The sequence below is a fragment of the Aureimonas sp. Leaf454 genome (assembly GCF_001424685.1).
GTDB lineage: Bacteria > Pseudomonadota > Alphaproteobacteria > Rhizobiales > Rhizobiaceae > Plantimonas.
In genome coordinates, this window is record NZ_LMQT01000004.1 from 56,813 (window position 1) to 106,298 (window position 49,486).

Sequence of the window (49,486 nt, forward strand, 5' to 3'; positions counted from 1 at the left end):
CGTCCGCGCCGACGCCCTGCTCGGCCGGGCCGGCCTCGCCGAGATCGACCTCGCCGGCCTTGCCCGCCTCGCCGCCGATCCCGGACGGACGCTCCATGTCCTCGACGTCCGGAGCGCGGAGGAGTTTGCCGCCGGCACCATCGCCGGCGCCGTCCACGCGCCCGCCGTCCAGCTGGTGCAGGCGACGGACGGATGGATCGCCACGCGGCGCTCGCGCGTCGTCCTTCTCGACGACACCGGCCTTCGCGCCGCCGTCGCGGCGGTCTTCCTGACATGCCTCGGCTACGAGGTCGCGATCCTGCGCGAGGTCGACGCCGTCGCGGGCGAGCGCTTCGAGCGCGCCGATCCGCCGCTCGGGGCCGAGCCGATGCGTCTGCGCAAGATCTCGGCGGCGGAGGGCGTCCGGCTCGCGGCGTCGGGGCAGATCCTCCTCGACCTGCGCGCCTCGCGCGCCTATCGCGCCAGCCATCTGCCCGGCGCGCGCTGGTCGATCCGCCCGCGCCTGCCGGCGATCGCGCCGGGCGCGCGGCTCGTCCTCGTCGGCGACGCCGACGTCGCGGGTCTGGCCGCGCGCGATCTCTTCGCGCGGGGGGCGCGCGACATCCGCCATGTGGAGGGCGAGGAGACGGATTGGCGCAAGGCGGGGCTGATCCTGGCGGGCGACTGCGGAACGCCGGGCGATGCCGAGGCGATCGATCATCTCGCCTTCGTCCACGACCGGCACGACGGCAATCTGGAGGCCGCGCGGCTTTATCTGGAATGGGAGCAGGGTCTGACGCGCCAGCTCGACGCGGCGGAGCGGGCGCAATACCGCATCGGCCCAAGCCCGTTCGGGGCCTGAGCCGAGGATTTGGGCATCAGCCGCCTATCGTCACGCAGCGCGGGCGATGGCGGCGAGGATGCCGTCGGTCATGCCGCGCGTGCCGGTCGTGCCCCGGATGTCGCCCGTGCGCGTTTCGGGACGCGACAGGGCCTCGGTGATCCCGCGTTCCATGAGGGCGCTCGCGGCCAGCGCCTCGGGAATGCCCCGGTTGTGGCCGAGCCATTCCACCATCATGCGGGTGGACTCGATCATCGCGAAGGGATTGGCGATGCCCTGGCCGGCGATGTCCGGGGCCGAGCCGTGCGTCGCCTGCGCCATGGCGAGCGCGCCCTCGCCGATGCACAGGCCCGGCGCCATGCCGAGCCCGCCGACGAGACCCGCCGCCTCGTCCGTCAGGATGTCGCCGAACATGTTGGTGGTGACGACGACGTCGAAGCTCTGGGGATCGCGCACGAGGCGCATGGCCATCGTGTCGACGATGACCTCGTCGATCACAACATCCGGGAACTCCGCGCCGACGCGGTAGCATTCCTCCACGAACATGCCGCAGCCGAGCTTGAAGACGGTGTTCTTGTGGACGACCGTCAGGCGCTTCTTGCGCTGGCGCGCGATCTCGAAGGCCGCGCGCGCGACCTTGGAGGAGCCCGCCCGCGTGATGACGCGCACGGAGATGGTGACGTCCTCGGTCGGCCGGAACTCGCCCGAACCCGCCACGACGTTGCGGTCGGGCTGGAACCCCTCGTTGTTCTCGCGCACGATCACGAGGTCGATGTCGTCGCGCAGCGCCCCGAGGCCGGGATAGGCGCGGGTCGGGCGCACGTTGGCGAAGAGGCCGAAGCCCTTGCGCATGATCGGGTGCGGATTGATCGCGCCGGGAACCTTCGGATAGGCGCGGTGCCCGATCGGCCCGAGGATGAAGCCGTCCATCGTCGACAGCGCCTCCATGGTGCCGTCCGGAAAGGTCGAGCCGTGCGTGTCGAGCGCGGTGCGCCCGATCGGCATCGGCCGCCAGTCGATGCGCAGCCCGGTCTTCTCCGCCGCCGCGCGCGCGACCTCGACGCTGGCGGGCACGATCTCGTGCCCGATGTCGTCGCCGTTGAGAATGCCGATGACGAGATGGTCCTGCATGGGCGCGGCCTGCGTCATGCCGGGCCCGCCGAGGCCTTGGCGATCGTCGCGACGTCGGCCGTGGAGGCCAGAGCCCATGCCTTGGCGATGAGGTCGGTGGTGGCGCTCTCGCCGATGACCGGCGCGGACTGCCGGGCGAACTTGTCGGTGATCGCTTCGTCGGAGAGCGGCCGCTCCAGGCTGCCGAGCGCATGGGGCACGTGAAGCTCGATCCGCTCGCCGTCGTCGAGCGTCACCGCGATGTGGACGGCGTCCTCGTGGACCGAGCCGTCGGTCGTCGCCTTGACCTTGTCGCGCAGCGCGATGATCGCGGGATCGCGCACCATCTCGTCGGTGAAGGCGGTCGGCGAGCCGTCGCCCTTGAGAAGCGCCGTCGCGGCGGCGTGGAAGACGGAGAACTTGCCTTCGAGCCCGGTCTGCGGCGTCGTCTTCCCCGTGAGCTCCAGAACGAGCGGATGGGTGCGAAGCTCCACCGAGACGATCTTTGCGACCTTGGCTCCGAGCCGCTCCTTCAGCTGCTGGCAGCCGTCGATGGCGGGATGGATGACGATGCCGCAGGCGAAGGGCTTGTAGGTGTTCAGCCCGGCTTCCCAGCTTTCGCCGAGCCCGTCCACGATCTGGGAATAGTCCTGCTTGGTGGAGAGGACGTTCGCCCAGCCGCGCGGCGCCTCGATGGCGCGGAGCGAGGAATCGAAGTTGGACTTGGCGAGGAAGGCCGCCATCGCGCCGTTCTGCGCGGCTCTTCCGGGATGGAAGCTCTTGCACATCGTGCCGAACATCTCGCGAAAGCCCGAGGACTGCGTCGCCGCGATGCCGAAGGCCCAGGTCATCTGCCGCGCGTCGAGGCCGAGGAGCTTGCCCGTCGCCGCCGCCGCGCCGAAGACGCCGGCCGTGCCGGTGATGTGCCAGCCCCGGTCGTAATGCTCGGGATAGACGCAATTGCCGATCCGGCATTCCACCTCGACGCCGAGGATCAGCGCGGTCAGGAAGTCCTCGCCCGAGACCGCGCGCGTTTCCGCGACGGCGAGGATCGCCGAGGCGACGGGACCGGCGGGGTGGATGATGGTCTTCAGATGCGTGTCGTCATAGTCGAGGACATGGCTCGAAATGCCGTTGATCAGCGCGGCGTGCAGCTCGTCCAGCCGCTCGGTGCGGCCGATCACCTGCGCCCGCGCCGGCCCGGTGAAGAGGTTCACCGCCTCCAGCGCCCGGTCCACCGTCTCGTGCCGCGCCCCGCCGACCGCGCAGCCGAGCCAGTTGACGAAGGTGCGAACGCCCTCGCGGCGGACCTCTGCGGGAATGTCGCTGCCGCGAAGCCCGGTGGCCCAGGTCGCAAGTCTCTGCGTGATGTCGGTGTCCTGCATGGAAAGCATTCCTTGTGCGGCCGCGTGGCCGGCGTCATCGATGGCGCGGGGCGGGACGGCGGCGGGGCGTCAAGCCCGCCGCCGGTCGCCCCGCAGGTCCTGGAGGGCGGGGTTCAGGCCGCGTTGATGAGGAGGCGCGAGAGGTCGTCCATGCCGGACAGCGTCTCGACGCGCCGCACGAGCTCCACGATCTCGTCGGCATGGGCGCTGGACATGCCGGCGAACTCGGCGTTCTCGCGGAACTTGCCCGCGACCTCGTCGTAGCTCATCGGGAAGGCCGGGCTGCCCTTGCCGAAATCGGCCCGGCCCGAAATGCGCGTGCCGTCCTTGAGGTCGATGTCGATGATCGTCGTCATCAGGTGGTATCCGGCGGCCTCCGCCTCGTCGTCGATCACGAAATCGACCTTCTCGATCATCGCCTTGACGTCCTCGCGCTCGACGGCGGCGTCGGTGAACTCGGCGAGGCCCGCGCGCCCGTCGAGGAGGAGGATCGCCATGCAGAACTCCATGGAGAACTTCGCCTGCAGCTCGTCCTTCGGGCGGTGATGGATGAGGGCGTTCGGCATGTTGGAATTGGTGCCGACGCGCACATGGGCGACGTCCTCGGCCCGGATGGCGTGCGTCTGGATGAGGCGCAGCATCTCGGTCATGCCGGGATGGGTGAGCGAGCCCGACGGATGGGGCTTGATCGAGACGCCGGGGCTGGAGAAGGTCCAGGGCGCGCCGAGCTTGCCGTGGATGGCGGCTTGGTCGTAGCCCCCGCCCGCCGCCGAGAAGAAGCCGCGCGGCGCTTCCAGGATGCGCGCCGCCGCCGTCCAGCCGTAGGAGGCGAACTGCGCCGCCGCGACGCCGCTCTCCGCCGCCTTGCCGGCGTGGAAGGGCTTGGTCATCGTGCCGAAATTCTCGCGCAGGCCGGCGGACTGGCTGCCCGCGAGGGACAGCGCGCGCTGCGTCGTCGCGACGTCGAAGCCCATGAGGCGCGAGGCCGCCGCCGCCGCGGCGAAGGTGCCGCAGGTGGCCGTGGCGTGGAAACCGGTCTGGTAGTGGCGCGGCGCGATCGCCTCGGCGATCTTGCACTCGACCTCGACGCCGAGGTGATAGGCCATCATGAAGTCGCGGCCCGAAGCCTTGAGGAGCTCGGACATGGCGAAGGCGGCCGGCAGGGCCGGGGCGGTCGGATGGGTGAGCAGGCCGTAGACGCGATCCTTGGCGACGGCGAGCTGCGTGTCGTCGTAATCGTCGGCGTGGATGCCGACGCCGTTGGCGAAGGCTGCGAAGCGCGGCGCGACCTTGCGCCCGCCGCCGATCACCGTCGCCGCGCCTTCGCCGAGGTCGAGATCGCCGAGATGCCGCCGCACCAGCTCGCCGCTTTTGGCGACCGAGCCCGACAGCGCCAGACCGAAGCCGTCGAGGATCGATTTCTTGCCGAGCGCGATCACGTCCGCCGGGAGGTCCTCGACCTTCGTCGAAACGATGAATTCGGCGACGTACTTCGTCAGCTCGATGTCGACGGCATTGTTCTGGTTCATCTCGTGTCCTTGCCGGGCTCGTTCGTGATGTCCGGACATTGGCGATGAGACTGTAAATTGTCAACAGATTGCAGAAATCCCTGTTTGTCACGCGGGAAGAGGTGTTTCGAGGTGAGACAAGAATCCCTGGGGATCTTGACCAGAGTCGGGAGCAGCGCCCGGCTGCGTTTCAGCTGAGCCCGGCGTCGGCCAAAGACGTCCACCGCGAAGGGATAGACCCTTCCGCCTCCGCTTGTTCACGGGTATGTTGCACAAAACCGTCAATGCGTTGAACGGAGCGAGTCCGCCATGAGCAAGAGCCTGCAGACCGCCGTGGTGGAAGCCGTCCTGCGGGAAGCCGCCGACGAGGGACTGACGCAGGCCAAGGACGCGCGCATCGCGGGCCGGGTCAGCCGGGACCTGATCGCGCAGGCGAAGGCGCGGACGGGGCTCCGATCCGACACCGAGCTTCTCGAATTCGCCCTGGCGAACGTCGCTCTCGAGGACAGGTTCGCGGCGACGTTCCGAGCGGTGAGAGGCACCGTCGAGCCCGATCTCGATCTCGGCTTCTGACGTGGCCTTCGACCTCGACGCTGCCCTGCGCATCCGCCGCCACGATCCCGGCCGGACGCTGGCCCGACGGCCCGACGCCGAATTGCCGTATCTGGGCGACGCGGCGGTGGCGGGAAGCGGACTGCTTCTCGACACCTGCGTCTACATCGACCAGATGCGGGGCACGGCGCCCGACATGGTGGAGCAGTTGATCGACATCCGCATCGTCAACCATTCCATGGTCGCGGTGCAGGAGCTGATGTTTTCGATCGGCGCGCTGGCCGAGGACGACCGGCGCACGCCGGCGGCGATCGCCGCGATCGGGGCGCTCATCTCAGCGATTCCGGCGCACCGGCGGTTCGCGCCCGATGCCGATGTCCTGGCCAGAGCCGCGGTCTATGCGGGCCTCCTCGCGCGACGGCAGGGCTATGCGCGGGACGACCGGATGAAGGCGCTGCAGGACTGCGTGCTGCTTCTGCAGGCGGAAAAGCTCGGGCTGACCCTGCTCTCGGCCAATGCCGCCGAATTCGACATTCTCCTCCAGATCCGACCGACCGCGCGGGTCCTGCTCTATCGACCGGTCGCCGCGCCGCGAGCCGTCTGAGGACGGCATCGCCGGCTCGGGCCACCGGCCGCTTCCCCGCGCAGGATGCGGGGCCTCCGGGTCGGTCTCGATCCGGTCCCGCCTACTCCCCCTCCACCGCCTTCGGCTTTCGTCCCGGCTTGCGCTTGGGCACCGCGTCCTCCGGCTGGCCGGCCTTTTCGGTGCGCGCGATGCCGTTGCGGATGTGGCCGCGGGCGGCGACGAGGGCGCGCACGGGATCGCGCGCCTCCAGCGCGTCGACGATCGCCTTGTGCTCCTCGTTGGAGATGTGCAGCACGTCGTGGCTGGCGAGCGCGCGGTAGCGCTGGATGTGCAACTCGCGCACGAAATTGCCGTAGATCGTCTCTAGCCGGTCGTTGTCGGCGAGAACCGCGATGCGCTTGTGAAATTCCAGATTGACGGGATAGTAGACATGGACGTCGCCGAGCGCGACGATCTCGTCCATCCGGTCCGTCAGCTTGCGCAGGGACGCGATCTCCTCGTCCGTGACGCGTTCGGCGAGAATCATCGCCATGCAGCCGAAGACGCAGGCGCGCGCCTCCGAGAGATCCTTGGCCTCCTCGTTGGAGAGGGCGCGGATGAAGAAGCCGCGGTTCGGAATGATCTCGATGAGACCCATGGCGGCGAGCGCCGAGCAGGCCTCGCGGATCGGTCCCCGGCTGACGCCGAGGCGCTGCGAGAGACCGTTCTCGTTGACGCGCTCGTTCGGCTTCAGCTCGCCGTCGATGATCATCCGCTCGATCTCGGCCTGCACGACGTTCGCGAGCGAGCGCGTGCGCAGGAAGTCGATGGCCGAAAGATTCTGCGGCAGGTTCAGGATATCGGACATGTCGGGGCCATCGCGAGCGTCGCCAAGGTACGGGTCCGGCCTCTATAGCGGCTTTCCCCGGCGCCCGTGACCGAAATCTCAAGGGTTGAATCCGGTCTTGCCGAAGTGTCGCGGCGGAGCGGGACAGGCCTCCGCCGCGACATGGTCCTCAACCCCGCGCGTTCATCTGCGAGCCGCCGAGCACCGGCAGCCGGTTGGCGGCGAAGACCACGACGAAGGAGGCGGCGAGAAGGATGATGCCGAGGACGCAGATCGCTCCGAGATCGCCGCTTTCGTTGAGGTCGTAGATGATGACCGAGACGAGCTTGGTGTTGGCCGTGGTCAGGAGGATCGTCGCCGACAGCTCGCGGATCGTGCCGACGAAGACGAAGCACCAGGCCGCGACGACGCTCGTGCGCAGGAGCGGCGCGGTGATGTCCCAGAGCGTCTTCAGCCGCGAGGCGCCCATGATCCGGCCGGCCTCCTCCAGCTCGGGATGGACGCCCTGGAAGGAGGCGGACATCTGCTGGTAGCCCGCGGGAAGCTCGATCGTCATGAAGGCGATGAGGAGGATCCAGAGCGTGCCGTAGAGCTTGAAGGTCGGGTTGGCGTAGGAGAGGAACAGGCCGACGCCGAGGACGATGCCGGGAATGGCGACCGGCGCGGTGGCGAGGACGCCGAGGAAGCGCGCGCCCGGCACCGAACGCCGCGTCACGAGATAGGAGACGACGAGCGCGATGGCGGTGACGATGGTCGCCGTCACGATGCCGAGAAGGAACGTGTTCTTCAGCGCCAGCTGGGTGGCGGAGAACTCGAAGAGCACGAAGTTCCAGTGGCGCAGCGTCATCGTCGTGAAGTCGAAGATGTCGCCGACGCTGTTGGAGAAGGCCGTCTTCACGAGCGCCGCATAGGGCAGGACGATCGTCAGCGAGAGCACCGTGCCGACGAAGAGGACCGCGACCCATTTCCAGGGACCCAGTTGCGTGATGCGGGGCGTGCCGCTCTTGCCGCCGAGCACCGTGTAGCCCTTGCGCCCGAGGATCGCGCGCTGCGTGCGCAGGAGGAGGACGGTGAGGACGAGGAGCGGCAGGGCCGCGGCCGCGGCGAGGCCGGGCTTGGGGGGAAACTGGAAGAGGCTCCAGATCTTCGTCGTGATGACGTGGAAGCCGGCGGGCAGCGCGATGATGGCGGGCGAGCCGAACATGGTCAGCGCCTGCAGGATCGCGATCAGCGTTCCCGCCAGCATGGCCGGCAGGACGAGCGGAATGGTGACGCGGCGCAACGTCGTCATCGCGCGGCCGCCGAGGATGGAGGAGGCATCCTCGAGGTCCGAGGGCACCTTGTCGAAGGCGTTGGCGACGAGCGTGAAGACGAAGGGGAAGATGAAGCAGGCCATCACGAAGACGAGGCCGGGAAACGAGTAGATGTTGACGAGCACGGCGTCGCGCGGGAGGCCGAAGAGATAGCGGTAGAGGACGTTGACCGCGCCGGAATTGGGCGCGGCGAGGATCTCGTAGGCGATCGCGCCGAGGAAGGGCGGCGTCACGAAGGACGCCGTCACCAGCATGCGGATCATGCGCCGGCCCGGCAGGTCGGTGCGTGCCACCAGCCAGGCCATGGGCGTGGCGACGAGGCAGGCGAGGATGCCGACGCCGAGCGCCATGCCGAAGGCGAGGCCATAGGCGCGAAAGAGGGTCGGGTCGGTGAAGAGAGCGACGAAGTTGCCGAGGGTGAACCCGCCGCCCCGATCGTTCCGGACGCTGTAGAACAGCAGCCAGAAGAGCGGCAGGATGACCAGCACGCTCAAGAGGGCGGCAAGGAAGGCGAAGGTCGGCCAGGACAGGTCGATCCCGCGGCGCGGTGCCGTGTCGTCTTGGGAGATGCTGGTCATCGCGGCCTCAGGTTCCGAAATACTGTTCGTAGTTCGACTTGATCGTCTCGATCTCGGGTTCGAGCGCCACCGGGTCGGAATGGAGGAGCTTGATCTGGGAGATCGGCGTGCGGCCGGCCTTTTCCTTCACGTCGGGATGGAAGGAGCGAAGCCCGCCGAAGTCGCTGTTGAGCTGCTGCGCCTCCTTGGAGAACAGGAAGGCGTAGAAGAGCTTGGCGGCGTTCTTGTTCGGCGCTTCCTTCAGCACGGCGGCGTTGCCGACGGCGAGCGGCGTGCCCTCGGCGGGATAGACGATCTTGATCGGCTGGCCCTCGTCCTGCAGGCGGAAGATGTTGTACTCGTTGCCGTCCACCTCGAGGGTGCGCTCACCCTGCGCGAGCTTCTTCGGCGGCTCGGTGGAGGACTGGACCTGCATGACGTCCTGTTGCCCGAGCTTCTCGAAATACTCCCAGCCGAGAAGCTGGCTGAGGACGTAGGTCGCGGTCATGATCGTGCCGCTGTAGCCGGGATGGGCCTTGACCATCTTGCCCTTGAAGCGGGGATCGAGCAGGTCGGTCCAGGTCTTCGGCGCCTCGGCCTCCGGCAGGAGATCGGTGCGGTAGGCGAGCACCGAGAGATGCGCGCGATAGGCGGCGAAGTTGCCGTCCGGGTCCTTCTCGTCGGCCGGCCACTTCTCGGCGACCTCCTGCGGGACCATCGGCTCGAGCCAGCCCTCGCGCTTGAAATACTCGAAATGCACGGCGTCGGAGGTCTCGATGACGTCGGCGCTGTAGATGCCGGTCGAATATTCCTGCCCGATGCGCTGGAAGACGCGCTCGGAACCCGCGCGCTCGACCTGCACGGCGATGCCGGGATAGGTCTGCTTGAAGAGGTCTGCGAGCTTCTCGGCGACCGTGACGTCGGTCGCGGTGTAGAACACGACCTTGCCCTCGGCCTTGGCGGCCGCCTCGAGCTCGGGCGTGATCTGGTAGGGGGCGGGCGCCTGGGCCGAAGCCGGCGTCGCCAGGGCTCCGGCCGCCAGAAGCGCGGCGGCCATCGTTCTCGTCCACATGCTGGTCTTCCTCCCGTTGTCGTCTTTTCGTTGGTCTTACTGCGCCAGCGCCCGGCAGTGCTCGGGAGGGAAGCGAAGCCACACCTCCCCGCCCACCGGGATCGCGACATGAACCGGCGCGACGGTGCGCACCGTGGCTCCTCCCTTCAGCGCGACGAGATAGTCGCGGTGGGAGCCGAGATAGATCTGCCGGGTCACCGTGCCGGATGCGACGTTGGTGTCGACGTCGGGACGGGTCTGCGACAGTTTGATGTCGTGGTGGCGCACCGAGACGGCGGTGGTGGCGCCGGCGGCCCCGACCGTGCCGCTGGAGCAGGCGAGCACGAGCCCGCCCTCGGCCGAGACCGTGCGATCGTCGAGCCGCGCGCCGGACAGGATGTTCGTGCCGCCGATGAAGCGGGCGACGAATTCGGTCTCGGGACGCTCGTAGATGTCCTCCGGCGAGCCCGCCTGCTCGATCCGGCCGTCGTTCATGACGACGATCACGTCGGCGGTGGTCATCGCCTCGACCTGGTCGTGGGTGACGTAGACGGTGGTGTAGCGGAACTCGTCGTGGAGGCGCCGGATCTCGAAGCGCATCTCCTCGCGAAGATTGGCGTCGAGATTGGACAGCGGCTCGTCGAGAAGGAGGATTTCCGGCTTGATGACGAGGGCGCGGGCGAGCGAGACGCGCTGCTGCTGGCCGCCGGACAGCTCGCCCGGATAGCGCTCGGCGAGCTTGGTCAGCTGCGTCGCGGCGAGGATCGTGTCGACGCGGTTCTTGATCTCGGCGGCCGGGCGCTTGCGCAGGCGCAGGCCGTAGGCGACGTTCTCGAAGACGGTCATGTGCGGCCAGAGCGCGTAGCTCTGGAAGATCATCGACATGTTGCGCCCCTCGGGCGGCACGGTCGAGGCGGCGGAGGAGACGACCTTGCCGCCGACGCGGATCTCGCCGCCATTGGCGGGCACGAAGCCCGCGATGAGCCGCAGCGTCGTCGTCTTGCCGCAGCCGGACGGACCGAGGAGGCAGACGAGCTTGCCCTTCTCGACCGCCAGATTCACGCCTTTGACCACGGTCAGAGCGCCGTAGCTCTTCGTCAGGCCGTCCAATTCGAGGAACGCCATCCAACCTCCCTGAAGGTCCGGCGGGTCCGTCTATGCGGCCCGCTCTCAGTTCTTCAGGGAAGCGTATGAATCAAACTGCAGATTGTCAACAGATGACTATTATTGCTTTCGATCAGTCGGCGGACGGTCCGACGGCCCAGCGGATCAGCGGCGGCGCGAGAAGGTTCGTCGAGATCGTCCGCGTCAGCTGGAAGCCGGCGACGACCGCCGCGAGAAGCCCGAGCGTGCCGGCGGAGGCGATCATCTCGCCGAGACCGCCGGGCGCGACCGAGAGGATCGCCGAGATATGGTCGACGTCGCCGTAGCGCTCGGCCAGCGGCGCGAGCCCGGCGAAGGCCGCGCCGATCAGCGCGAGGCCGGAAAGGAGCCCGCCGATCGCGACGCGCGGCAGGCGGCGCAGCCGGTCGAGGCGGAAGCGCAGGCCGAGCGACAGGCCGATCGCGACCTGGGCGGCAAAGAGCAGGAGCGGCGGCACCGGCGGCAGGGCATGGCCCGCCGAGACGATCGCCACGCAAAGCAGCATCGGCGCGATGATATAGGCGTTGACGACGCGCAGCCGCGTCGCCACCGCCGCGACCAAGCCGGACACGGCGGCGAGGAGAAGGATCTCGCCAAGACCCGCCGAGCCGCCGAGCGGGGCCGGCGGCTGCCCGGTCTTGGCCACGAGGCCGAGCCAGAGCGGGATCAGCGACAGGACGAGCACGACGCGCAGCGTGTGGACGAGGGCGACGGCCTGCTCGTCGGCGCGAAGCTCCTGTGCGAGCGTCGCCATCTCGGCCATGCCGGCCGGCAGCGAGCAGAGGACGGCGGTCAGCCGGTCGATCCCCGCGATCCGGGCGAGCGGAAAGGCGAGGGCGAAACCGGCGAGGTTCGAGGCGAGCGCGACGCCGGCCATGAGGGGCAAAAGGCGCGTCAGCGCGCCGAGAATGTCGGGCGAGAGGACCGCGCCGACGGACGCGCCGACGAAGAGCTGGCCGCCGCGCCGGATCAGCCGCCCGCCCGGCAGGACGCCGAGCGTGTTGGCGACGAGCGTCGCGCCGACGAGCGAGCCGAGGATCGCGGCGAGCGGCAGGTGCAGCGCCCGGAACAGGAAGGCCCCGGCGAGCGCGGCCGCGAGCGTCGCCGCGCCGAGGAGAACGGGCTGCGGCGAGAAGGGCCCCTGCCGCATCAGACCATCAGCGCCCCGCCATTGACGTGGAGCGTCTGCCCCGTGACGTAGCGCATCGAGGGACCGGCGAGCATCCGGACCGCGCTCGCGACCTCTTCGGGCGAGCCGCGCCGGCCGAGGACGTTGGTGCGGCTCGCATGGTGCGCGGGCTCGGCGCCGCTGCGCTGGGTCTCGATCAGGCCGGGCGCCACCGTGTTGACCGTGATCCCGTCGGGGCCGAGATCGTGGGCGAGCGCCTTGGTGAGGCCGGCGAGGGCGGCCTTGGCGGAGATCACGTGGACGCGGCCGGACGCGCCGCTGTGGCCGGTGAGCCCGCCGATCGAGACGATCGCCGCCTGGTCGCTGGCCTTCAGCGCGGGCAGCGCGGCCTTCGCCAGCAGGAACACGCTGTCGAGGCAGAGCGCCATGACGGCGCGCCAGTCCTCGTAGGCGAGGCTCTCGATCGTGCCCTCCGGCCGGATCGCGGCATTGGCGACGAGGATGTCGAGCCCGCCGAAGGCCGAGATCGCCGCTTCGACGATCCGGGCCGGCACGGCGGGATCGGCGAGATCGCCGAGCGCCACCGCCGCCTCGCCGCCGGCCTCGCGCACGAGGCGCGCGGTCTCCTCGGCGGCGTCGCCGTCGCGATGGGCGTGGACGAGGACACGGGCGCCGCCCCGGCCGAGATCGACGGCGATGGCGCGGCCGATGTTGCGCGACGCGCCGGTGACGAGCGCCACCCGGCCTTCGAGTTCGCGGTTCTGCATGTCAGGCGTCTCCGGGGGTTGCGGCGGCGAAGGCGGCGAGATCGGCCGGACCGTCCTCGAGGAGCGCGGTGCAGGCGGACAGGATCGCCTCGGGGTCGGCGATGCCGCCATGGCGCGCATTGGCGATGAATTTGGCATCGACCTCGCCGCGCGACAGGGGCTCGTCGACGCCGCCGCGCATGTGGCCCTGCCGCGCCTCGAAGACGCGCCCGTCCCGCGTCTCGATCCGGACGTGACCGGTGAAGCGGGCGGGATAGGGGTCGGCGGGATCGACCTCGTAGGTCACGAGCCCCGCCAGATCGAGAAGGGCGGGATCGCCGATCGCCGCGTCGGAGAAGTCGGCGAGACCGGCATGGCCGCGGGCGAGGCCGAGGGCGACGCCGAAGGGGATCGAGAATTTCGCCGCATAGGCCGTGGGCGGCCGGCGCTTCATCGCGAGCGGCTCCCAGAGGCGGTGCACGTAGCCGTCGGAGGTCGAGCAGTGGATGCGCGCGATCTCGGAGAGCGGGACGCCCTCGGCCTTCAGGCGGATGGCGCAGTCGATATAGGGTTGCACCATCGTGCCGCAGGGATAGGGCTTGAAGGTGATCGTCTCGGCGATCCAGCGCGTGCCGAGCCCGTCGAAGAGCTTGTCGAACATCGGCGTCACCGAGGGCGCGAAGGCCTTGAAGAACCCGTGCTCGCCTTCCAGGACCGCGCGCGGCCCGTGGAAGCCGGCTCGGCCCATCAGCGCCGAGCGCAGGCCCGACTGCGCGGCCCAGCCGGCATGCATGCGCTTGGTCGAGGACCCGTCGCCGAGATATTCGATGATGCCGGACGCCGTGGAGCCGGCGATCCCGAGCGCGTCCTTGAGCGCCCGCGCGTCCGACCCGAGCGCGACGCCGACGCCGAAGGCCGCGGCGAGCGCTCCGAGGACGGCGGTGGGATGGAAGCCGGCTTTGTGGATCGCCTTCGGCGTGACGAGGCCGAGCCGGCAGAGAAGCTCGGTTCCGGCCGCGATGCCGAGGAGGATGCGCTCGCCGGAGAAGCCCTCGCGCTCGGCCGCCGCCAGCACGGCCGGCACCACGACGGCGCCGGAATGCACGGGGCCGCCCTCGAACGTGTCGTCGAAATCCTCGCCATGCGCCGCCGTGCCGTTGAGGAGCGCGGCGTCGGCGGCCGAGAAGCGGCCGGCATGGCCGATCGCGACGTGCCGGCCGGGCTCGGCGGCTTGCAGGAGGCTTGCGACGTAATCGGTGTGCCGGGCCGCGAGGCAGAGCCCGACGACGTCGACGAGGATCGCCTCGGTCTTCTCCCGCATGCCCTTGGGAATGTCGGCCGGCGACAGGCCGGCGCCCCAGGCGGCGAGGCGTTCGGACAGGGTCTGCGCGGGCGCTCCGGCGTCGGTTGCCGTCGCGTCGGAGGGCGAAAGGGTGGCGAGCGTCACGGATGGATCTCCCGGGTCGTGGCGGCGGCGCGGCGCGCCTTGCGGGCGTCGAGGACCTCTCGGCCGAGCGAGAAGAGGATGAAGGCGAGGGACAGCGAGAGAAGGCCGACCGCGATCGGATCCTCCAGGAAGATCCCGTGATCGCCGCCGGACAGGACCAGCGAGCGGCGATAGGAGGATTCCACCATGTGTCCGAGGACGACGCCGAGGATCAGCGGCAGGAAGGGGAAGCCCGCCCGGCGCATGAGATAGCCGACGAGGCCCATCGCGAGGACGAAGCCGAGATGGAACAGGCTGTGGTCGAGCGTGTAGATGCCGGACAGGATCAGCGCCAGGATGAAGCCGGCGAGATAGGGCCGGGGCCGGTTCACCAGCCAGACGCAGACCGGCAGGAGAAGGATGCCGAAGAGGAGCTGGCCGACGATGGCGACGAAAGAGCCGAGATAGAGGCCGGTCACGACGTCGGCGTTCTGCTCGAAGAGGCGCGGGCCGGGCAGGAGCCCGTGGATCAGGAAGCCGCCGAGGAGGACGGCGGTCGAGTTGGAGCTCGGGATGCCGAAGGAGAGGAGCGGGATCAGCGTCGTCGAGGCGACCGTGTTGTTCGCGGTCTCGGGCGCCGCGACGCCCTCCTCGGACCCCTTGCCGAAGGCTTCGGGCGTCTTCGACCAGCGCCGCGCCTCGTTGTAGGACATGAAGGCCGCGATCGAGCCGCCGCCGCCGGGCGTCAGGCCCTCGAAGAGGCCCATGATGCAGCCGATCGTCTGGGACCTTCGCAGGCGCTTCATCATCGCGAAGGACGGCAGGCGCACCTTCACCTGTTCCTTCAGCCCGCCGAGCGGCGGCGCGCCGGACTGCACCATCAGCTCCGACAGCGCGAAGAGGCCGATCATCACGAGCACCGGCTCGATGCCGCCGAGGAGCTCCGGGACATGGAAGGTGAAGCGGTTGATGCCGGCGATGGGATCGGCGCCGACCGTGGCGATCATCAGCCCGACGATCGCCGAGGCGAGGCCCTTCAGGAGCGAGCCGCTGGACATCGAGGCGATGACGCTGAGGCCGAGAATGCCGAGGCCGAAATAGGAGGTCGGGCGGAAGGCGAGGGCGAGCCAGGAGAGCGGCTCGGTCATCGTCACCAGCATGACGAGGCCGAACATCGAGCCGAGGAAGCCGGACCAGAGCGAGATGCCGAGCGCTTCGCCGGCGCGGCCCTGGCGCTTCATCTCGTAGCCGTCGATCACGGTCGCGGCGGCCGAATTGGTGCCGGGCGTGCGGATGAGGATGGCGGGGATCGAGCCGCCGTATTCCGCCCCGATATAGGTGGAGGCGAGGAGGACGACGGCCGTGACCGGCTCCATCGTGTAGGTGAAGGGCAGGAGGAGCGCCATCGTGATCGAGGCGGAGAGCCCCGGCAGCGCGCCGCCGAGGATGCCCCAGACGAGGCCGGCGAGCGCCGCCGGGATCACCATCGACTGGAAGGCGAGGCCGAAGAGGGTCGAGATCGTGTCCATGTCCGCGCCGCTCAGAAGAGGAGGCCGGCGGGCTGGGGCACGCCGAGAAGCTGGTGGAAGAGGAGCCAGAAGAGGACGCCGCCGAAGATCGCCGTGGCCGGGATCTTCCAGTTGCGCTCCGCCCCCTCGTAGAACGCGACCGCCGCGATCATCAGGCCGATCGAGAGGGGATAGCCGAGATAGGGAAGGGCGAGGACGTAGGCGGCGCAGATCGCGAGGAAGCCGAGCGCGCGGGGCAGCTTCGACTCGTGCTCGCCGTCTTCGACGGCCTCGGCGGTGGCCGGCGCGAGCTTGGCGCCGGCGGCGGCGCGCAGGCCCAACAGGGCCTTCGCCACGATGGCGAGCGCGATGACCGCGAGGAGACCGGCGAGGATGACGGGCAGGCCGCGCGGCCCGAAGGCATCGTCGAGCATGGAATTGGGAATGGTCTCGGCCGACCAGAAATAGCCGCCGGCGAGGACCAGCAGCACGAGGCCGCCGATGAGGTCTTGCTTCATGGGGATCCGCTTTCTGCGGTCGGGTCGGGTCGGGTCGGATGTCGTCGCGTCGGGGCGCGTCCCCGGAGCGAGGGGGTCGCGAGGCGGGGACGTGCGGGCGCGAAGCCGGCGGCGGTCGGTCCGGTCCGGAGCCGCCCGCCGCCGGTCGATCCGCAGCCGGCTACTGGATGACGCCGGTGCTCTTCAGGAAGGACGAGGTCTTCTCGACGAAGCCGTCGACGAAGGCCGGATAGGCCGTGTGGTCGATGAAGTTGGCGACGAGGCTTTCGGTCTCGTAGGCCTTCTTGTAGTCGGGATCGGCGAGCGTCGCCTCGGCCGCCTTGTCCCAGATCGCGGCGATGTCGTCGGGCAGTCCCTTCGGCGCGGCGAGGCCCCGGAACTTCTGGACCGAGACGTCGAAGCCGCTCTCGCGCACGGTCGGAATGTCGGGGAAGCCCGGCAGGCGCTCGGGGTTGAAGGTCGCGAGCAGCCGGATCTGCTTGCCTTCCAGCTGCGCGCGCAGCTCCGCGATCTCGCCGATGCCGATGTCGAGCGTGCCGTTGAGGACGTTGATCATCATGTCGCCGCCGCCCTCGTGGGAGACGATCGCCGCCTCGACGCCGGCCGCGGTCTTCAGCTGCTCGGCGGCCTGGCGCTCCAGCGAGGCGGGATTGGCCGCGCCCCACTTGCCGCGATCGGCCTTGGCCTTCGCGATGACGTCGGCGAGCGTCTGATAGGGGCTGGAGGCGGCGGTGTAGATGACCTCCGAGTCCGTGAAGAAGTTCACGACCGGCTGGAGGTCCTTGTAGGTCGCCTCCGGCGAGGACAGGAGCGAGGTGTAGATGTAGGTCGGCGTCGTCGCGTAGAAGACGGTGCCGTCGGCAGGCGCCGAGGCGAGGCGCGCCATGGCCTTCGCGCCGCTGCCGCCCTGGACGTTCTCCACGATGAAGGTCGCCGCGATCTGCTTCTCCAGATAGCGCGTCAGCTGGCGCAGGAAGACGTCGCTGCCGCCGCCGGGGCTGGAATGGGTGACGAGCGTCACGACCTCGTGCGGATAGGCGAGCGGCTCGGCCTTCGCCGTGCCGACCAAGCCGCCGAGCCCGCCGAGGATGGCGGCCGTCGCCAAGGCGCGCGCGGACGTCCTCAAAGTGTTGAACATCGAATGTCCTCCCGTGTTGGGCTCCGCTTCTGTCGAGCGTTCGAGCCGTTGGTCGTGGATGGGGTCAGGCGACCCGTTCGGCTTGCGCCGGGGTCGAGCCGCCCGATGTCGGGCGGATGTCGGCGTCGTCCTCGGCCGCGGCCCGCGCCATGACGCGGTGGCGGCCGAGCTCGACATGGTCGAAGGCCGCGCGATAGGCGCGGACGGGATCGCGGGCGAGAACGGCGTCGACGATCGCCTGGTGCTCGCGATGCGAGACCTCCATCGTGTCGCCGGTCATGAGGTTCTGCCCGCGGAACAGGCGAAGCTGCTTGACGAGGCCGCGATATTGCGCGGCGAGCACGTCGTTGCCGCCGGCCTCCACGATGAACTCGTGGAAGGCGAAGTTGAGCGGAAAGTAGTCGGCGAAGCGGTGCGCCTCGGCCGCCGAGCCCATCGTGGCGTGGAGCTCGGCGAGCCGGCCGAGATCGCCGTCGCTGCCGGCTTCGGCGAGAAGCTGGGCGGCATAGCCGAAGAGCGCGGCGCGCACGCCGTAGACCTTCAGCGCCGTCGCCGTGTCGACCCGGCGCACGAAGATCCCGCGATTGGGCACGGCCTCGATGAGCCCCGAGGCCTCCAGCGTGCGCAGGGCCTCGCGAACCGGGCTGCGGCTGACGCCGAAGCGCTCGGCGAGCTGGACCTCGTTCACGCGGTCGCCGACCCGCAAGACGCCGCCGAGGATCAGCCGCTCGATCTCGGCCTCGAGCTGGGTCGCGAGCGAATGCTGCTGGAGGAGGGCGAGCTTGGAGCGAAGGCCGGTCATATCGAGACCTTACAATCAGCCTGCATATTGTCAACGATATTCAGATTGTTTTGCGGACTTGCTATCGCTTTCCCCTCGATCGGCCTCGTCGGTCGGCCCCATCGTCCGCGCAAGCAAGGGCGCTCGCCTCTTCGGGAGACTGACGGGAAACCGGAGGCGAGCGGCGCGCTGGAAGCGGGACGGGGAAACGGCCGGCCTACGCGGTCCGGCGGCCGGATCGACGAACGGGCGCCCCGCTAGAGCGGCACGACCATGGGGGCCGCCGTCACGGGGTCCGGCACGACCAGCGCCCGCAGGCCGAAGGCGGCGAGAAGGTGGTCCGGCGTCATCACCTCCGCCGGGCTCCCCGTCGCGACGAGGCCCCGGGGTCCGAGAAGGACGAGATGGTCGCAGAAGCGGGCGGCGAGGTTGAGGTCGTGGAGGACGCTGACGACGGTGGTGCCGTCGTCCCGGTTCAGCCGGCGCAGGAGCGACAGGACCTCGATCTGGTGCGGCAGGTCGAGGAAGGTCGTCGGCTCGTCGAGCAGGAGGAGGCCGGTCGCCTGCGCGAGGACGAGCGCGATCCAGGCGCGCTGGCGCTGGCCGCCGGAAAGCTCGTCCAGCGGGCGGTCCTCGAGATCGGCCATGCCGACGGCGTCGAGCGCGCGCGCCGTCGCCGCCGCGTCGGCCGCCGACCAGGGCGCCAGGAAGCCGCGCCAGGGCGCGCGGCCCCGGCCGACGAGATCGCCGACCGTGATCCCCTCGGGCGCGAGCGGCGATTGCGGCAGGATCGCGAGCGTTCGGGCGAGCGCGCGCGTGTCCTCGGCGTGGATGTCCCGCCCGTTCAGCGTGACGCGGCCCGCCGTCGGGGAAAGGAGGCGGGCGAAGGCCTTCAAGAGCGTCGACTTCCCGCAGCCGTTCGGCCCGAGCAGCGCGGTGACGCGGCCGGCGGGCAGCGCCAGCGTCAGATCGTCGAGGACGCGGCGGTCGCGATAGGCGAGCGAGAGGCCTTCGGCCCGCAGGTGGAGGTCGTTCACAACTTGCCCTTCTCCATCTCGCGCGACAGCCGCCACAGGAGATAGGGCGCGCCGAGAAGCCCCGTCGTCACGCCGACGGGAAGCTGCAGGCCGGGGATCGCCGCGCGGGCGGCGAGATCGGACAGGACGAGGATCAGCGCTCCGGCCCCGGCGGCGGCGAAAAGGCGACTGCCGGGCGCGCGCGCGCCGGTCATGGCGATGCCGAGCGGCGCGGCCATCAGCGCGACGAACGGCACCGGCCCCGCCACGGCGACGGCGGCGGCGGACAGGAGAACGGCGGTGCCGACGAGGCCCCAGCGCGCGCGCTGGACGCGAAGGCCGAGACCGGAAGCGAGATCGTCGCCGAGGTCGAGGAGCTTCAGCGCCGGCACCTGCAGCGCGAGGAGAAGCGCCAGCGCGCCGCCGGTGAGCCAGACCTGACCGACATGGGCCCAGTTGCGCGCGGCGAGCGAACCCGTCAGCCAGCGCTGCGCTTCGGCGGCCTCGGCATTTGGCAGCGTCAGGAGAAGGAAGGCGCCGATCGCGCCCGCGAAGAAGCCGGTGCCGAGCCCGACGAGGATCAGCGTCGGCGTCGAGATCGCATGGCCCGGCCGATGCGCGAGGGCGGCCATCAGGAGCGCGGCCGCAAGGCCCCCGGCCGAGGCGAGGAGCGGCGCGGGAAGCGCCAGACCGAACGCGATCCCGGCGACGACCGCAAGGCCCGCCCCGGCGTTGAAGCCGAGGAGGTCCGGCGCGGCGAGCGGGTTCCTGAGCAGCGACTGCAGCACCGCGCCGGACAGGCCGAGCAGCGCGCCGACCCCGGCCGCCGAGGCGACGCGCGGCCCCCGGATGACGCGCAGCGTCAGCGCGCCCGGCCCCTCGCCGGAGATCGCGCCCCGCCAGAGATCGGGGAGGCTCGTTGGAACGTCGCCGATCGCGAGCCCCGCGAGGGCGGCGGCCAGGAGGAGCGAGCCGAGCATGGCCGCGCCCGCCAGGCGGTTCGTCGGGCCCGCCGCCGTCCCGCCGCTCACGCCGCGCGCCCGCCCTGCAGCCGGCGCGCGATGGCGATGAAGACCGGCCCGCCGATCAGCGCCGTCATGATCCCGACCCGCACCTCGGCCGGCGCGAGCACGAGCCGCCCGGCCGTGTCGGCGAGGAGGAGGATGGAGGCCCCGATCGCCGCCGAGGCGAGGAGGCCCGCGCGCAAGCCGTGACCGGCGAGGCGGCGCGCCAGCGGGGGCACCATCAGGCCGAGAAAGGCGATCGGCCCCGCGACCGAGACGGCGGCCCCCGTCAACAGCGTCACGACGAGGAGCGCGGCTCCCTGCGCTCGGACGATGCGCGTGCCGAGCCCGCGCGCCAGGCCCGTTCCGAGCGACAGGGTCTCGATCGCCGGGGCCGAGGCGAGCGCGAGGACGCCCGCGCAAAGGGCCGCGAGCGCCATCGCGCCGAGCGGCCGCGCCCCGGCCTCGGCGAGCGAGCCGGTGACCCAGAAGCGGAAGAGATCGAGACTGTCGGAGCGCGTGAGGACGACCGCGGAGACGAGCGACAGGAGAAGCGCGTTCAGCGCCGCGCCCGCGAGCGTCAGCCGGACCGGGCCGACATCCCCGCGAAAGCCGCCGCCCAGCGCGAAGGCAAGGCCCGCCGCGACGCCCGCGCCGGGAAAGGCCAGCGCCGTCACCGTGCCGCCATCGGCCGTGCCGAGCACGAGCGCGCCGACGACGACGGCGAAGGCCGCGCCCGCCCCGACGCCGAGAAGGCCGGGATCGGCGAGCGGATTGCGCGTCAGCGCGTGCATCACCGTTCCCGCCATGCCGAGCGAGGCGCCCGCGATCAGCCCCGCGAAGAGACGCGGCAGGCGGATCGAGAGGATCGTCTGGTGCAGCGGGTCGGCGGGATCGAAGGCGGCGAAGGCCCGCCAGATCTCCGGCAGCGTCGCGTCGCGCACGCCGACGCCCAGCGTCAGCGCGGCGGCGGCGAGGAGGAGCCCGGCGAGAAGCATCGTCCGCAGGACGACCGGTCCCGCCCTCAAGGCGACAGGCCCGCCGTCACCGCCGAGGGAACCGGGGTCGCGGGGTCGCCGTCGAGCGCGAGCGCGATCTCGCCTTCCAGCTGCGACAGGGCGAAGGGCAGCGAGAGCACGCTGCCGAAGGAGAGCGCCGCCGCCGTCAGCGCGCCCGCGAAGACCTCGCGGCCCGCTTGGTGCGCGGCGAGGAGCTTGCGCATGGGCAGCGCGGCGAGATCGGGCGCGGCATCGAAGGAGGAGATCCAGAGAAGGAGATCGCCGTCGAGCGGCGAGAGGTCTTCCGGCGAAAGCCCGGTGAAGAAAGTGTCGCCCGCGAGGCGCGTGATCTCGGGACGGGGGGCGAAGCCGAGCTCGGCGAGAAACGCGCCGCGCGTGTCGTGGGCCGAGAAGGCGCCGGTCTCGCCGCCGAAATGATAGGCCGCGACGCCCGTCCGTCCCGCCCAGTCGGGATGGCGCCGGCGCGCGTGTGCGAAGAGCCGCTTCGTCCGCGCCACGAGATCGGCGGCCTCGGCGTCGCGGCCGAGCGCGCGGCCGAGCGTCGCCGTCAGCTCATCGAAGGGCGTTCCGTAGGCCGCGCGGCCCGGCGCCTGCATGAGGGTCGGCGCGATCTGGGAGAGAATGGCGTATTCCGCCTCCGAGATGCCGGAGCCGATGCCGACGATGAGGTCGGGCTGGAGGGCGGCGACGGTTTCCATCGCGACCTCGCCGGCGATCATCACCGGCGCGGCGTCCCCGGCGAGCGGCCGTGCCCAGGGCCAGATGCCGTTCGGCTGGTCGCCGAACCAGGAGCGCAGCGCGACGGGCGGGGTCCCGAGGGCGATCAGCGTGTCCTGCGTGGTGAAGCCGAGCGAGACGACGCGCCGGGCCGGTCCGGGCAGCACGGTCTCGCCGAAGGCATGGGCGAAGCGGATCTCGCCCGCCGACGCGGCCCCTTGCGCGATGGCGGCGCGCGGCGCGAGGCCGGCCGTTGCCGCCGCGCCGAGAAGCGCGCGGCGGGTCAGCCGTCCCGGCATCCGGTCCCTCGAAGGCGTTCTCGTCAGCGTCACCCGGTCCGGCCCCCGCTCAGAAGCGATACCGGAGCGAGCCGATGACGTTGCGGCCCTCCTCGCGGTAGCAGTAGCCGGTCGAGCAGGTCTCGTCGCGCTGGTCGAAGACGTTCTTGGCGTTGATCTGTGCGGCGACGCCCTCGAGCTTGGGGTTCAGCGCGCCGAAATCATAGGAGAGCGAGGCGTCGACGAGGATGCGTGACTCGTTCTCCTGGCGGTTGGCGTTGTCGGCATAGCTCGGCCCGATGAAGCGCGTGCCGAGCCCGAGCCCCAGCCCCTCGGCCGGGCCGGACAGGACGTCGTACTGTCCCCAGAGCGAGAACTGGTGGTGCGGAATGCCGGGAACGCGGCGTCCGTCGTCCGCGCCGGCATCATAGGTGAGGTCGGTATAGGTGTAGGCCGCGACGAGGTTCAGCCCGTCCGCGATGCCGGCACTGGCCTGGAGCTCGAAGCCCTCCGAGACGACCGCGCCCTGCTGCACCTGGAAGTTGATGTCGGCGGGATCGGTGATCAGGAGATTGCTCTGGCGGATGCGGAAGAGCGCGGCGTCGACCGAATAGCCCGCGCCCTCCGGCGCGTATTTCACGCCGATCTCGACCTGCTCGCCGTCCGTCGGGTCGAAGGGCGTGCCGCCGGCGCTGCGGCCCGTCGTCGGCGCGAAGGAGGTGGCGTAGTTCGCGTAGGGGCTGAGGCCGTTGTCGAAGAGATAGGCGAGGCCGACGCGGCCCGACAGGTTCTCGTCCTTTGTCCGCGACGTCGCGGCGGGCGTCGCGTTGTTCAGCGAGTCCGTGTCCAGCCAGTCGTAGCGAAGTCCGGCGGTGAGCACGAAGCGGTCGTATTCGGCCTGGTCCTGGAGATAGAGCCCGGTCTGGCCCTGATGCGTGTCGGTGTCGGAGAGATCGTGCGAGACCGGTCCGGAGATCGGCTGGCGCCCGTAGTTCAGCGTGAGGAGGTCCAGGTCGGGCGCGGCGCCGGCGCCGTAGCGGTAGCGCGTGTCGGCATAGGTATAGTCGAGCCCGCCGAGCAGCGTGTGCGCGATCTCGCCCGTCCGGACCTCCGCCTGCACCTGGTTGTCCACCGCGATCCCGTCCGCCTCGTCGAGGATCTGTCCCGCGCCGCGAGGGGCGGTGAGCCCGCCGGGATTGATGCCGTAGACCGAGACGAAGCGCATGTTCGTGTCGATCGTCTGGTAGCGCAGGTTCTGGCGCACCGTGAACATCTCGTCGAAGCGGTGCTCGAACTCGTAGCCGATGCGCGCCTGTTCCTGGTCGAGATCGCGTAAGCGGGGATCGCCCTGCTCGATGTCGGTGACGCGGTTGTTCAAGGTGAGGAAGCCGCGCGCGCCGCCCGACTTGAGGTCCGTGTACTCGCCGAGCACGGTCAGCTGGGTGTTCCGGTCGTCCGATCGGACGGTGAAGGCCGGCGCGATGTAGGTCCGGTCGTCGCGCGCCGCGACGAATTCGGTGTCGGCCGAGCGCTCCAGTCCGGTCAGGCGGTAGAGGACGTTGTCGCCGGCGCCGAGCGGGCCGGAGGCGTCGAAATTCACCTGCGCGCGGTCGTGAGAGCCGAGCTGCCCCTCGATCTCGCGATAGGGCGCCTCGGTCGGGCGCTTGGAGATGACGTTGACGATGCCGCCCGGCGCGCCGGAGCCGTAGAGGACCGAGCTCGGTCCCTTGAGGATCGAAATTCCGTCGAGCCCGTAGGGTTCGTGGCGGAACACGGCGAACGTGCCGCCGAGGCTGCGCAGCCCGTCGCGGTAGTAGCCGGTGTCGGCGACGTTGAAGCCGCGCACGAAGAGCGTGTCGAAGGCGGGATCGAAGCCAAAGGTGCCGGCGCGCACGCCGGCCGTGTAGCGCGCGGCCTCGACCAGCGACTGGACCTTGCGGTCCTCCAGCTCCTCGCGCGAGACCACCGCGACGGCCTGCGGGACCTTGCGAAGATCGGTGTCGGTCTTGGTGCCGATCCGCGCGCCCTTGGCGACATAGCCCTCGGTGCGCACGCCGCCGCCGATGCCGGTGCCCGGATCGCGGGCGGCCGCCGCGCCGCCGCCGCCTTCGAGCGTCACCGTGTCGAGCACGATCGGTTCCTGCGCGCCGGCCGAGGCGGAGAGGAGCGACAGGGCCGTGCAGCCGGCGAGGATCGTCGGGAGAGGGCGATGAACGCGGACCATGGCATGCGAACCCTTGCAACGGGCGATCATCCGCCGCCCCGCCCCTCCCTATTTAAAGATGACAATTGGAGTCAAGAAAGGATCGGTGCCGCGTTCGATCGCCGGGCGGGGTGTGTCCGAAAAGTCAGTCAGGCTGCCATAAAGCTGGGCCATACGACCGGGCCATGCGACCGGGAAACGCGAGCCGGACGCGGGACAAGGCGCATGGCCCTCGGGACCCCATGGTCTATAGAAGGGCGAACCGACACCGCGACAGGACGAGCCGGCCGACCATGGATCAACCGACCCCGAAGACGGCCGCGGCCGCTCCGACCGTGAAGGCGCCGAGCCGCTTTCGGGCGCTGGTGCGCGGCAACGAGGTCGGCCTTGTCCTCGTTGCCGCCGTGGTCGGCGCGATCGCGGGGCTTCTCGTCACCGGGATCGGCTGGCTGGCGCAGGCGCTGCACGTCGTCCTCTTCGGCCTCGGCCATGGCGAGCGGCTGAGCGGGCTCACCGCGCTCGTCTCGCCCTGGTCCGCGCTCCTGCCGGCCGCCGGCGGCGCGCTGCTCGGCCTGTCGGTCCTCGTCCTGTCGCGCCGCAAGGCCCGCGCCCTCGTCGACCCGATCGAGGCGAACGCGCTGCATGGCGGCCGCATGTCGATGCGCGACAGCGGGATCGTCGTCCTCCAGAACCTCGTCTCGAACGGCTTCGGCGCCTCCGTCGGGCTGGAGGCCGCCTATACGCAGATCTCCTCCGGCATCGCCTCGCGCATCGGCATCGCCTTCGAGATGCGGCGGAGCGATCTTCGGACCCTCGTCGGCTGCGGCGCGGCGGCGGCGATCGCGGCGGCCTTCAACGCTCCCCTGACCGGGGCCTTCTATGCCTTCGAGCTGATCATCGGCACCTATTCCATCGTGACGCTCGCCCCGGTCGTCGCGGCGGCGCTCTGCGGCACCTTCGTCGCGCGGTTCCTCGTCGGCGACGCCTTCCTCATCGATGTCGGCGATCCCGGCATCGTGTCGACGCTCGACTATCCCCCGGCCATCGCGCTCGCGATCCTGGCGGCCGGGCTCGGCATCCTCGTCATGCAAGGGGTCACCGCGATCGAGCGCGGGGTGCGGCGGAGCGGATTGCCGATGGCGCTGCGGCCGGTGGTCGGCGGGCTCGTCCTCGGCGGGCTCGCGCTCGGAACGCCCCAGGTCCTCTCGTCCGGCCATGGCGCGCTGCATCTCCAGCTGGACCTGCCGACCGAGATTTCCGCGCTGCTCCTCCTCCTCGTCCTGAAGGCCCTGGCCTCGGCCGTCTCGATCGGCAGCGGCTTTCGCGGCGGGCTCTTCTTCGCCTCGCTCTTCATGGGCGCGCTGCTCGGCAAGCTCGTCTCCGACCTCGCGCCGCTGGTCTTCTCGAGCTCCGCGCTGACACCCGTCGTCTTCGCCATCGTCGGCATGAGCTCGCTCGCGGTGACGATCATCGGCGGGCCGATGACCATGACCTTCCTGGCGCTGGAAATGACCGGCGACTTCCCCATCACCGCGCTCGTCCTCGCCTCGGTCGTCACGGCCTCGCTCACCGCGCGCAAGACCTTCGGCTATTCCTTCGCGACCTGGCGCTTCCACCTGCGCGGCGAGAGCATCCGCAGCGCCCACGACATCGGCTGGATCCGCAACCTCACCGTCGGGCGGATGATGCGGACCGACGTGCGCACCACGACCTTCGACACCAGTCTGAAGACGTTCCGCCGCGATTTCCCGCTCGGCTCGGCCCAGCGCGTCGTCGTCCTCGACGAGGCCGGCGCCTATGCCGGCATCGTGCTCGTGGCCGACGCTTATTCCGACGCGATCACCGATCCGGAGGCCAAGGTGGAGGGGCTCCTGCGCTGGTCCGACGCGGTGCTCCTGCCGCAGATGAGCGCGCGCGAAGCCGCCGCCCTCTTCGACACGGCCGAGAGCGAGGCGCTCGCCGTCGTCGACCGGCTGGAGACCAGGACCGTCGTCGGCCTCCTCACGGAAAGCCACACGCTGCGGCGCTATGCCGAAGAGCTGGAGCTGCGTCGGCGCGAGGCCTACGGGGAGACCCGCTGAACCCGGCGATCCCGGAGCGGCGAAGGCGGTGTCGGACCGAAGCCGCCCCGGCGGTCAGACGATGCCGCCGCCGGAGGCGACCGAGGCGGGGCGCTCCGCCGCGACCTTGGCGCGGTAGCCGCTGGCGCGATAGGCCGCGATCGGGTCGATCGCCCCGCCGGCCCGTCGGCGCGCCTCGGCGAGGATCGGCTCGACATCGGTGCGGAACCCGCGCTTCAGCGTTTCCGAGGCCATCATCGCGTCCCCGGTCTCCTGATGGTGCTCGAGCGCCTTGCGGTCGACGAGAAGCGCCTGCGCATAGGCGCGGCGGATCTCGCCGGCCGAGCGGATGAGGCTCTCGATCGGGTCGGTCACGTTGTGCGACTGGTCGATCATGTGGGCGGGGTTCAGGCTGTCCAGCGCCGTGCCCGCGCCGACCAGTTCGTTGAAGATGAGGAACAGGCGGAACGGATCGATCGAGCCGGCGTCGAGATCGTCGTCGCCGTATTTGGAATCGTTGAAGTGGAAGCCGCCGAGCTTGCCCGCCCGGATCAGCCGCGAGACGATCTGCTCGATGTTCACGTTCGGCGCGTGATGGCCGAGATCGACGAGGCAGAAGGCCTTCTCGCCCAGCTCCTGCGCGGTCATGTAGCTCGTGCCCCAGTCGGACACGACCGTGGAATAGAAGGCCGGCTCGTACATCTTGTGCTCGGAGAAGATGCGCCAGTCCGCCGGGAGCGCGGCGACGATCTCCTTCATCGCGCCGAGATAGCGCTCGAAGCTCTTCCCGAGATCGCTCTGGCCCGGGAAGTTCGCGCCGTCGCCGATCCAGACGGTGATCGCCTTGGAGCCGATCGCCTCGCCGATCTCCACCGTCTCGATGTTGTGCGCCACGGCCTGGGCGCGCACGGCGGGATCGGCATGGGAGAGCGAGCCGAACTTGTAGGACAGGGGCTGGCGGGGATCGCCCGGATGGTCCTGGAACGTGTTGGAGTTCATCGCGTCGAAATGGAGGCCGAGCTCGTCGGCCTTGGCCTTCAGCGCGGCGGGCTCGGCCTTGTCCCAGGGAATGTGCAGCGAGACGCCCGGCGTCGCGCGGCCGAGCGCGTGGATGACGCCGCAATCGTCGAGCTTCTCGAAAATGCCGCGCGGCTCGCCGGGGCCGGGGAAGCGGGCGAAGCGCGTGCCGCCCGCGCCCGTGCCCCAGGAGGGGACGGCGACGAAGAAGCCGGCGACCGCCTCGGTGACGGCGGAAATGTCGACGCCGCGACGCGAGAGCTTCTCGCCCAGCGCCTCGTAGTCGGTGCGGTGGTCGGCCTCCAGCCGGACGTTCTCCTCGGCGACGAAGGCGGGCGCGATGGTCATGGATGTCCTCCCCAGGAACGGCACGGATCGAGGCGGCGTTGACAGCTGTCGACGGCGGCGTCAGCGCGTGAAGCTGATCGCGTTGCCGGCGTCGACGTTGAGGATGTTGCCGGTCGACTTCATCGAGAGGTCGGAGGCGAAGAAGTAGATCGCCTCGGCGATGTCCTCGGGGAAGACCGAGCGCTTGAGGAGCGAGCGGTTGCGGTAGTGGGCCTCCAGCTCGTCCGTGCCGATCTTGGAGGAGGCCGCGCGCTGCTCGCGCCATTCGCCGCTCCAGATCTGCGAGCCGCGCAGCACGGCGTCCGGATTGACCGTGTTGACGCGGATGCCCGCCTCCGCCCCTTCGAGCGCGAGGCAGCGGGCGAGGTGGATCTCGGCCGCCTTCGCCGTGCAGTAGGCGGAGGCCCCGGCCGAGGCGGCGAGCCCGTTCTTGGAGGCGACGAAGATCACGGAACCGCCGAGCTTCTGGTGGCGGAACAGCCGGAACGCCTCGCGCGAGACGAGGAAATAGCCAGTGGCGAGGATCGAGAGATTGCGCTCCCAGACCTCCAGCGTCGTGTCCTCGACCGGAGCGGCCGAGGCGATGCCGGCATTGGAGACGAGGATGTCGAGGCCGCCATAGTCGACCAGCGCGTCGACGAAGCTCTTCGTCACCTCGGCCTCCGAGGTGACGTTCATCACCGTCGCGCGGACCTGGTCGGCGCCGAAGGACGCGGCGAATTCGGCGCGCGTCGCCTCCAGCGATTGCGCGTTGATGTCGGCGAGCACGACGCAGGCGCCCTCCGCCAGCAGCCGCGCCGCGGTCGCCCGGCCGATGCCGCCGGCCCCGCCCGTGACGAGCGCGATGCGCCCCGCCAGGGACTTCGGCTTGGGCATGCGCTGCAGCTTGGCCTCTTCCAGAAGCCAGTATTCGATGTCGAAGGCCTCCTGCTCGGGCAGGCCCTCATAGGTGTCGACGCCGGAGGCGCCGCGCATGACGTTGATGGCGTTGACGTAGAACTCGCCCGCGATGCGCGCCGTCGCCTTGTCCTTGGCGAAGGACAGCATGCCGACGCCGGGCACGAGATAGATCACCGCGTTCGGATCGCGCATCGCGGGCGAGCCCGGACGCCGGCAGCGCTCGTAATAGCCGGCATAGTCCTCGCGATAGGCCGAGATCGCGCCGTCGAGCGATCCGACCAACGCGTCGACGTCGCCCGTCGCGGGGTCGAAGTCGAGCACCAGCGGGCGGATCTTGGTGCGCAGGAAATGGTCGGGACACGACGTGCCGAGCGCGGCCAGCTTGCGCAGATCCCGCGAACCGACGAATTCGAGCACCGCGGCGCCGTCGTCGAAATGGCCGACCTTGGCCTCCTCGGCGCCGATGCGGCCGCGGATGGCGGGCATCAGGCGCGCGGCGACGGCGCGGCGGGTCTCGGGGGGCAGCGTTGGAACGGCCTCGCCGGAAAAGGCCGGCTGACCCGAGAGTTCGCCCTCGAACCATTCGATCGCGCGGTTGATGATGCGAAGGGTCGTCGCGTAGCAGTCCTCGGCCGTGTCGCCCCAGGTGAAGAGGCCGTGGCTGCCGAGGATGACGCCCTTGGCGTCCGGATCCTCCGCCGCGAAGCGGGCGAGCTCCAGGCCGAGCTCGAAACCCGGACGACGCCAGCCGAGCCAGCCGATCTCATCGCCGTAGACCCTCGCCGCGATCTCGCGGCCGTTCCTCATGGCCGCGATCGCGATCACCGCGTCGGGATGCATGTGGTCGACATGGGCGTAAGGCAGATAGGCGTGGAGCGGCGTGTCGATCGAGGCCGCGCGCGGGTTCAGCGCGAAGGTGCAGTGGGGAAGATAGCCCACCATCTCGTCCTCGTGCGCGACGCCGCGATAAAGGCCGCGCAGCTGGTTCAGCTTGGACTGGTAGAGCGTCGCGAACCCGTCGAGCCGGATCGAGCCGACGTCGCCGCCCGAGCCCTTGACCCAGAGCACGCTCACGTCCTCGCCGGTCAGCGGATCGCGCTGCACGACCTTCGCCGAGGTGTTGCCGCCGCCGTAATTGGTGATGCGCTTGTCGGAGCCGAGGAGGTTCGAGCGGTAGAGGAGCTTGCCCGGCTCGTCGAGCGTCGAGGCCTTCGCCTCGTCCCAGAGGTTCTTCAGGCGCGCGGCGTCGGTCGCGTCGGACATGGGGGCTTCCTCCCGGACAACTCATCCGCGCCGGACCCGATGACGGCCGGCGCCTCCTCGGACGAGGGATCGGCTCCTTTCGATCAAAAGTCAACAGAACCGAGCATGAGACATCGCTTTGCTGCGCTGCGATGAAGGCTTGTGACGCAATCTGATTGACAGGCCGGACGCCAGGGATGATGGTCGCCGGGGGAGGGCGACATGCACGAACGGGAACGCCATCGGATCATCCTCAGTGCCGTGGAAAGCCGCCACGTCGCGGCGGTGGGCGAGCTGGCGGAACTGACCGGGGCCTCGGAGGCGACGATCCGGCGCGACATCGCCACGCTCGCCGGGCGGAGCCAGCTGCGCCGCGTGCGCGGCGGCGCGGAGGCGACGCAGACGCCGTCGCCCTACGGCCGGATCGGCAGTCCCCCGCTGGTGGCGAGCGAGGCGCGCAAGCGGCGCGAGAAGCGCGCCATCGCGCGGGCGGCCGTGGCGCTTTGCGCCGCGGACGAGGCGATCATCATCAACGGCGGCACGACCACCTTCCAGATGGTCCACCACCTCACGGCGATGCGCCTCCAGGTCCTCACCAATTCGTTTCAGACCGCCGAGCATCTCGTCCGGCATTCCGGCTGCACGGTCCTCGTGCCGGCCGGGGCGATCTATCGCGAGCAGAGCCTCATCATCAGCCCCTTCGAGGCGGACGGGATCGCGCATTTCGCGGCGGCCAGGATGTTCATGGGCTGCCGCGCGATCTCCGCCCTCGGCATCGCCGAGGCCGACCCGCTGATCGTCCAGTCCGAGCAGCGCCTGATGCGCCAGGCGGCCGAGATCGTGGTCCTGGCGGATTCCTCGAAGTTCGAGGCGCGGTCCCCGATGATCGTCGCGCCCCTGTCGCGGATCGGCACGATCGTCACCGACGACGGCATCGCGGACGACGCGGCCGCCATGCTGGAGGCGGCCGGCATCCGCCTCGTCGTCGCCGACCGCGCGTCCGTCCCGGAGGAGGAGGTCGCCAGTGCCGCCTGACGAGGCGTCGGCCGATTCTTTCGTGTCGGGACCGCTCCAGCGGCCCGCATGCCGTATGGTCAAGGGGGATCGCCGGTGCGATCATCCCCGCCGCGGCGATCCCCGGCGCGCGGGCGCGGGAGAGCCGCGGTCGCGCCGGTCTTCGTCGGATGCTGCGCCGGTTCGCCGGGCGCGCGGGGCCGGGGGCGAGGTGGTTTCGGGCAGGACCGGTTCGGGGAAGGATCGGTTCAGGGCGGGGCAGGACAGGGCGGGACAGAACAGGGCGGGGCAGGACCGGACGGGGCGGGGCCGGGGGATGTCCGGCTCGGGAACGGCCGTCCGGGTGGGAGGAACAAGGTTCGGCATGACCCCTGCACCGAAGACCCTTCCGGCCGTGGCGGTCGCTCGGCGACGCGAGCGTGCCCGCGAGAGGCTCGCCGCCCTGCGGTCGAGCCGGGAAGCGCTGCTCGTCGTTCTGTTCCTCGCGATCTTCGTCGCGCTCTCGCTGGCCGTCCCGGCCTTTCCAGACATCCGCGCGATCCCGGACGATCCGTTCCACATCGCGGAGAAGGCGATCGTCGCGCTGGCGCTCGCCTTCGTCATCCTGTGCGGCGAGATCGACATGTCCGTCGCCGGCATCGTCGCGCTGGCGTCGGGCGCCATCGGCGGGCTCGCGGCCACCGGAGCCGGGTTTCCGGAGACGGTGCTGGCCGGGCTGGGCGTCGGGCTCCTCTGCGGCCTCCTCAACGGCACGCTCGTCTCGGTGCTCCGCCTGCCCTCGGTCCTGGCGACGCTGGCGACGATGTGCCTGTTCCGCGGCATCGCCTACGCGCTGCCCGGCGGCGGCGTCGGGCCGAGCGATCCCGGCGGCCTCGCGCTCCACGGGCCGGGCGGCGAGCGCGATCGGTTCGTTCTCGAGATCGCGGCCTTTCTGGGGCTGGCGCTGCTCGCCGCCATCGTGCTCCATCGCACGAGCCTCGGGAAGAGCGTGCGCGCGATCGGGCTCGACCCCGCCGCCGCCCGCGCCGCCGGGCTTCGGGTCGAGCGGATCACGTTCGCGGCCTTTCTCGCCACCGGCCTTGCGGCGGGCCTCGCCGCCGTCCTCTTGACCAGCCCGCTCGACGGCGCGGCGCGGCCCTCGTCCACGCTCGGCTGGGAGCTCGATATCGTCACGCTCGTCCTTCTCGGCGGCATCTCGATCACCGGGGGCTCCGGCTCGATCCTCGGCGTCGTGCTCGCCGCCCTCCTCATGGGCCTCGTCCAGGTTGGACTTGGCCTCTTCGCCATTCCCGGAATCATCATGTCGGTCTGCATCGGTCTTCTCGTCATCTTCGCCCTCGCGGCGCCGCAGGTCTCCTCGCGTCTTGCCAGCCGCCGCGCCGCCGGGATGCGGCCATGACGGAGAGGCGGGAGAAGATCGCCTTCCGGATGATCCTGAAGCCGGGCGCGGAGGCGGCCTATCGCCGCCGCCACGACGAGATCTGGCCGGAGCTGGCGACGCTTCTGCGCGAGGCCGGCATCCACGACTATTCCATCCATCTCGACCGCGAGACGAGCCATCTCTTCGCCGTGCTCTGGCGGCCCCTGGACCACGGGATGGACGCGCTGCCGCAATCGGAGATCATGCGGCGCTGGTGGGACGCGATGGCCGACCTCATGGTGGTCGAGCCCGGCAACGCGCCGGTCGTCACGCCCCTCGAAACCGTGTTCCACCTGCCATGACCGCGGACATCGGGAGCGCCGACGGCGAGGGCGCGCCGCGCTTCGTCGCGGTGATCGACATCGGCAAGACCAATGCCAAGCTCGCGCTGCACGACCTCGACGGCGGAACGGACGCCTTCGTCGCGACGACGGCGAACACGGTCGTCGCCGAGGGGCCCTATCCGCACATGGATACGGACCATCTCTGGCGCTTCCTGCTCGCATCCCTTCGCGACTGCGCCGCCTCGCACCCGGTCGAGGCGATCTCGATCACCACGCACGGCGCCTGCGCGGTCCTCGTCGACGACGAGGACCTCGTCCTGCCGATGCTCGACTACGAGAGCCCGGCGCCCGAGGCGCTTCGGGCGGCCTACGACCGCGTCCGGCCGCCCTTCGACGAAACCTATTCGCCGCGCCTGCCGAACGGGCTGAACGTCGGCGCGCAGCTCTTCTGGCTGGAGGCGACCTTTCCGGACGCCTTCGCGCGCGCGCGGCACATCCTCTTCCATCCGCAATACTGGGCCTTTCGGCTGACCGGCGTCGCCGCGGGGGAGGTGACCTCGATCGGCTGCCACACCGATCTCTGGATGCCGGCCGAGGGGCGCGTGTCGCGCCTCGTCGCCGAGCGCGGCTGGACGCATCTCCTGCCGCCGATGCGCAGCGCCTTCGATCGGCTGGGCGATCTGAAGCCGGAGCTCGCCGCCGCGATCGGCCTTGCCGGCCGGCGCATCCCCGTCCATTGCGGCCTGCACGATTCCAACGCCTCGCTGCTCTCCCATCTCCTGCGCCTGGAGCAGCCCTTCGCCGTGCTCTCGACCGGCACTTGGATCGTCGCGCTTGCCGTCGGCGGGCGGCTCGACGGGCTCGATCCCGGCCGCGACACGCTCGCCAATGTCGACGCGTTCGGCCGGCCCGTTCCCTCCGCGCGCTTCATGGGCGGTCGCGAGTTCGATCTCCTCACCGGCGGGCGCGCGGCGGAGCCGACGCCGGCCGAGATCGAGGCGGTCCTGGCGGAGGGGACGATGGTTCTTCCGACCTTCGCGCCGGGCACCGGGCCCTTTCCCGAGGGACAAGGGCGCTGGACGCGCGATCCGGACGCACTCTCGCCGGGCACGCGCACCGCCGCGGCCAGCCTCTACGCCGCTTTGATGACGGCGCGCATGCTCGAACTGATCGGGGCGGGCGGACCGACGATCGTGGAGGGGCCCTTCGCGCGCAACCGCCTCTATCTCAACGCCCTGGCGCGGCTGACGGGCCGCGCCGTCGCGCCATCCGCCGGCGCGACGGGAACGACCTCCGGCGCCGCCTGCCTCGCCGTCGCTCCGGACCGCGCGCGCCGCGTCGGCCCTCCCGCGACGCCCGATCGGTCGCCGGACCAAACGGCGGACGCGGCACCGGGCCGGACAGGGGCATCGTCGTCGCTGGCGGCGCTGCATCCGGTGCCGCCACCCGATGCTTCGTTCGACGCCTATGCCGCGGCGTGGCGGGCTTCGGCGGAGGGATAGGCTGGGCCGGGATCGACCGGCGCATCGCCGTCGATATCGGGAGCCCGGCCCTTGGCGACAGACCCTGCGGATCCGCGCGCGGTCCGCGTCACGCTCAGGGGTAGGGCTCGTAATAGAGGAGAACCGGCGGCTCTTCGCGCCGACCGCGCCCGTCCTCCTCGACATACCCGTCGCCACGTTCGGGCCAGTCGCCACGTTCGGGCCAGTCGCCACGTTCGGGCCAGGCGCCACGTTCGGGACGGTAGGGGTCTTCCATCAGCCAGCCCGGATCCTCGCCGCGGCGATAGGCGCGGTCGTAGATCTCCTCCTCCTCGTATCCCCCGACGCCGTCCCGCGCGTAGGGATCGGCCGATCGAGGCGCCGGACGACGGGCGATCCGCCGCTCCTCGAACCGGCGCTCCTCGAACCGGCGCCGTTCGGGCGGCCGGGCCTCGCGGCGGTCCCGTGCGCGGCGTTCGGCGGCCGGCGCCGCCGCGCCGCCGATCAGCGAGACATGGACGTAGCCGCTGCGGCCATCGGCGCTGACCTCGCACCAGCGGTCGCAGCGGCCGACGACGATCTCGGTGCCCGCGCGGATCACCCCGATCTCGGCGCCCTGCGGCGCGGCGCGCAGCTTGGCCGCCGTTCGCACGAAGCTGCGCCGACCCTCGCGCACCGGTTCCGGTGCGACGGCCGGACGGCGCGAGGCCTCCGGCAGCGCGGCGGCGGCCACCGAGGCGAGGCGCGTCCCTCCGGTGGCGCCGGGCTTGGTTTCGTCTTCGGCCGGATTTTCCCGTGCCGAAGGCCCGGCCTCGTTCGGCTTGGCTTTGGCGGCATCCGGCGCGGAGGCCCCGGCGAGCGATCGCGGGGCATCGGGGCGGGGCGTCGGGACGATCGTGGCGGCATCCGGCTCGGCGCTCGCCTCGGGCAGGGAATCCAGCGTCTCGTCGGGAAGCTCTTCGCTCGTCTCGCCGGGAAGGCCCGCGACCTCCTGTGCCTCCTGCGCCTCCGGCCCGATCGTTTCGGCCCCCGAAGCGAGATCGACGACCGGCTCCACCGGCGCAGGCGCGCGGGCCGCCGCCTTCGCCGGCGGGGCCGCGGCCGGTTTCACGACGGCCTGCGCCGCCGGTTCGGCATCGGGCAGGAGCAGGTAGAGGGGCGCCGCGCCGCCGACGACGACGACCGCACAGAGAACGGGAACGGCGAGCGTCCAGGCCACGACCTTGAAGAACACGCCGCGGCGCTGCGTCGGGATCGCTTTCGGCATGCTCGCTTCGACCTTCGTCTCGCCCCGGGCTTCGAACGGTCGACCCTCGCCGACCTCGGACCCGCTCAACGCGCCAGAGGGTGCGGCGGTCGCATCACCCGCGAAAAGCCATGTCCGGAATGCCGACGCGACTCAGATGGGGATCGATCGGCTCGGCACTCCCTGACCGTCAGAGACCCAAAGCGTGTCCGGAGCGAGGCAAGGCGAAGGATCGGCGGCCGGCGGTCAGAATTTCAGTTTTTCCTTCCAGCGCTTTCCCGGCGGGAGCTTCTTGCGGGCCTCGCGGCGCCGTTCGAGGAAGGTCGGGCGCACGCGCGTCGCCTTGGCCTGGACCTCCGGCCGATCCGGGACCTCTCCGGCGTCGGCGTCGGCGTCGGCGACGGGCTCGGAGTCGAGCGCCGCGTCGGCTTCGAAAGCCTCCTCGTCCACCGGGGACGGGATATCCCGGATCGGCGCGGGGGCGAGATCGGCGGGCGGGGCCACCGGGTGCTTGCGCGGTCGGCCGCGACGCCGAGGCGCTTCGGCGAAGCCGGTGCGTTCCAGATCCTCGGCATCCGACGCTGCCGCCTCCGGCGCTTCGGGCTCGCTCGGGAGAATGCGGGCTTCCAGGATGCGCCCCTTGGCGCCGTCGCGGGCCGGCTCGCGGCCCTGGCCGGCCGCCGTCCGGGCGCGGGGGGCTTGCGGCGCCTGCGTCTCCCCTTCGGAATCCTCCGCGATGCTGGTCTGGAGTAGAGTGTGAAGCTCGCGCCCGGTCGCTCCATCCCAGATCGAGGGCGTTTCCGTGACGCTTCGGGTCCGGCGCTTGCGCTCGACGACGAACGGCTTCTGCGGCTGTCTCATGTGGTCCTGTTTTGCCTGACATCTGAAAAGGCCGGTCCGGGCATGGCGGCGTCGCGGCCGTGCTGTCGGACCTGTCGAAGCCGCGGGAACCGCGCTTCGACCGGGTCGATCGCAACGAGACGCTGCACGTTTCCGCCGCCCGGTTGCGTCGTTCTGCTCCGGAGCGGCGACCGTACACGAACCGCCTGTGCTCTGCTAGGGCGGCCCTTCCGCGGGGATTGCGACGCTCCGCCCGCGGCGATCCCAGCTTTCCCGCTCACCGCCGGCCCGTTCGCCCCACGCGCCGGCTCGCCTGAAAATTGCAAAGTCGGCCCTGTGTATAAGGAAAAGGGAGCAAACGTTAAGTCAATCGAGGTTATGTATCGACTGACGCCAGGGGGAGGGTGCCATGATCGATCAGTCTGCCGAAGCGGAGCGCTGCCGGATGCTCCGAAGTCTCGCTCTTCTCGATTCGGCTCCCGAAGCCGAATTCGATGCTCTCGCCGAAACGGCGAAGCGAATGTTCGGCACGAAGATCGCGCTCCTGTCGCTGATCGACCGGAACCGCCAGTGGTTCAAGGCGCGTTCGGGCCTCGATCTCACCGAAACGTCGCGCGAGACGTCCTTCTGCGCGCAGGCCGTGGAGGCGGATGCGGCGCTCGTCGTGAAGGACACGCTTCTGGATCCGGTCTTCGCGACCAGTCCCCTCGTGCTCGGCGAGCCGAACATCCGCTTCTATGCGGGCGTTCCCGTGCGGGTGCGCCAGGCGGGCGGCGACGGCGCCGTGCCGATCGGTTCGCTCTGCGTGATCGACGACGCGGCGCGGGACTTCACCGAAGCCGATCTCGGGTCCTTGCAGGCCCTTGCCCGCATCGCGGAAGCGCTGATCGAGGCGAGGGCTCTCGCGCTGAGATCGGCGGCGCTGGCCGAGTCCCGACGCGACAGCCTGGAACGGCTGGAGCGGGAACGGCGACAGCTGAAGCAGGCCGAGCGCATGGCCGACATGGGGTCGTGGCGTCTGACCATCGCCGACGGGGTGGCGGAATGGTCGGAGGGCGTCTTCGCGATCCACGAGCTGCCCGCGGGCTCGATGCCGCCGCTCGAGACCGCCCTCGAATTCTATCCCGAAGCCGACCGGCAGCGGGTCAGCGACGCCCTGACGCAGGCGATCGAAACCGGCCAGCCCTTCGACATCGAGAGCGACTTCATCACGGCCCGCGGCAAGCCGCGGCGCGTGCGGAGCATGGGCGAGGTCGAGATATCGCACGGCGCTCCGGTCGCCATCATCGGGCTCTTTCAGGACATCACCGAGCGATACCGCATGGAACAGGCGCTGGTGCGCACCTCTCGAACCGACGAGCTGACGCGCCTGCCCAACCGCGGCGAGTTCAACCGCATTCTCGGGGAGAAGCTGCTGGAGGCGGAATCGACGCGACGGGAGGTGGCGGTGCTCCTGGTCGACCTCGACGGCTTCAAGCAGGTGAACGACCTTCTCGGCCATGCCGCGGGAGACGACATCCTGCGCAAGGTGGGCGAGCGCCTGCGGGCCTCCTGGCTGCCCGACTGTTTCGCCGCGCGGCTCGGCGGCGACGAGTTCGCGATCATCGTGCCGTCCCTCGAGCACCGCGACGCCTTCAAGGGCCTGGTCGATCGGCTGCTGGCGAGCCTCCGTCTGACGGCGCAGGAGGCCGGAACGCGCGCCGCCGTCTCCGCGACGATCGGGATCGCCTGGTCGCAGGGCATGCGACTGCCGCGCGAAGAGCTCCTCCGGCGCGCCGATGCCGCTCTCTATGCCGCGAAACGGGCGCTCAAGGGCTCGGCGCAGACCTTCTCGCAATCTTTCGGGTCGTGACGGGCGGGTCGTGAGAGGCGGGTCGTGACGGGCGGGTCGTGAGAGGCGGGTCGTGACGGGCGGGTCGTGACGGGACGGGCGCTGCGTCGAGGCCGCGTCGCCAGCGTCCCCATGCGCTCCGCTTTTCACGACAGCGCGACGGCGGCTCCGCAGGCGCGGCGGCTGCATAGCGGACATCGCCCCGCGGCTCGCCGGAATATTGATCGATGCGGATGGTTCGCACCGCGCCGAGATCGTCGGGGAAGATCGCGGCTTCTCGCCCTGCTTAAACCATTGATCTCTCACCATCTTAAGGCGATGGCATAATATACATTATGGAACGCATACCGCGAGACCGCTGACGGGTCCTCGGGTCAGGACCGGCCGCCCGAGAAACCGCCGCAGGACGGCGCGCGGACCGGCGCGGTCACGATCCTTCGCCGGATGGTCCGATCCCGTCAAGCCGGGATCGGCGTCGATGCGCGGCCCTTTCGTCGAGGTCACGCGGAATCCGCCGCCCGGGCGGCGAGCGAGACCTGGTGCCGCGCCTCCGCTTCGCCGGACAGGCCGTTGAAGAAGGCGTTGAGCGCGACGGCGGCGATGGTGGCGAGGAGGATGCCGGATTCGAGGAGAGGCTGGAGGCCGCCCGGCAGCGCGTGGAAGAAGCCGGGTCCGACCAGCGGGATCATCCCGACGCCGACCGAGACGGCGACGACGAAGAGATGGTTGCGGTTCGAGGCGTAGTCGACCCCGGCGAGGATGCGCACGCCCGTCGCGGCGACCATGCCGAACATGACGAGCCCCGCTCCGCCGAGCACGACGACCGGCACGGATTCGACCAGAGCCGCCATCTTCGGCATCAGGCCGAGCGCCAGCATGATCGCCCCGCCGGCCGCCGTGACCCAGCGGGAGGAGACGCCGGTGACGCCGACGAGCCCGACATTCTGCGAAAAGGACGTGTAGGGAAAGGTGTTGAAGATGCCGCCGATCAGCGTGCCGACGCCGTCCGCCCGCAGGCCCCGCGTCAGCGCGGCCTTGTCGACCCGCTGCCCCGTGATGTCGCCGAGCGCCAGGAACATGCCGAGCGACTCGATCATCACCACGATCATTACGAGGCACATGGTGAGGATCGGCACGAGGTGGAACTGCGGCGCACCGAAATGGAAGGGCAGGACGAGCCCGAACCAGGGCGCGGCCGCGACCTTGTCGAGATGCATGAGGCCGGCGAGCCCGGCCACGACCGCGCCCGCCACGATGCCGAGAAGCACGGCGACATGGGCGACGAAGCCCCGCCCCCAGCGCACGAGCGCCAGGATCGTGAGGAGAACGAAGACGGCGATGGCGAGACCCAGCGGGGCGCCATAGGCGGGATTGGCGACCTGCACCGTCTCTTCCCCGATCACCTTGCGAAAGGTCGGGACGCCGCCGCCGGCCCAGTTGATGCCGACGCGCATCAGCGAGATGCCGATGACGAGGATCACCGTCCCCGTCACGACGGGTGGAAAGAGCGGCAGGATGCGCCCGACGAGCGGCGCGACGAGGAGGCCGAAGAGCCCGGCCGCGATCACCGAACCGTAGATGCCGAGGAGACCGACATCGGGCGCCGAGCCCATCGCGATCATCGGACCGACCGAGGCGAAGGTGACGCCCATCATCACGGGAAGGCGGATGCCGACGCCGGGAAAGCCGATGCACTGGATCAGCGTCGCGATCCCGCAGGCGAAGAGGTCGGCGCTGATGAGGAAGGCGACGTCCTCGGGCGAGAGGTTCAGCGCGCGGCCGACGATCAGCGGAACGGCGACCGCGCCCGCATACATGACGAGAACATGCTGGAGCGCCAGGGGCCAGAGCTTGGACGCGCCCGGACGGGCGTCCACGAGATCGGGCCGGGCTGCGCGGGCGGAGAGCTCGGTCATGGGCGGCCTTTGCGTTGAACGGTTCCGGCGGATCGCCGTCAGTCTAGGCACTGCCGCCGGAAATTGCACTGTTCAAAAAACCGGCACGACACGGGGATGTCACGTTGAGGCCCGCGCTCTGTCACGCTCGAAATTTACCCACGTTTCCGGCCGGTTCGATGTGGCTCGCGGACGGCGATCGGCGGAAGCGGTCAGGGTCGATGGCCGCGAGCGAGGGAAGCTTGGTTTCGTCCGGACGAAAGGCAGAAGCTGCTCAAGATGCAGGCACATCGTCCGGTGCCGCTCCCGTTGCAGGCCGGATTCTGCCGGGATGGGCGGCTCTTGGCGTTTGGCACGTCGATTGCATGCAATGCGATATCGCCGTCCCCCCGACCGACCGGAGCCTTCGATGTCCCTGCCCACCTTCTCCCGCCGCCGCTTCCTCCAGGCCAGCGCCGCCCTCGGCGCGACGCCGCTTCTGTCGCGGGTCGGCCCGGCCCGGGCGGCCGATCTCACCGTCGGCTTCATCTATGTCGGCCCGCGCGACGATTTCGGCTACAACCAGTCGCATGCCGAGGCCGCCGCCGCGCTGAAGGAGATGGCGGGCCTCACGATCATCGAGGAGGAAAACGTCGCGGAAAGCGACGTCGTCGCCAAGACGATGGAATCCATGATCCAGCTCGACGGCGCCGGGCTCCTCTTCCCGACCTCCTTCGGCTATTACAAGCCCTTCGTGCTCGCCGCGGCCGAGGCCAATCCCGACGTGCAGTTCCGCCATTGCGGCGGCCTCTGGAGCGACACGGACCCGAAGAACGCGGGCTCCTATTTCGGCTATATCGGGCAGGCGCAGTATCTCTCCGGCATCGTCGCCGCGCACCAGACCAAGTCCAAGAAGCTCGGCTTCGTCGCGGCCAAGCCCATTCCGCAGGTGCTCCTCAACGTCAATTCCTTCGCGCTCGGCGCGCGTTCGGTCGATCCGGAGATCACCGTGCAGGTCATCTTCACGGGCGACTGGTCGATGCCGGTGAAGGAAGCGGAAGCGGTCAACGCGCTGGTCGACCAGGGCATCGACGTCATCACCTGCCATGTCGACGGACCGAAGGTGCTGGTCCAGACCGCGGCCGGCCGCGGCTGCTTCGTCACCGGCTACCACACGAGCCAGGCCGCGCTCGCGCCCGACCATTACCTCACCGGCGCGGAATGGAACTGGGCCTCGATCTACAAGACCTTCATCGACGCCGCACAGGCCGGAACGCCGCTGCCGAATTTCGTGCGCGGCGGTCTCGAGCAGGGCTTCGTGAAGACGAGCCCCTACGGCGCCATGGTCGGCGAGGCCGCGCGCCAGCAGGCCGACGCCGTGAAGGCCGAGATGATGAAGGGCGGGTTCTCCGTCATCAAGGGTCCGCTGAAGGACAACAAGGGCGTGGAGAAGGTCGCCGCCGGCAGCGCCTTCATCGAGACCGCGATCGAGCTGGAAAGCATGGACTACCTCGTCGAGGGCGTCGTCGGCTCGACGGCCTGACGGGGAAGCGGCCGATGACCGTCCTGTCCCCCTCACCCGCCGCCGGGCCGCTCGCGGATCGTCCGCGCCTCACCGAAGCCTCGCTCCGCCGGATCGAAGGCGTTCTCCTGCCGGTGCTGGCGATCCTCGCGGGCATGGCGCTCTTCGGCCTCTTCATCGCCCTCGTCGGCAAGTCGCCCGCCGAGTTCTACGCCCTCGTCTGGCGCGGCGGCTTCGGCACGGCCTTCTCGCTGGAGAACACGCTGCAGCGGGCCGCGCCCCTTCTCCTCACCGCGCTCTGCGTCGCGCTGCCCGCGCAGCTCGGCCTCGTCGTCATCGGCGGCGAGGGCGCCTTCGTGCTGGGCGGTCTCGCGAGCGCCTGGGCCGGGGCGCATCTCGCCGGCTTCGGCGGGGCGGGCATTCTCCTCATGGCGCTCGCCGGGGCCGGCATGGGCGGGCTCTGGATCGGCATCGCGGGCGCGCTCCGCCACATTCGCGGCGTCAACGAGACGATCTCGAGCCTCCTTCTCGCCTATCTCGCCATCGCCCTCTTCAACCACATCGTGGAAGGCCCGCTGCGCGACCCCGCCAGCCTCAACAAGCCGTCCACGGTGCCGATTTCCGCGGATCTGACGATCGGGGCGATCCCCGGCTTCGACATCCATTGGGGCTTCGCCATCGGCTGCCTCGCCTGCATCGCGGCCGCCTTCGTGGTCGGGCGCACCACCTTCGGCTTCTCCGCCCGGATCGCCGGCGGCAATGCCCGCGCGGCGGCCGTGCAGGGCCTCCCCGTCGGGCGGCTGGTTCTCGCCTTCTCCGCCGCCGGCGGCGCGGCGGCCGGGCTCGCCGGCATGATCGACGTCTCCGCCGTGCAGGGCAGCGCCAACGCCTCGCTCGTCGCGGGCTACGGCTATACCGGCATCCTCATCGCCTTCCTCGCCCGGCAGAACCCGCTGGCGATCATTCCCATGGCCATCCTCATCGGCGGGATCGAGGCGTCCGGCGGCCTCGTGCAACGCCGGATGGAGCTTCCCGACGCCACCGTCCTCGTGCTGCAGGGCATGCTCTTCGTCGCCATCCTCGTTTCGGAAACGCTGAACGGGCGGCTCCTGCCGCGCTCGCTCCTCGAAAGGACCGCGCCATGAGCGAGGATATCGGCCTCTGGGGCGTGCCGCTCGCCATTCTCGGCGGCGCGATCCGCGTCTCCACGCCCTTTCTCTTCGTCAGCCTCGGCGAATGCGTGACGGAAAAGAGCGGGCGCATCAATCTGGGGCTCGAAGGCACGCTCGTCTTCGGCGCGATGGCCGGCTACGGCGCGGCCTATCTGACGGGCTCGCCCTGGACCGGGGTGCTCGCGGCGGGCTGTGCCGGCGTGCTCTTCGGCGTGCTGCACGGGCTCCTCTGCTCGTTGAAGGGCGTCAACGACATCGCGGTCGGCATCGCGCTGATGCTGCTCGGCATGGGCCTCGCCTTCTTCTTCGGCAAGCCCTTCATCCAGCCCGCCGCCCCGATGCTGCCGGCGATCGACCTCGGCTTCTGGACGACGAGCCCGCAGCTCTCCTCCGCGCTGCAGATCAATCCGCTCTTCCTCATCGGCATCGCCTGCGCCTTCGCGCTCGCCGTCGTCTTCAAGCGCACCAAGATCGGCCTCGTCCTGCGCATGGTCGGCGACAGCGCCGATGCCGCGCGCGCCATGGGCTACGACATCACGCGCGTGCGCGTCCTCGCCACCGCCTTCGGCGGCTTCATGGCGGGCATCGGCGGGGCCTATCTCTCGCTCTTCTATCCCGGCTCCTGGAACGAGGGCATCTCGTCCGGACAGGGGCTCATCGCGGTGGCGCTCGTCATCTTCGCCCGGTGGAATCCGGTCGCCTGCCTCGTCGCCGCGCTGATCTTCGGCGGCGCGGGCGCGCTCGGGCCGGCGCTCCAGTCGGTCGGCATCAGCCAGGGATACTACCTCTTCTACGCCGCCCCCTACGCGCTGACGCTTGTCATCCTCGTCATCACCTCGTCCCCGCGGGGCGCGCTCGACGGCGCGCCGCGCGAACTCTCCATCACCAAGTAAGGAGCCTCGCCATGACGGGATTGGGCGGTCTCAACAAGTCCGAGAACGGCGTCGTCATCGGATGCGTGCAACTGCAGCTGCCGCGCATCGAGACGCGGGCCGACATCGCCGCGCAGACGCAGCGCATCGTCGCGATGGTCGGCAAGGCGCGGCGCAATCTTTCCACGATGGATCTCGTCGTCTTCCCCGAATATTCGCTGCATGGGCTCTCGATGGACATCCGCCCGGAGATCCTCTGCCGGATCGACGGGCCGGAGGTCGTGGCCTTCCAGACGGCCTGCCGCGACAACCGCATCTGGGGCTGCTTCTCCATCATGGAGCTCCATCCCGGCGGCATGCCCTACAACACCGGGCTCGTGATCGACGACGCCGGCACGATCGTCCTCACCTACCGCAAGCTCCACCCCTGGGTGCCCGTCGAGCCCTGGGAGCCCGGCGATCTCGGCATTCCCGTCGTGGACGGGCCGAAGGGCGCCAAGCTCGCCCTCATCATCTGCCATGACGGCATGTTCCCCGAAATGGCGCGCGAATGCGCCTACAAGGGCGCCGAGATCATGCTGCGAACGGCCGGCTACACCGCGCCGATCCGCCAGAGCTGGCGCTTCACCAACCAGGCCAACGCCTTCCAGAACCTCATGATCACCGCCAATGTCTGCCTCTGCGGCTCCGACGGCTCGTTCGATTCCATGGGCGAGGGCATGATCGTGAACTTCGACGGCACCGTGATCGCCCATGGCACGACCGGGCGCGCCGACGAGATCATCACCGCCGAGGTCCGGCCCGACCTCGTGCGCGAGGCGCGGCGCGGCTGGGGCGTCGAGAACAACATCTACCAGCTCGGCCATCGCGGCTACGTCGCGGTGAAGGGCGGCGCGCGGGACTGCCCCTACACGTTCATGCAGGACCTGGTGGCGGGCACCTACCGCCTGCCCTGGGAGGACGAGGTCGCGGTCGTCGACGGCACGTCCTGCGGCTTTCCCGCCCCGACCCGCGATTACGGCGACACCCTTTCGGAAGCTGCGGAGTGACCTTCATGGATGCGATCGAGACCCCTTCCGCGACCGGCGGCACGACCATCGCCTCCCGTCCCTATCGCTGGCCCTATGACGGGTCGCTGAGGCCGGACAACACGGCGATCATCGTCATCGACATGCAGACCGATTTCTGCGGCGCGGGCGGCTATGTCGATACGATGGGCTACGACCTGTCCCTCACCCAGGCACCGATCGAGCCGATCAAGGCGGTGCTGACCGCCCTGCGCGCCAAGGGCTACACGATCATCCACACCCGCGAGGGCCATCGGCCCGATCTCGCCGACCTTCCCGCCAACAAGCGCTGGCGCTCGCGCCAGATGGGCGCGGGCATCGGCGATCCCGGTCCCTGCGGGCGCATCCTGGTGCGCGGCGAGCCGGGCTGGGACATCATTCCCGAGCTCTATCCGCTTCCCGGCGAGATCGTGATCGACAAGCCCGGCAAGGGCTCCTTCTGCGCGACCGACCTCGAGCTGATCCTCCATTCGCGCGGCATCCGCAACATCGCGCTCGCCGGCATCACCACCGACGTCTGCGTGCACACGACGATGCGCGAGGCGAACGATCGCGGCTTCGAATGCGTGATCCTCGAGGATTGCTGCGGGGCGACCGATCGCGGCAACCACGAGGCCGCGATCAAGATGGTGACCATGCAGGGCGGCGTCTTCGGCGCGGTGGCGACCTCGAAGGATCTGATCGAGGCCGTGGCATGAGCGCGCTCGCCGCATCGCCCTTCGAGCCGCCGGCCGCGCTCGAGGAAAGCGGGCGTCCCGAAACGCCGCTGCTCGAAGCCGTCGGCCTCACCAAGCGCTTCGGCGCCTTCACCGCCCTTTCCGACGTCTCGATCAAGCTGATGCCGGGCGAATTCCACGCGCTGCTCGGCGAGAACGGCGCGGGCAAGTCGACGCTGGTCAAATGCATCCTCGGCTATTACGCGCCCGATGCCGGGGCGGTCCTGCTCGAAGGGCGCGAGCAGGCCATCGCCAATCCGAGGGACGCGCGCCGCGCGGGGATCGGCATGGTCTACCAGCACTTCACGCTGGTTCCCGCGATGACGGTCCTGGAAAACCTCGTCATGGCGCGGGCGGACGTGCCGTCCTTCGTGGACTGGAGCCGGGAGCGGCGCGCGCTCTCCGACTTCCTCGCCACCATGCCGCTGAAGGTGCCGCTCGACGTGCCCGTGCATCGCCTGTCGGCCGGCGAGCGCCAGAAGACGGAGATCCTGAAGGAGCTCTATCTCGGCTCGCGCGTCCTCGTGCTGGACGAGCCGACCTCGGTGCTGACGCCGGAGGAGGCCCGCGAGGTGCTGGGGTTCCTCCGGGCCCGCGCGATCGAAACCGGCATGAGCGTCCTCCTCATCACGCACAAATTCTCCGAGGTGACGAGCTTCTGCGACCGCGTGAGCGTGCTGCGGCGCGGCGCCCATGTCGGCGGCGGCACGGTGGCGGAGCTCTCCACCTCCGACATGGCGCGCCTGATGATCGGCGAGCGCAAGCTCGCGCCCGTGCCCGAGCGGCTGGCCTTCGACCCCGCCTCTCCGGTCGTCCTCGCCCTCGACGGCGTCAAGGCCGGCGGGTCCGGCCGCGGCGCGATCGACATCGCGCGCCTGGAGGTGCGGGCGGGCGAGATCGTCGGCATCGCCGGCATTTCCGGCAACGGGCAGACCACGCTCGTCGACGTCCTGTCCGGCCAGACGGCGGCCGAAGGGGGGCGCATGACGGTCGACGGCGCGCCCTACGACGCGAGCCGGGCCGCGGCGCAGGCGAGGAAGGTCCGCTGCCTTCCCGAGGAGCCTTTGCGCAACGCCTGCGTCGGGCGGATGAGCGTTGCGGAAAACCTCGCCTTCCGCACCTTCGACCGGGCCGAGGGCGGCAAGCTCCTGCGCCTCGTCGACCGCGCCCGGCAGCGCCGCGAGGCGGACCGGCTGATCGCGGCCTACAGCGTGAAGACGCAAGGGCCCGGCGCGCCGATCGCGACGCTGTCGGGCGGCAACGTGCAGCGCGCGGTGCTGGCGCGCGAGCTGGACGGGAAGACGCGCCTCCTCGTCGTCGCCAATCCCTGCTTCGGCCTCGATTTCGGCGCGGTCGCCGATATCCGCGCCCAGATCCTCGACGCGCGCAACCGCGGCACGGCGGTGCTTCTCCTGTCGGAAGACCTCGACGAGATCGTCGCCTTGTCCGACCGCATCCTCGTCCTCTTCGAGGGCCGCGTCACCTTCGAGACGCCGGGCGGCGAGGCGGCCGACACGACCGAGATTGGAACCCACATGGCGGGGCATCACTGATGGCCGAGATCCCCGCCGCGCCCTTTCCCTTCCCGCTCGACCGCGGGACCGTCGGGCTCATCGTCATCGACATGCAGCGCGACTTCCTGGAGCATGGCGGCTTCGGGGAGAGCCTCGGCAACGACGTGACGCGTCTCCAGGCGATCGTGCCGGCCACCGCGCGGCTGATCCAGGGCTTCCGCGCCGCCGGCCGGCCGGTGATCCACACGCGCGAATGCCATCGGCCCGACCTGTCCGACTGCCCGCCCGCCAAGCTCGCGCGCGGCAGACCCGGCCTTCGCATCGGCGACGAGGGCGCGATGCGGCGCATCCTCGTCAAGGGCGAGCCCGGCGCGGAGATCGTGCCGGAGCTTTTCCCCGAGCCCGGCGAGACCGTGATCGACAAGCCCGGCAAGGGCGCATTCTACGCGACGGGGCTCGGCGACGTCCTGTCGGCGGGCGGCATCACGCAGCTCGTCTTCGCCGGGGTCACGACCGAGGTCTGCGTGCAGACGACGATGCGCGAGGCGAACGATCGCGGCTTCGAATGCCTGCTCGCGGAGGACGCGACGGAGAGCTACTTCCCCGAATTCAAGCGGGCGGCGATCGAGATGATCACGGCGCAGGGCGCGATCGTCGGCTGGGTCGCGCCGGTCGACGCCGTGCTGGCGGGGCTCGGCGCCTGATGGCCGGGACCTCCTTGCGCTTTCCCGGCCTGCTCGCGGACGCCCACGAGACCGCGGCCTACGAGCCCTTCAGGCCGGGCGTCGAGATCGCCCACCTCAAACGCGCCGAGAACGGGAGCGGGCCGGGGCTCGCGCTCCTGCGCTATCAGCCGGGCGCGCGGGTGCCGCTGCACGAGCATGTCGGGCTGGAGACGATCTGCGTCCTCGCCGGCAGCCAGAGCGACGAGGCCGGCACCTACCGCGCGGGCGACGTCGTCGTGAACCTTCCCGGCAGCCGCCACCGCGTCTGGTCGCACGAGGGCTGCACCATCCTGATTTCCTGGGCCGAGCCGGTCCGCATTCTCGAAGACGACTGAGCCCGACATGACCGATCTTCCCCTCGTCCTCGATTTCGCCCGGCTGCGCGCGGCCTATGCGGCGGGTCTCTCCCCCGTCGATCTCGTGGCGGCTCTTCTTCCCCGCCTCGATGCCGCCGACCCCGCCGTCTTCATCGCGAGGATGCCGGCCGAGGCGCTGCTCGACGCCGCGCGCGAGCTGACGGCGCGCGCGCCCGAGCCCAATTCGCTGCCGCTCTGGGGCCTGCCCTTCGCGGTGAAGGACAATATCGACGTCGCGGGCCTGCCGACGACCGCCGCCTGCCCCGCCTTCGCCTACGAGCCGGCCGCGGACGCCGCCGTCGTGGCGCGGCTGAAGGCGGCGGGCGCGCTCGTCGTCGGCAAGACCAATCTCGACCAGTTCGCGACGGGGCTGAACGGCACGCGCTCGCCGCACGGCGCGCCGCGCTCGGTCTTCGACGCGGCCTATGTGTCGGGCGGCTCCTCGTCCGGTTCGGGCGTCGCGGTCGCGGCGGGCCTTTCCGCCTTTTCGCTCGGCACGGACACGGCAGGCTCGGGCCGCGTACCCGCCGCCTTCAACAACATCGTCGGCATCAAGCCGTCGCCCGGCCGCGTCTCGACCTCGGGCGTCGTGCCCGCCTGCCGCTCGATCGACGTCGTCACGGTCTTCGCGACCTCCGTCGCCGACGGGCTAGAGGCGCGGCGGGTGATGGACGGGTTCGACGCGGCCGACGTCTATTCGCGCGCCGCGGCGACGACCCCCCTGCCCCCGGTCCTGCGCCTCGGCGTTCCCGTGCCGGAAGAGCGCGAGTTCTTCGGCAATGCCGCCTATGCCGCGCTCTACGAGGCCGCCATCGAACGCGCGAGGAGCCTCGGCGCGACGATCGTTCCCTTCGACTACCGCCCGTTCCGCGAGGCCGCGGCGCTGCTCTACGACGGACCCTGGGTCGCCGAGCGGCTGCACGCCGTCACGCCCTTCGTGGAGACGCATCGGGGCGACATGGACCCGGTGGTGCTCGGCATCGTGGAGGGCGCGCGGGGCATGACGGCGATGGACGCCTTCGACGGGCAATACCGGCTCGCCGCCTTCCGCCGCGCCGCCGAGGCAGAATGGGCCAAGGTCGACGCGCTGCTCCTGCCGACCTCGCCGGACATCCAGACGGTGGAGGCCATGCGCGCCGACCCCGTCGCGCTGAACGCCCGGTTCGGCCGCTTCACCAATTTCGCGAACTTCTTCGGCTGCGCCGCCATCGCCGTTCCCGCGGGCTTCACCGGGGCCGGCCTGCCCTTCGGCGTCCAGCTCGTCGCGCCGCGCGACACGGACGAGGCGCTCGGCGCCTTCGCGAGCGCGCTCCACGAAGCGGCCGCAACGGGCGGCGGGCTCGACCGGGACCTCGCGCCGCCGCCCGTCGCGGCGGCGCGCGAGGACCGCATCGAGATCGTCGTCGTCGGCGCGCATCTCACGGGCATGCCGCTCAACGCCGAGCTGACGCGGCTCGGCGCGCGGTTGATCGGGGAGGCGAAGACCGCGCCCTTCTACCGGCTGCACGCGCTCGCCGGCACGGTGCCGCAAAAGCCCGGCCTCGTGCGCGATCCCGGTTTCGAGGGGCCGGGCATCGCGGTGGAGATCTGGTCGCTCGATCCCGCCGGCTTCGGCCGCTTCGTCGCCGGCATCCCGCAGCCCCTCGGCATC

Annotated in this window: 42 protein-coding genes (1 of these 42 only partly in view); 18 read left to right on the plus strand and 24 right to left on the minus strand. The window is 70.4% G+C overall.

Features of this window, described 5'->3' with window-relative positions:
• Positions 1-841, plus strand: partial view of a rhodanese-like domain-containing protein gene (locus ASG43_RS06660; protein WP_056502082.1) — the 3' portion only. The gene continues 746 nt to the left of window position 1, outside the view; only the last 841 of its 1,587 coding nucleotides appear in the window; its start codon lies off the left edge, out of view; it ends in the stop codon at positions 839-841.
• A 30-nt stretch (positions 842-871) separates the two neighbouring features.
• Here ASG43_RS06660 and ASG43_RS06665 read toward each other — a convergent pair whose 3' ends face one another.
• From ASG43_RS06665 to ASG43_RS06675, 3 genes are all read right to left on the minus strand, one after another.
• Entirely contained in the window at positions 872-1,969 is a 1,098-nt protein-coding gene (locus ASG43_RS06665) for an isocitrate/isopropylmalate family dehydrogenase (RefSeq protein ID WP_056502218.1), read from the minus strand.
• Entirely contained in the window at positions 1,966-3,315 is a 1,350-nt protein-coding gene (locus ASG43_RS06670) for an MmgE/PrpD family protein (protein WP_056502221.1), read from the minus strand. Before ASG43_RS06670 ends, ASG43_RS06665 begins: the two co-directional genes overlap by 4 nt.
• A 113-nt stretch (positions 3,316-3,428) precedes the next feature.
• Positions 3,429-4,844, minus strand: coding sequence for an MmgE/PrpD family protein (locus tag ASG43_RS06675; protein ID WP_056502085.1), 1,416 nt, complete (start codon positions 4,842-4,844; stop codon positions 3,429-3,431).
• 288 nt (positions 4,845-5,132) lie between these two features.
• Between ASG43_RS06675 and ASG43_RS06680 the strand changes: the two genes are divergently transcribed.
• Together ASG43_RS06680 and ASG43_RS06685 are read left to right on the plus strand one after the other, a co-directional pair.
• Positions 5,133-5,396, plus strand: coding sequence for a hypothetical protein (locus tag ASG43_RS06680; protein ID WP_082490701.1), 264 nt, complete (start codon positions 5,133-5,135; stop codon positions 5,394-5,396).
• Between the two features lies 1 nt (position 5,397).
• The gene (locus ASG43_RS06685) at positions 5,398-5,979 is read left to right on the plus strand and encodes a hypothetical protein (protein WP_056502088.1); all 582 of its coding nucleotides are present in this window, start codon (positions 5,398-5,400) and stop codon (positions 5,977-5,979) included.
• 82 nt (positions 5,980-6,061) lie between these two features.
• Here ASG43_RS06685 and ASG43_RS06690 read toward each other — a convergent pair whose 3' ends face one another.
• The 16 genes from ASG43_RS06690 to ASG43_RS06765 form a co-directional block, all read right to left on the minus strand.
• On the minus strand, positions 6,062-6,808 hold the full coding sequence (locus ASG43_RS06690) for an FCD domain-containing protein (protein WP_056502090.1): 747 nt from the start codon (positions 6,806-6,808) through the stop codon (positions 6,062-6,064).
• Positions 6,809-6,956: 148 nt separating this feature from the next.
• Complete coding sequence (locus ASG43_RS06695) at positions 6,957-8,678, minus strand: iron ABC transporter permease (RefSeq protein WP_056502093.1); 1,722 nt, start codon at positions 8,676-8,678, stop codon at positions 6,957-6,959.
• 7 nt (positions 8,679-8,685) lie between these two features.
• Positions 8,686-9,729, minus strand: a complete 1,044-nt coding sequence (locus tag ASG43_RS06700; RefSeq protein ID WP_056502095.1) for an extracellular solute-binding protein — start codon at positions 9,727-9,729, stop codon at positions 8,686-8,688.
• 36 nt (positions 9,730-9,765) lie between these two features.
• On the minus strand, positions 9,766-10,833 hold the full coding sequence (locus ASG43_RS06705) for an ABC transporter ATP-binding protein (protein ID WP_056502098.1): 1,068 nt from the start codon (positions 10,831-10,833) through the stop codon (positions 9,766-9,768).
• A gap of 112 nt (positions 10,834-10,945) precedes the next feature.
• Positions 10,946-12,001: an AbrB family transcriptional regulator gene (locus ASG43_RS06710; protein ID WP_056502102.1), complete on the minus strand. Its 1,056-nt coding sequence runs from the start codon at positions 11,999-12,001 to the stop codon at positions 10,946-10,948.
• Positions 12,001-12,747, minus strand: coding sequence for an SDR family oxidoreductase (locus tag ASG43_RS06715; protein WP_056502105.1), 747 nt, complete (start codon positions 12,745-12,747; stop codon positions 12,001-12,003). The genes ASG43_RS06710 and ASG43_RS06715 overlap by 1 nt, the downstream gene beginning before the upstream one ends.
• Before the next feature lies 1 nt (position 12,748).
• Positions 12,749-14,173 carry an MmgE/PrpD family protein gene (locus tag ASG43_RS06720; RefSeq protein WP_056502109.1) on the minus strand — a complete coding sequence of 475 codons (1,425 nt, stop codon included), beginning with the start codon at positions 14,171-14,173 and terminating at the stop codon, positions 12,749-12,751.
• Entirely contained in the window at positions 14,170-15,681 is a 1,512-nt protein-coding gene (locus ASG43_RS06725) for a tripartite tricarboxylate transporter permease (RefSeq protein WP_056502111.1), read from the minus strand. Before ASG43_RS06725 ends, ASG43_RS06720 begins: the two co-directional genes overlap by 4 nt.
• A gap of 11 nt (positions 15,682-15,692) precedes the next feature.
• The gene (locus ASG43_RS06730) at positions 15,693-16,178 is read right to left on the minus strand and encodes a tripartite tricarboxylate transporter TctB family protein (RefSeq protein ID WP_056502114.1); all 486 of its coding nucleotides are present in this window, start codon (positions 16,176-16,178) and stop codon (positions 15,693-15,695) included.
• 160 nt (positions 16,179-16,338) lie between these two features.
• The gene (locus ASG43_RS06735; protein ID WP_056502117.1) at positions 16,339-17,316 is read right to left on the minus strand and encodes a tripartite tricarboxylate transporter substrate binding protein; all 978 of its coding nucleotides are present in this window, start codon (positions 17,314-17,316) and stop codon (positions 16,339-16,341) included.
• Between the two features lie 64 nt (positions 17,317-17,380).
• A complete protein-coding gene (locus tag ASG43_RS06740) occupies positions 17,381-18,118 on the minus strand; it encodes an FCD domain-containing protein (protein ID WP_056502119.1) in 738 nt (245 codons plus the stop codon).
• Between the two features lie 236 nt (positions 18,119-18,354).
• On the minus strand, positions 18,355-19,134 hold the full coding sequence (locus ASG43_RS06745; RefSeq protein ID WP_056502122.1) for an ABC transporter ATP-binding protein: 780 nt from the start codon (positions 19,132-19,134) through the stop codon (positions 18,355-18,357).
• On the minus strand, positions 19,131-20,144 hold the full coding sequence (locus tag ASG43_RS06750) for an iron ABC transporter permease (RefSeq protein WP_156386541.1): 1,014 nt from the start codon (positions 20,142-20,144) through the stop codon (positions 19,131-19,133). The genes ASG43_RS06745 and ASG43_RS06750 overlap by 4 nt, the downstream gene beginning before the upstream one ends.
• Positions 20,141-21,145 carry an iron ABC transporter permease gene (locus ASG43_RS06755; protein ID WP_156386543.1) on the minus strand — a complete coding sequence of 335 codons (1,005 nt, stop codon included), beginning with the start codon at positions 21,143-21,145 and terminating at the stop codon, positions 20,141-20,143. Before ASG43_RS06755 ends, ASG43_RS06750 begins: the two co-directional genes overlap by 4 nt.
• Positions 21,142-22,152 carry an ABC transporter substrate-binding protein gene (locus ASG43_RS06760; protein ID WP_156386545.1) on the minus strand — a complete coding sequence of 337 codons (1,011 nt, stop codon included), beginning with the start codon at positions 22,150-22,152 and terminating at the stop codon, positions 21,142-21,144. The genes ASG43_RS06755 and ASG43_RS06760 overlap by 4 nt, the downstream gene beginning before the upstream one ends.
• Before the next feature lie 49 nt (positions 22,153-22,201).
• Positions 22,202-24,355 carry a TonB-dependent siderophore receptor gene (locus tag ASG43_RS06765; RefSeq protein WP_244488007.1) on the minus strand — a complete coding sequence of 718 codons (2,154 nt, stop codon included), beginning with the start codon at positions 24,353-24,355 and terminating at the stop codon, positions 22,202-22,204.
• A 272-nt stretch (positions 24,356-24,627) separates the two neighbouring features.
• Here ASG43_RS06765 and ASG43_RS06770 point away from each other — a divergent pair, with 272 nt between their 5' ends.
• Positions 24,628-26,415, plus strand: coding sequence for a chloride channel protein (locus tag ASG43_RS06770; protein WP_056502134.1), 1,788 nt, complete (start codon positions 24,628-24,630; stop codon positions 26,413-26,415).
• Between the two features lie 54 nt (positions 26,416-26,469).
• Here ASG43_RS06770 and rhaI read toward each other — a convergent pair whose 3' ends face one another.
• The gene (rhaI, locus tag ASG43_RS06775; protein WP_056502137.1) at positions 26,470-27,759 is read right to left on the minus strand and encodes an L-rhamnose catabolism isomerase; all 1,290 of its coding nucleotides are present in this window, start codon (positions 27,757-27,759) and stop codon (positions 26,470-26,472) included.
• A gap of 60 nt (positions 27,760-27,819) precedes the next feature.
• The gene (locus tag ASG43_RS06780; RefSeq protein WP_056502140.1) at positions 27,820-29,922 is read right to left on the minus strand and encodes a bifunctional rhamnulose-1-phosphate aldolase/short-chain dehydrogenase; all 2,103 of its coding nucleotides are present in this window, start codon (positions 29,920-29,922) and stop codon (positions 27,820-27,822) included.
• Between the two features lie 201 nt (positions 29,923-30,123).
• Between ASG43_RS06780 and ASG43_RS06785 the strand changes: the two genes are divergently transcribed.
• From ASG43_RS06785 to ASG43_RS06800, 4 genes are all read left to right on the plus strand, one after another.
• On the plus strand, positions 30,124-30,936 hold the full coding sequence (locus ASG43_RS06785) for a DeoR/GlpR family DNA-binding transcription regulator (RefSeq protein ID WP_056502143.1): 813 nt from the start codon (positions 30,124-30,126) through the stop codon (positions 30,934-30,936).
• 343 nt (positions 30,937-31,279) lie between these two features.
• Positions 31,280-32,314: an ABC transporter permease gene (locus ASG43_RS06790; protein ID WP_056502145.1), complete on the plus strand. Its 1,035-nt coding sequence runs from the start codon at positions 31,280-31,282 to the stop codon at positions 32,312-32,314.
• On the plus strand, positions 32,311-32,637 hold the full coding sequence (locus tag ASG43_RS06795; RefSeq protein WP_056502149.1) for an L-rhamnose mutarotase: 327 nt from the start codon (positions 32,311-32,313) through the stop codon (positions 32,635-32,637). Before ASG43_RS06790 ends, ASG43_RS06795 begins: the two co-directional genes overlap by 4 nt.
• Positions 32,634-34,121, plus strand: coding sequence for an FGGY-family carbohydrate kinase (locus tag ASG43_RS06800; RefSeq protein WP_082490702.1), 1,488 nt, complete (start codon positions 32,634-32,636; stop codon positions 34,119-34,121). Before ASG43_RS06795 ends, ASG43_RS06800 begins: the two co-directional genes overlap by 4 nt.
• Before the next feature lie 94 nt (positions 34,122-34,215).
• Here the strand turns inward: ASG43_RS06800 and ASG43_RS06805 are convergent, their stop codons facing one another.
• Both ASG43_RS06805 and ASG43_RS06810 read right to left on the minus strand, forming a co-directional pair.
• On the minus strand, positions 34,216-35,367 hold the full coding sequence (locus ASG43_RS06805; RefSeq protein WP_156386547.1) for a hypothetical protein: 1,152 nt from the start codon (positions 35,365-35,367) through the stop codon (positions 34,216-34,218).
• Positions 35,368-35,592: 225 nt separating this feature from the next.
• A complete protein-coding gene (locus ASG43_RS06810) occupies positions 35,593-36,207 on the minus strand; it encodes a hypothetical protein (RefSeq protein WP_056502152.1) in 615 nt (204 codons plus the stop codon).
• A gap of 388 nt (positions 36,208-36,595) precedes the next feature.
• Between ASG43_RS06810 and ASG43_RS06815 the strand changes: the two genes are divergently transcribed.
• A complete protein-coding gene (locus tag ASG43_RS06815; RefSeq protein ID WP_056502156.1) occupies positions 36,596-38,038 on the plus strand; it encodes a diguanylate cyclase in 1,443 nt (480 codons plus the stop codon).
• 479 nt (positions 38,039-38,517) lie between these two features.
• On the opposite strand, the gene ASG43_RS06820 is transcribed toward ASG43_RS06815, so the two are convergent.
• Positions 38,518-39,933 (minus strand): nucleobase:cation symporter-2 family protein, encoded by a 1,416-nt coding sequence (locus ASG43_RS06820; protein WP_056502158.1) that lies wholly within the window; start codon positions 39,931-39,933, stop codon positions 38,518-38,520.
• Positions 39,934-40,321: 388 nt separating this feature from the next.
• Here ASG43_RS06820 and ASG43_RS06825 point away from each other — a divergent pair, with 388 nt between their 5' ends.
• From ASG43_RS06825 to atzF, 9 genes are all read left to right on the plus strand, one after another.
• Entirely contained in the window at positions 40,322-41,434 is a 1,113-nt protein-coding gene (locus ASG43_RS06825) for a BMP family ABC transporter substrate-binding protein (RefSeq protein WP_056502164.1), read from the plus strand.
• A gap of 14 nt (positions 41,435-41,448) precedes the next feature.
• On the plus strand, positions 41,449-42,558 hold the full coding sequence (locus ASG43_RS06830) for an ABC transporter permease (RefSeq protein ID WP_056502167.1): 1,110 nt from the start codon (positions 41,449-41,451) through the stop codon (positions 42,556-42,558).
• Positions 42,555-43,478, plus strand: coding sequence for an ABC transporter permease (locus tag ASG43_RS06835; protein WP_056502171.1), 924 nt, complete (start codon positions 42,555-42,557; stop codon positions 43,476-43,478). Before ASG43_RS06830 ends, ASG43_RS06835 begins: the two co-directional genes overlap by 4 nt.
• A gap of 11 nt (positions 43,479-43,489) precedes the next feature.
• A complete protein-coding gene (locus tag ASG43_RS06840; protein ID WP_056502175.1) occupies positions 43,490-44,506 on the plus strand; it encodes a formamidase in 1,017 nt (338 codons plus the stop codon).
• A 5-nt stretch (positions 44,507-44,511) separates the two neighbouring features.
• The gene (locus ASG43_RS06845) at positions 44,512-45,222 is read left to right on the plus strand and encodes an isochorismatase family cysteine hydrolase (protein WP_056502227.1); all 711 of its coding nucleotides are present in this window, start codon (positions 44,512-44,514) and stop codon (positions 45,220-45,222) included.
• The gene (locus ASG43_RS06850; RefSeq protein WP_082490703.1) at positions 45,219-46,793 is read left to right on the plus strand and encodes an ABC transporter ATP-binding protein; all 1,575 of its coding nucleotides are present in this window, start codon (positions 45,219-45,221) and stop codon (positions 46,791-46,793) included. The genes ASG43_RS06845 and ASG43_RS06850 overlap by 4 nt, the downstream gene beginning before the upstream one ends.
• Positions 46,793-47,458 carry an isochorismatase family cysteine hydrolase gene (locus ASG43_RS06855; RefSeq protein ID WP_056502177.1) on the plus strand — a complete coding sequence of 222 codons (666 nt, stop codon included), beginning with the start codon at positions 46,793-46,795 and terminating at the stop codon, positions 47,456-47,458. The genes ASG43_RS06850 and ASG43_RS06855 overlap by 1 nt, the downstream gene beginning before the upstream one ends.
• Complete coding sequence (locus tag ASG43_RS06860) at positions 47,458-47,814, plus strand: cupin domain-containing protein (protein ID WP_056502181.1); 357 nt, start codon at positions 47,458-47,460, stop codon at positions 47,812-47,814. Before ASG43_RS06855 ends, ASG43_RS06860 begins: the two co-directional genes overlap by 1 nt.
• Positions 47,815-47,821: 7 nt before the next feature.
• The coding region (gene atzF, locus ASG43_RS06865) for an allophanate hydrolase (protein WP_056502184.1) at positions 47,822-49,486 on the plus strand (1,665 nt) is incomplete at its 3' end.

Bases quoted from the DNA above. Each gene is read 5' to 3' on its own strand.
- ASG43_RS06665 (WP_056502218.1), bottom strand. From the start codon at position 1,969: ATGACGCAGGCCGCGCCCATGCAGGACCATCTCGTCATCGGCATTCTC.
- ASG43_RS06670 (WP_056502221.1), bottom strand. From the start codon at position 3,315: ATGCAGGACACCGACATCACGCAGAGACTTGCGACCTGGGCCACCGGG.
- ASG43_RS06675 (WP_056502085.1), bottom strand. From the start codon at position 4,844: ATGAACCAGAACAATGCCGTCGACATCGAGCTGACGAAGTACGTCGCC.
- ASG43_RS06680 (WP_082490701.1), top strand. From the start codon at position 5,133: ATGAGCAAGAGCCTGCAGACCGCCGTGGTGGAAGCCGTCCTGCGGGAA.
- ASG43_RS06690 (WP_056502090.1), bottom strand. From the start codon at position 6,808: ATGTCCGATATCCTGAACCTGCCGCAGAATCTTTCGGCCATCGACTTC.
- ASG43_RS06695 (WP_056502093.1), bottom strand. From the start codon at position 8,678: ATGACCAGCATCTCCCAAGACGACACGGCACCGCGCCGCGGGATCGAC.
- ASG43_RS06700 (WP_056502095.1), bottom strand. From the start codon at position 9,729: ATGTGGACGAGAACGATGGCCGCCGCGCTTCTGGCGGCCGGAGCCCTG.
- ASG43_RS06705 (WP_056502098.1), bottom strand. From the start codon at position 10,833: ATGGCGTTCCTCGAATTGGACGGCCTGACGAAGAGCTACGGCGCTCTG.
- ASG43_RS06710 (WP_056502102.1), bottom strand. From the start codon at position 12,001: ATGCGGCAGGGGCCCTTCTCGCCGCAGCCCGTTCTCCTCGGCGCGGCG.
- ASG43_RS06715 (WP_056502105.1), bottom strand. From the start codon at position 12,747: ATGCAGAACCGCGAACTCGAAGGCCGGGTGGCGCTCGTCACCGGCGCG.
- ASG43_RS06725 (WP_056502111.1), bottom strand. From the start codon at position 15,681: ATGGACACGATCTCGACCCTCTTCGGCCTCGCCTTCCAGTCGATGGTG.
- ASG43_RS06730 (WP_056502114.1), bottom strand. From the start codon at position 16,178: ATGAAGCAAGACCTCATCGGCGGCCTCGTGCTGCTGGTCCTCGCCGGC.
- ASG43_RS06735 (WP_056502117.1), bottom strand. From the start codon at position 17,316: ATGTTCAACACTTTGAGGACGTCCGCGCGCGCCTTGGCGACGGCCGCC.
- ASG43_RS06740 (WP_056502119.1), bottom strand. From the start codon at position 18,118: ATGACCGGCCTTCGCTCCAAGCTCGCCCTCCTCCAGCAGCATTCGCTC.
- ASG43_RS06760 (WP_156386545.1), bottom strand. From the start codon at position 22,152: ATGCCGGGACGGCTGACCCGCCGCGCGCTTCTCGGCGCGGCGGCAACG.
- ASG43_RS06765 (WP_244488007.1), bottom strand. From the start codon at position 24,355: ATGGTCCGCGTTCATCGCCCTCTCCCGACGATCCTCGCCGGCTGCACG.
- ASG43_RS06770 (WP_056502134.1), top strand. From the start codon at position 24,628: ATGGATCAACCGACCCCGAAGACGGCCGCGGCCGCTCCGACCGTGAAG.
- rhaI (WP_056502137.1), bottom strand. From the start codon at position 27,759: ATGACCATCGCGCCCGCCTTCGTCGCCGAGGAGAACGTCCGGCTGGAG.
- ASG43_RS06780 (WP_056502140.1), bottom strand. From the start codon at position 29,922: ATGTCCGACGCGACCGACGCCGCGCGCCTGAAGAACCTCTGGGACGAG.
- ASG43_RS06785 (WP_056502143.1), top strand. From the start codon at position 30,124: ATGCACGAACGGGAACGCCATCGGATCATCCTCAGTGCCGTGGAAAGC.
- ASG43_RS06790 (WP_056502145.1), top strand. From the start codon at position 31,280: ATGACCCCTGCACCGAAGACCCTTCCGGCCGTGGCGGTCGCTCGGCGA.
- ASG43_RS06795 (WP_056502149.1), top strand. From the start codon at position 32,311: ATGACGGAGAGGCGGGAGAAGATCGCCTTCCGGATGATCCTGAAGCCG.
- ASG43_RS06800 (WP_082490702.1), top strand. From the start codon at position 32,634: ATGACCGCGGACATCGGGAGCGCCGACGGCGAGGGCGCGCCGCGCTTC.
- ASG43_RS06805 (WP_156386547.1), bottom strand. From the start codon at position 35,367: ATGCCGAAAGCGATCCCGACGCAGCGCCGCGGCGTGTTCTTCAAGGTC.
- ASG43_RS06810 (WP_056502152.1), bottom strand. From the start codon at position 36,207: ATGAGACAGCCGCAGAAGCCGTTCGTCGTCGAGCGCAAGCGCCGGACC.
- ASG43_RS06815 (WP_056502156.1), top strand. From the start codon at position 36,596: ATGATCGATCAGTCTGCCGAAGCGGAGCGCTGCCGGATGCTCCGAAGT.
- ASG43_RS06820 (WP_056502158.1), bottom strand. From the start codon at position 39,933: ATGACCGAGCTCTCCGCCCGCGCAGCCCGGCCCGATCTCGTGGACGCC.
- ASG43_RS06825 (WP_056502164.1), top strand. From the start codon at position 40,322: ATGTCCCTGCCCACCTTCTCCCGCCGCCGCTTCCTCCAGGCCAGCGCC.
- ASG43_RS06830 (WP_056502167.1), top strand. From the start codon at position 41,449: ATGACCGTCCTGTCCCCCTCACCCGCCGCCGGGCCGCTCGCGGATCGT.
- ASG43_RS06835 (WP_056502171.1), top strand. From the start codon at position 42,555: ATGAGCGAGGATATCGGCCTCTGGGGCGTGCCGCTCGCCATTCTCGGC.
- ASG43_RS06840 (WP_056502175.1), top strand. From the start codon at position 43,490: ATGACGGGATTGGGCGGTCTCAACAAGTCCGAGAACGGCGTCGTCATC.
- ASG43_RS06845 (WP_056502227.1), top strand. From the start codon at position 44,512: ATGGATGCGATCGAGACCCCTTCCGCGACCGGCGGCACGACCATCGCC.
- ASG43_RS06850 (WP_082490703.1), top strand. From the start codon at position 45,219: ATGAGCGCGCTCGCCGCATCGCCCTTCGAGCCGCCGGCCGCGCTCGAG.
- ASG43_RS06855 (WP_056502177.1), top strand. From the start codon at position 46,793: ATGGCCGAGATCCCCGCCGCGCCCTTTCCCTTCCCGCTCGACCGCGGG.
- ASG43_RS06860 (WP_056502181.1), top strand. From the start codon at position 47,458: ATGGCCGGGACCTCCTTGCGCTTTCCCGGCCTGCTCGCGGACGCCCAC.